Raw genomic sequence first — 57391 nt, forward strand, 5'->3', positions numbered from 1 at the left:
AAGACGGGCGGTCTGGGGGACGACATCTCGGACCTGCCGGTGGCGGGGGCGGCGCCGGAGTACATGAGCGAGAAGGCGATCGCGATCGGGCACTACTTCGTGGCGAGCGGGGTGTTCACGGTGTTTGGGGTGACGTTCCCGGTCATCGAGGGCACGAAGTGGGCGGAGTACATCTTCGGCGGGATCGAGGAGGATCTCGGCGGGAAGTGGGCGTTCGAGGCGGACCCGCACAAGATGGCGGCGCTGATGATCGACCACATCAACAAGAAGCGCGAGGCCCTGGGGATCCACAAGAAGAAGGAGCGGGTGCTCTTCGACATGGAAGCCCGCCGTCAGCTCGAAGTCTAACCGAGGGAGGTCAACGAGATGTCGAGGATTATCGCTGCTGCCGCGATCCGCGGGGCCCACGCCATCGTGGACCGCGTGGAGAAGAAGGTCAACGACGCCATCGCCAAGTTCGGCGAGGACAAAGAGGTCAAGCTCCCCAACACCGGGTACTACCTGCCCGTGATCTACGGCATCCTGGGCCACAAGGTGGAGAAGCTCGCCGACATGAAGCCGGTTCTGGCCAAGTGCCGGGAGCTCCTGCCGCCCCAGGTCGAGGACAAGCTCTGGGTGCCCTACCTGGGCCACGCCCTCGACGCCGGCATGGCGACCCTGTTCGCCTACGACATGGAGGAGGCGCTGAAGTACCTCGAGGACCCGATCCCCTACGTCACGGGTGAGGAGCCCACCGAGGACAACATCTGGCTCGGCGCGGCCGACGACGTGATCATGCGGAAACGGGGCGTCGAGTTCGTGGACGGCTCGGCCCCCGGGTTCGCGGCCGTCGTGGGCGCGGCGCCCGACAACGAGACCGCGGTCAAGATCGCCAAGGAGCTCCAGGAGAAGGGCATTTACGTGTTCATGGCCTCGGAGCACAACGGCAAGACCTTTGCCGAGCAGCTCGTGGAGGCCGGCGTGCAAGTGGGCTGGCCCACCCGGCTTGTGCCCTTCGGCCGGGACACCTCGGCCGCCATCCACGCCGTCGGGTTTGCCACCCGGGCCGCCATGGCCTTCGGGGGCGTGAAGCCGGGCGACTACCGGGGCATCCTCCGGTACAACAAGAACCGGATCTTCGCGTTCGTGCTGGCGCTGGGCGAGGTCACGGACGAGTGGTATGCGGCCGCGGCCGGGGCCATCAACTACGGCTTCCCGACCATCGCGGACTCCGACATCCCCGAGATCTTGGTCACCGGGATCTGCACCTACGAGCACGTGGTCTCCAACGTGCCCCACGACCAGATCGTGTCGAAGGCCATCGAGGTGCGGGGCCTCAAGATCCAGATCTCCAAGATCGACATCCCGGTCTCCTACTCTCCGGCCTTCGAGGGCGAGCGGATCGGCCGCGACGCCATGCAGGTGGAGCTCGGCGGGCCCAAGGCCGACGGGTTCGAGTTCTGCCGGATGCTCGACCTCGACCAGGTGGAGGACGGCAAGTTCGAGGTCATCGGACCCGACCTGGACCAGATGGAGGTGGGCAAGACCTACCCGATCGGCATCTGGGTCGAGGTGGCCGGCCGGAACATGCAGCCCGACTTCGAGCCGATCCTGGAGCGGCAGATCCATCACCTCCTGAACGGCGCCGAGGGCGTGCTCCACATCGGGCAGCGTGACATCCTGTGGATGCGGATCTCCAAGAAGGCCTACGAGGCGGGGTTCCGCCTGAAGCACTTCGGCACGATCCTCCACGCCAAGTTCCACAACGAGTTCGGGAAGATCCTGGACAAGGTCCAGGTCAAGATCTACACCGAGCCCGAGAAGGTCAAAGAGCTCATCGAGGAGGCCCGCAAGACCTACCGCGAGCGGGAGTCGCGCCTCGGCGCCATGACCGACGAGAGCGTGGACACGTTCTACTCCTGCCTCCTGTGCCAGTCGTTCGCCCCGGACCACGTGTGCGTGATCAGCCCCGAGCGGCCGGGTCTGTGCGGCGCCTACAACTGGCTCGACGGCAAGGCCGCCTACGAGATCAACCCCACCGGCCCGAACCAGCCGGTGAAGAAGGGGGAGACCATCGACGAACGGCTCGGCCAGTGGAGCGGCGTAAACGAGTACGTGTACCAGAACTCCCACGAGGCGGTGAGCTCGTTTAGCGCCTACTCCCTCATGGTCGACCCCATGACCTCCTGCGGGTGCTTCGAGGCCATCGTGGTGCTCCTGCCCATGGCCAACGCGGTGATGGTGGTGGACCGGGACTACCCGGGCATGACCCCCTGCGGCATGCCGTTCTCGACCCTGGCCGGGTCGGTGGGCGGCGGGGCCCAGACCCCGGGCTTCGTGGGGATCTCGAAGTTCTACATTGGCTCGAAGAAGTTCATCTCGGCCGAGGGCGGCATCAAGCGGCTCGCTTGGATGCCCAAGCACCTCAAGGAGGCCCTCAAAGAGGTGATCCAGAAGCGGGGCGAGGAGGAGGGCGTGCCCGACCTCTACGACAAGATCGCCACCGAGGAGGACGCCACCACCGAGGAAGAGGTGATGGAGTTCATGCAGAAGGTGGGCCATCCCGCCCTCGAGATGGAGCCCATGATGTAAGGCGGCGGCCGGGGGGAGGGCCGGTGCCCTCCCCCCGGCCGGTTCGTGATTCAACGATTTGCGCGGGCTGCGCATTGACGAAAGGAGTTAGGGATCATGGGACTCACGGGAATTCAGATCTACAAGCTGCTCCCCCAGACCAACTGTAAGGAGTGCGGGGAGCCCACCTGTCTTGCCTTCGCCATGAAGCTGGCGGCCGGGAAGGCCGAACTCGAGAAGTGCCCCTACGTGAGCGAGGAGTCGAAGGCCAAACTCTCCGAGGCCAGCGCCCCGCCGATCCGGGAGGTCACCCTGGGCCAGGGCGATGCGGCCTGGAAGGTGGGCGGCGAGACCGTGAAGTACCGCCACGAGAAGACCTTCGTGAACCCCACGGCCATCGTGGTGGCGCTCACGAACGACCAGCCGGCCGACCACGTGGACGCCCAGCTCAAACTCCTGAACGAGCAGAGCTTCGAGCGGGTGGGCAAGATCCTGGCCCCCAACTGGGCGTTCCTCTGGGACCAGAAGAAGGACCAGGGCTCGTTCCTGGAACTTGTAAACAAGGTCGGCGGCGCCACCGAGAAGGGGATCATCGTGTCCTCCGAGGACGTGGCCACCCTGAAGGCCGCGGCCGAGGCGTTGAAGGGCAAGAAGTTCGCGATCCACCCGGTCACCAAGGACAACGCCGACGAGCTCATCGCCTTCGCCAAGGAGGTGGGCGCCGTGCCGGTGGCCAAGGGCGACACCCTCGACGACCTCGCGGCCGTGGGCGAGAAGATCGTGGCGGCGGGCCTCAAGGAGGCGCTTCTGGACACCGGGTGGAAGGGCATCCGGGAGACCGTGACCGCGAACATCGGGATCCGGCGGGCCGCCCTGGACAAGAAGTTCCGGCCCTTCGGGTTCCCCACGATCGCGTTCCCCTGCGCCATGACCGACCACGTGGAGCTCCAGGCCACCTACGCCGCGCTCCTCATCGACAAGTACGCCGGCGCCGTGGTGCTGAGCACCCTGGACCCGGCCGTGACCTACCCGCTGCTGGTGAACCGGCTCAACATCTACACCGACCCGCAGCGGCCCATGACCATGGACCAGGGCATCTACGAGATCAACAACCCCGGCCCGGACAGCCCCGTCATCATCACCACGAACTTCGCCCTGACCTACTTCGTGGTGAGCGCCGAGGTCGAGGCGAGCCGCGTGCCCACCTGGCTCCTGATCATGGACACCGAGGGCATGAGCGTGCTGACCGCCTGGTCGGCCGGGAAGTTCGTGGCCGACGCCATCGCCCCGTTCATCAAGAAGAGCGGGATCACCGAGAAGGTGAACCATCGCAAGATCATCATCCCGGGCTACGTGGCCCAGATCTCCGGCGAGCTCCAGGAGGAGCTGGGCGAGGGCTGGGAGGTGGTGATCGGCACCCGCGAGGCGGCCGACATTCCGAAGTTCCTCAAGGACTACGTGGCCCAGAACAAGTAAGGCCGGCCGGGGGCGCCGCCGGCGCCGCCGGGCCTTTCACCGTTGGAGGGAAGTGATGAAGATCTTCACGATTGCCGAGAGCATCAACATCATGAGCAAGACGATCGGGCCCGCGATCCGCGAGAAGAACAAGGGCCCGATCCAGAAGATGGCCGAGGAGGAGCTGGCGGCCGGCGCCGACATGCTGGACCTGAACCTGGGCCCGGCCCGGAAGGCCGGCGACGAGATGATGCGCTGGCTCGTCGAGACCGTGCAGGAGGTCAAGAAGGACGTCCGGCTCGCGCTGGACACCACGAACACCGCCGCCGTGGAGGCGGGTCTGCAGGTGTGCAACGAGCGGGCGCTCATCAACTCCATCTCGGCCCAGCCCCAGAGCATGCAGGAGCGGCTGCCGCTCGTGAAGAAGTACGATGCGGACTTCGTGGCGCTGACCATGAGCGAGGAGGGGATTCCGCGGGACGCCAGCGAGCGGGCCGTGGCGCTCACCACCATCATGGCCATGGGCGATGAGCTCGGCATCGACCACGCCCGGTACTGGGTGGACCCGATCGTTCTGCCGGTCTCGGTGGACATCAACCAGGTGAAGGCCTACATGGAGTTCCTGCCCATGGTGAAGGACATCATCCCCGGGGCAACGAACACCTGCGGGCTTTCCAACGTGTCCAACGGCGCCCCCAACGAGCTCCGGCCCATCCTGAACCGGGTGTACCTGATGATGCTCTATCACCTGGGCCAGGAGTCGGCCATCGTGGATTCCTACGACTCCGAGATGATGGCGATCTGCCGCGGCGAGCGGATGGACCAGGTGGAGTACATCGGCAAGCTCATGAAGGGCGAGGACGTCCAGCCCACGAACGACACCGAGAAGGTGCTCTATAAGACCTTCAAGGTGCTGAACGGCGACGTGCTCTACTCCCACAGCTGGCTCGAGGACTAACGGGTCCCGTTCCGACCGCTCGGAACCCTGCGCCCCGGGCCCCACGGCCCGGGGCGTTTCTTTCGGGGGGTGGGTCATGGAAACGCGAGAACCGAACCGGGAGGGATGGGGGTACTCCGCCGTGGCGGCGGCCGCCGTGCTGTGGGCCTCGTCGGGGGTGGCAGGAAAGGCCCTGTTCCGGGACGGGGTGGAGCCCCTGGCCCTCGTGCAGATGCGGGCCACCCTGGGGGCCGTGGTGGGGTTCCTGGCCCTGGGCCTCCGGGGCGCGCCCCTGCGGCTCCCGCGGGCCGAGTGGCCTTGGGTCGCCCTGCTCGGGGGCGGGGCCCTGGCCTTCGTGCAGGTGACCTATTTCTACGCCATCAGCCGGATCGAGGTGGCCGCCGCGATCCTGCTCCAGTACCTGGCGCCGGCGCTGATCGCCGCCGTGGCCGTCGGGACCGGGGCCGAGCGGGCCACCCGGGCGAAGCTGGCGGCCCTCGTGCTCGCGCTGGGGGGAGCCTACCTCGTGGTGGGGGGCGGGGGAATCCATCTCTCCCGCATGGACGGGCTCGGGGTTGCCGCCGGGCTCGCCTCGGCCGTGTGTTTCGCGGCTTATAGCCTCCTGGGGCAGCGGGTCATGGCCCGGGTGCCCCCTTGGACCGCCCTCGTTTACGCTCTGGCGTTCGCCGCCGTGACGTTGCACCTTCTGTACCCGCCGTTCCACTACCTCCGGGCCGGGTACTCCCCCGGGCAGTGGGGGCTCATCGCCTACGTGGCCCTGATGGGCACGCTGGTTCCCTTCGGGCTCTACTTCGTGGGGATCGAGCGGGTCCGGGCCACCCGGGCGAGCATCGTGGCGCTCCTGGAGCCGGTGTCGGCGGCGGCGATCGCCTTTGCCGTGCTGGGCGAGGCCCTGGGCGCCGGCCGGCTCGCGGGCGGGGCGCTCGTGCTGGCGGCGGTGGCGGTGCTCAATCTGGAGCGGGAGGCCGGCCGGGCCCCCGCGGGATGAGGAGACGGACCGATGCAGCCGAACGATCACGACGCGCGCCTCCTGGCCGGGGGCGCGTTCCTCCTGGAACACCGGGACGCGGCCGAGACCTTCACGCCGGAGGACTTCACGGCCGAGCAGCGCATGATGGCCCGCACTGCCCGCTCGTTCATGGAGAACGAGGTGATTCCCCTGTCGGGGCGGATCGAGGGGAAGGATCTCGATCTCCTGCGGGCGCTTCTGAGGAAGGCCGGGGAGCTGGGGCTTCTCATGGCCGACGTGCCGGAGGCCTACGGGGGGCTCGGGCTCGACAAGGCCACCTCGGCCCTGATCGCCGAGAACCTCTCGGGGCAGGCGTCGTTCCAGATCACGGCCCTGGTGCAGACCGGGATCGGGAGCCTCCCCCTCGTCTACTACGGCACCGAGGCCCAAAAGCGCCGGTATCTCCCCGGCCTCGGGGACGGGAGCCTCCTGGGCTGCTACGCGCTCACCGAGCCCACGGCCGGGTCCGACGCCCTGGCCATCCGGACCCGGGCCGTGCCCTCGCCCGACGGGCGGTCCTACCGGCTCACGGGCACGAAACAGTTCATCACCAACGCCCGGATCGCCGACGTGCTGACGGTGTTCGCCAAGGTGGACGGCCGGCATTTCACGGCGTTCCTGGTGGACCGGGGCGCCCCGGGGCTCACCTTCGGCCCCGACGAGCGAAAGATGGGGCTCCACGGCGCCACGACCTGCGGCGTGCACCTGGATGACGTGGTGGTGCCGGCCGACAACGTGCTCGGCGAGGTGGGCCGGGGCCACAAGATCGCCTTCAACATCTTGAACATCGGCCGGTTCAAGCTGGGGGCCGTGGCCGTGGGGGCGGCCAAGCGGGCGCTGGAGCAGGCCCTGGCCTACGCGCTGGAGCGCAGGCAGTTCGGCCGCCCGATCGCCGAGTTCGGGGCCATCCGGGAGAAGCTCGGCGAGATGTACGCCCGCATCTGGTCGGCCGAGGCGGCCGTGTACCGCACCGTGGGCCTCATTGACGCCCTGGTGGCCCGAGGCGGCGACGATCACGGCGAGGGCGAGCTCCGGTCTATCGAGGAGTACGCGATCGAGTGCGCCCTGGTGAAGGTGCTGGGGACCGAGACCCTTGATTTCGTGGCCGACGAGGCCGTGCAGTGCCTGGGGGGATACGGGTACTGCGCCGAGTACCCGGTGGAGGCCTACTACCGGGACAGCCGGATCAACCGGATCTACGAGGGCACCAACGAGATCAACCGGATCCTGGCGCCGACCCTGCTCAAGCGGCGCGCCGGGGCCGGGGAGCTCCCCCTGGAGCGGCGGATCGCCGAGGTGCGCGCCGCCCTCGGCCGGGGCGAAGGGCCGGTCCCGGGCATGGCCGAGGGCCCCCTGGCCGGGGAGCGGCGCCTCGTGGAGGGGCTCAAGGCCCTCGCCCTCCTGGTGCTCGGGGCGGGCTGGGACGCCGGGGACCAGGCGGTGGACCTGCGGATCGCCGACCTCGCCCTTCTCGCGCTCCAGGCGGAATCGGCGGTGCTGCGGGCCGAGAAGGCGGTGCGGGCGAACGGCGAGGCGCGGGCCGCGATCCCCCTGGCGGCGGCCCGGCTTACGGTGGAGCAGGCCGTCCGCTGGGCCGCATCGCTGGCCGAGGAGACCCTGGTCCACCTGGGCGACCGGGAGGCCCTGGCGGGGCTCCCGGGGATCCTCCGGCGTGATCCGGCCGACACCCTGGCGCTCCGGGAGGAGATCGCGGGGTGGCTGGTGGAGCGGGAGCGGGTGGACCTGTAGCGCCGGGCCGATCCGGGAATTCGTTACTCCTCCAGGAGCTCGATCCCCTCGCGTTCCGCCCAGGCCCGGAGGGCCTCCTTCTGGGCCTCCTCCTCGAACCGATGCCAGTCGTCAAGGAGCCCCCGTTCCTCCAAGAACGCCTTGAACCGACGGTACGCCCCCTTGCGGCGGAAGAACGCGGCGACGCGACCCGCCTCCTCGGGGATCCGGCGATCCACGAACTCCCTCACCAGTCGGCTCCCCAGGGCGAGCTCGTGGCGGCCGGGCACGGGAACGTAGTCTTCGCCCAAGCGACCCGGGTCCTCGATGCCCTCGGGGCCGTCTTCGTCGAGCCAGCCGAGATCCTCGCTCCAGAACCAGATGGCGCCGGTGGGCCGGTGCACGAACGCGAGGTGTTCGACAAATCCGGAGCTTTCCACGAAAACGTAGGCCTCGTGCAGGTCGTCCAGCTTGACGGGCATGGCGTTTCCTCGGTTTCACGGTAGAACGCTCGGTGGGGCCGATCCCGGCGGGATTTTGGCGTACTGCGGCGGTGTGGGCAAGGCCGTGATCCCGAAACCACCGTCCCCCCGAACCGGGTGCGACGGGCCCGTGTCAGGTGCCAGAGGACAGAAGACAGAGGACAGGGGGTTCTCTGACCTCTGAATTCTGGCCCCCGATACGGCGGCCGCTGCAACAGAGTGGCAGAGGCGATAACGCCGGAATCCCAAATGCTTTTGGCCGCCTCGCGAACGTCAGGTGGACGCGGGGGGTCCCGCGGAGGCATGATTCCGCGGAGCCCAACCCACTGACGAGGCGATCTTTGCTGATCCGGCGGTTCCGGGCAAGGGTGCCCGACGGGGCCGCCGCCGGTCCCCGGGAGGGTCCCATGAAGCCACGCGTCCTCTCCGCCGGCATCGTGCCGGTGCGGCATTTCCCCGAGGGGCCCCGCTACTTGCTGCTCCGGGCCTACCGGTACTGGGACTTCCCCAAGGGCGAGGTCGAGCCGGGGGAGGACCCCCTGGCCGCGGGGCTCCGGGAGGCCCGGGAGGAGACCGGGCTCGCGACGTTCGTCTTCCGGTGGGGGAAGGAGTTTCGGGAGACGCCCCCCTACGGCCGGGGCAAGGTGGCCCGGTACTACCTGGCCGAGGCGCCCCAGGGGGAGGTGCGGCTTCCGGTGAGCCCGGAGCTGGGTCGGCCGGAGCACCACGAGTTCCGGTGGCTCCCCTACGGGGAGGCCCGGGCGCTCCTGGCCGATCGGGTCCGGCCGATCCTGGACTGGGCCCACGGGCTCGTCACCGGCTCCGGAGGGGCTCCTTCCGGCGGCCGTCCCACAGATGAAGAAGGGCCAGGATCGGGTGGCGAAGGAGCATCCGGGGGCCGGAGTAGCGCATGACCGCCCGGACCCGGTCGCGCATCGAGGGCTTGTAGCAGTGGACCGGGCAGTTGGCGCAGGTGGTCTTGCCCTCCTGGAACGGGCAGCGGTCGAGCCGCTCCAGGGCGTAGGCGAGAAGCTCCCGGCACTCGGCGCAGGGACGCTCCGGCCCCGGGTGGTGGCCGCGGCAGTAGAGCCGGATCATGGCCGCGATGGTTTTCCGCTCCCGCTCCATGCGGGGATTGCGTTCCTTGGGCATGATGGTTCCCCGTCGATCCTCCAGATCGGCAACGGGACCCCTCGCAGGCCTGGTCCCGGCCTCTTCCGTGGGGAGTTGCGCTCGACAGCCACTAACACGGGGGCGACGTGAACGCTCACGTCCATCGCGAGGGCATGGGAGTGGCTTGCGGCCGTGCGTGAGCACAGCATCCGACCACCGAGGGACCCACGTCCCGCCGCCGTCACCATCCCCTTGCTTGGTCCCGTTGCCCCGAGCCGCAGCCGCCCGTGCGGCTTTCGCGAAGGCTCCCGCCGCCCTCCAGCCGTTGCTCGCACCCTCCCCGGCCGCGACGTACCCAGGGGAGGACTTCCGCAACCTCCAAGCCGCCCCGTTGCCCTGCCGAGGGTACCAAAAAAGGGGCCGGCGCGGCAGCGCCGACCCCTCGGTGGGCCGTTCAAGGACAACCGGTCCGGTCTATTTGGTGTGGTCGTCGTGGCAACTCAGGCAGTTCATGCTGCCCTTCTGGTTGTTGTCGGCCTTAGGGCCGTGGCAGCTCAGGCAGTGCTCCGTTCCGGGCCTGATCTTGGCTCCCGCCATCACGTACTTCCCTTCCACGTGCTGGTTGAGCATTTCCACCATGCGGTACACGGTGTCGCCGGCGACCTTCGCGCAGCGGTTCTTCCTTTCCTTGTCCTTGTAGGACGCCCCGGCCGCCATCATCCAGCCGGACACCGAAGCATGGCAGAGAGGAGAATTGGGCACAGTCTGAATCTGGTCCTTGTAGTCCGCGATGGCATCGAACCGCTTGGACGGAAAGCTGGTTTGCGAATACCAGTGAATCAGTTCCGCCACCAGTTTCGAGTGGGTTTTCTTGTCGTCAAACGCCACGAGGTTGATGATCGCGGCACAGGCCCCGAGGGAGCCGCACAGCGTCCCCTGGCCTCCGTACCCTCCGGCCGCATGATGGAACATGTCCTCCGGCAACAGGGTGTAGGGAAACCCGACCTTCTCTTTGAGCAAGCTGAGGACCCCCAGCCAGGCGCCGGTGCCTCACCCACCCTTCTCGAAGTAGAGCCGAAAAGCCCTCTCTCCTGCCTCCTGCGGGTCGAGTTTGGGCCAGGGCCAGGGAAGGGGCCCGGGATCCGTGGGCTTCGCCTGGGCGAGGGTGGCCATGCTGCCGGCGGCCACCACCCCGCCGGCCGCCATCGCCCCGGCCCGGGCGAGGAAGTTGCGACGGGAGAGGACTGTGCTGCCTTTCCGCTTGGGTTTCATGCTTCACCTCCTTGGCTTTGTGATGAAAGCCACACGCCCAGCCCGCTCTTCCCCCACTCTGTCGCCGCCAGACACCGACGACCCAAGTGGGGAAAAAGCGGGGCCCTGTCCATCTTTTCACCTAGTGTCTTGCTAGGCTTTAGCCCTGGGGACAAAAAAATCCGAACCCTTCGCCCAGGTCAGAAACCAAGAGGCCTGTCCCCCGGGGCACACACCCGGGGTTCTTGTTCCAAGATTCACTCGTGAGTAGGGGAGAGACGGGGGGCGGAAAACCCAGGCCGCTGCCGGCCCGGGCGCTACCGCCACCCCTTGAGCCGGGCCTCGCGCCAGCGGCGCTCGCGCTCGGCGATCTCCTCGGGGGTGGCCAGGGTGTTCTCGACGCGGAGGCCCCGGCGCTCGGCCTCGGCCAGGAGGGCCGCGGCGGCCGGGACCTCGGAGGGGGCCTTGCGGCCCAGGGGCAGGTAGAGGACTTCGCGGCCGTCGCGAAGGAGCAGGGTCACGGTGAAGGGATCGCGCTGGCCCCCCGAGCCCAGGGACCCCACGACCACGCGCCGGATCGCCCCCCAGGGCACGAACAGCCGGCCCAGGGCCCAGCCGATCGCCACGCCCTCGTCGTTGAACCGGGAGGTGAGCCGCCAGGGGAGCGTCGTGACCACGAGGGCCGCGGCGGCCAGGGCGATCGTGGCCAGAGCCCAGAACCCCCAGCCCGGCTCCAGGCGCGACGCCTCGACCCCGGTGCGAAGCGCGAGGGCCCCAAGCCCCAGCCCGCACCCCACGGTGGCCCAGGCCCGCCACCCGGTGAGGTGGCGGAACACCGAAGGCGTCGAGAGCGAGGCCCCGGGCCGGGTCATGCCTTTCGACCGTTCGGCCGAGGCCGGCGCAGCCGGCCGCCGGCCCGCCCCCCGTTCGCCCAAGTGCCCGACGACCCGGGACCATCGGGCGTGCACCCCGGTGCGCTGTCAAGTAGCTTCGGTCCACGGTCGCCGGTCGGCGGTCTCCGGTCCCGTGGTCCCGGCTGCGGCGGCCAAGGGAGCGGGCGGAGCCGGGAAGTTATCGTTCGTGCAAACAGGCCGCCCCACGGCCTACGGGACCTTCCAAGTAACTTCGGTCCACGGTCGGCGGTCTCGCGGTCGTCGGTCCCGCGGTCCAGACGCCCGCGGCGCACCGTGTGGCCGAGGCGGAAGTTATTGTTTTTGCAAACAGGCCGCGCCCCGCGGCCTGCGGAGCTTCCAACTGACACGGGCCCGTCTCCCCCGTCTTGGGGGGCAAGGGGCCTCCCGGAGAGCCGGGTGCGGCCCCCGCAAGAAGCCGCGCAGTACCTCCGTCGTTCGCACCACGAACCCGCCGCGTCTGGGCGGGCAGGCGATGGAGCAACCGCCCCTCGCTTGGGCTGCGCGGCGGTTCGGGTGCCGGCACTCGCGCCCGGCCGGAGGGGGGCCCCTTGCCCCGCCCGCCGGCGAGAGCACCCGCATCTACCCTGTGGGAGTATGTCGCGAACAGGCCTCGCCCCGCAGCCTACGGATCTTCCAGTCTTCCAGCTTCCCAGCCTTCCAGCCTCCCAGCCGTTCACCGCTTCTCCCCGTGGCGCACCACGTCGTAGGTGACCTCGAGCCGGATCCGCTCGCCGTCCCGGACGACCTCCACCGGGCCGGTGTCGCCGGGCTTGTGCTGGCCCACCTGGAAGGTGAGATCGAAGAGCTCCTCCACGGGCTCCCCGTCCACCGCCACGATCACGTCGCCCTCCCGGATGCCGGCCTTGGCCGCGGGGCTCCCGGGCATGACGCCGTTGACGAGGGCGCCTCCCCCTTCGGCCTTCTCGATCTGGACCCCCAGCATGACCCGGTCGTCCTCCAGGTCGTCGTAGCCCACGGCCCAGTACACGTCGGCCGGCCGCAGGGGGAGATCGGGCAGCTCCACGTCCATGAGCAGTTTTTCCTTCTTGTCCTCGGGGATCTCGATCGTGAGCGGGTCCACGATCACATAGGCCGCCGGCACCCGGCGGAACACCCGGCGGGGAACGCCGAACCCGTAGCGCACGTGGTTCCCCCCGGCAAACACCACCAGCCGCATGTCCCGGTGTTCCGGATCGGCCAGGAATCTGGCCGCGGTCTCGGCCATGGTTTCGTCCCAGATGGCCTGGACCCGGTAGAAGGCGTCGCCGTGGCTCGTGCCCTTGGAGTGTCCGCCGAAGATGCCCTGGATGAACGCCCGGTGGTAGGGGTCGTCCAGGTCCAGATCCTTCGGCAGCCGGTCCCGAAGCTCCGGATCGAGGTCCTCGAGCTCGTCCACCCGCACGGCGGCCCGGGTGAGGTCGCGGCCGGCGTTGAGGGCCAGCACCGGGATCCTGTTCTCCCGGGCGTAGAGCAGGATTTCCCGGTAGTAGGGCCAGGACTGGGGTCCCCAGGACTTGGCCCAGACCTCCCGCACAAACTCCCGCTCGCCCATCTCCCCGGCGAGGAACCGGTCCACCCCCTCCTGGTAGGGCCGTCGGAGCATCTCGAGCCCCAGGGCCACTCGGCCGGGGAACCGCTCGGTGAGGCCCTTCAGGATCCGCAGCTCCACCTCGTGGTCGAACACGTTGTCGTGGGTTTCGCCCACGTACACGACCCGGTAGCCGCCGAGGAACTCGAGGAGTTCCTCCTCGGTGAGGAGCCGCCCGGTGGGCAGGTGCACGATGTCGCCCTTTTCGAGGGTCGACAGATCCCGGTAGGGCGACTCCACCCGGTCCACGGTCAAGAGCGTCTGGGCGCAGCCGCCCAGGAGGACGGCCGCCGCCAGGATCACGAGGAGTTGGGTTCGCATGGCGCCTCCCTTCTCGAGTCCGCGCGCCCTCACCCGGCGCGCTCCCCCCGCCGGGCCCACAGGAGCCATAGCCCGAACAGGAAGAGCGGGATCCCCAGGGCCTGGCTCGTGCTCAACGGGCCCAGGGCGCCCCGGGGGTCGTTGCGGAAGAACTCCACGACGAACCGGAACGCCGGATACAACACGAGGTAGAGCCCGAACACCCGGCCGGTGCCGCCCCACCGCTTCCGGAAGCCCAGGTAGAGCACGAGGAAGATCGCCAGGTTCCCCAGGGCGCTGTAGAGCTGGGTGGGGTGCAGGGGCAGGTTCAGGGGCGCCAGGCCCCGGGGGTCGGTGAAGGTGACGGCCCAGGGCAGTTCGCACTCGGCGCCGTAGCAACACCCGGCGAAAAAGCACCCGATCCGGCCCAGGGCCTGGCCCAGGGCGAGCCCCGGGGCCACGGCGTCGCCGGTGGGCCACACCGGAAGCCCGGCGTGGCGCACGTAGCCGAGGCTCGCCAGGGCCGCCACCACGAACCCCCCGTAGAACACGAGCCCGCCCTTCCAGATCTCGAACACCTGCCAGGGGTGGTCGACGAAGTACTCCCACTCCACGAGCACGTAGAAGAGCCGCGCCCCCACGAGCGCCGCGATCAGGACCACCAGGCCCAGGTCCTGGACCTTTCGCGGCTCGAGCCCCAGGCGTTCGGCCTCCCGGCCGGCCACCCAGATGGCGGCGAAAAACCCCAGGGCCACGAACAGCCCGTAGGTGTACACGGTGAGCTTGCCGAACTGAAACAGGATCGGGTGCATGGGGGGCTACCCGGCTGGAAGGTTAGGAGGCTGGGAAGCGGGACGGCTCACCCCGGCCGGGGACGGAGACGACGCCGGAGCGACGATGGGGCCCGGCCGCGGCGCGGCCCAGCCGCCCAGCCGCCTAACCGGAACCTGTCGGACCCGAGTCATCCCGGCCTTTCCTCCCCGACCTTCCGGCCCAAAAACTCCTCTAAAAGGAGCAGGGCCACACCCACGGTGATGGCCGAGTCGGCCACGTTGAAGGCCGGCCAGTGGTAGCTTCGCCAGAACACGTCGAGAAAATCCACCACCTCGCCCCACCGGAGTCGGTCGATCAGGTTCCCCACGGCCCCCCCGGCCACGAGCCCCAGGGCCGCCAGGGTCCAACCCCGATCCGCAGAGAGCCGCTTCACGGCCACCCCGATCGCCCCCAGGGCCACCAGGGTCACCACGACGAAAAAAGGCGTGCGAAACGCCTCCGCGTGGCCCGCCAGGAGGCCGAAGGCCGCTCCGGGGTTTCGGATGTAGGTCAGGTGGAAGAACCCCTCGATCACCGGCCGGCTCTCGTAGAGCCGAAAGGTCTCCATGACCCAGGCCTTGGTGGCCTGGTCGAGCCCGAGGACGAGGACGGCCGGCAGACCGAACCGCAGGAGCTTCTCCCTCACCCGGCCGCCTCGGCCAGGTGGGTCACGCACCGGGCGCAGGCCTCGGGGTGCTCGGGGTCCTGCCCCACGGTGGGCGAGTAGTTCCAGCATCGCTGGCACTTTTCGCCCTCGGCGCGCTCCACGCTCACCCCCACGCCCGGCAGGTCGGGGTCGGTGAACGCCCCCCCGGCCCCGGGCACGAGGTCCACCTGGCTCACGATGAAGAGGAACGGCAGCTCCGAGGCGTAGGACCCCAGGAACGCCTCCCAGCGGTTGTCCACGTGGAGCACCACCTTGGCGTCCAGGGAGTGGCCGATGACCTTCTTGGCCCGGGCGTCCTCGGCGGCCTTGGCCACCAGGGCCCGGAGCCTGCGGATCCGGTCCCACCGGTCGGCCAGCTCGTCGTCCACGGCCGCGGCGTCCACCTCGGGGAACAGCTCGGCGTGCACGCTCCCCTCGGCGCCGGGCAGGTGCTGCCACGCCTCGTCGGCGGTGAACGCGAGCACCGGCGCCATGAGCCGGCAGAGCTTGTGGAGCACCTCGTGGAGCACGGTCTGGGCCGCCCGCCGGCCCAGGCTCCGGGCCGGGAACGTGTACAGCCGGTCCTTGAGGATGTCGAGGTAGAAGGCCGAGAGGTCCACCGCGCAGAAGTTGTGGATGCGGTGGAAGATCACGTGGAACTCGTACTCGTCGTAGGCCCGGCGGCACCGCTCCACCAGCCGGTTCAGCCGGTCGAGGCAGTAGCGGTCGATCTCCCAGAGCTCCGAGCGGTCGACCCGGTCGGCCTCGGGGTCGAAGTCCGAGAGGTTCCCCAGGAGGAACCGGCAGGTGTTTCGGATGCGGCGGTAGGCCTCCACCAGCCGGTTCAGGATCTCCTCCGAGATCCGGATGTCGTCCCGGTAGTCCTCGGCCGCCACCCAGAGCCGCAGGATCTCGGCGCCGTAGCGTTGGATCACCTCCTCCGGGCTCACCACGTTCCCCTGGCTCTTGGACATCTTCCGGCCTTCGCCGTCCACCACGAACCCATGGGTCAGCACGGCCCGGTACGGCGCCTGGCCCCGGGTGCCCACGCTCGCCAGGAGGCTCGAGTGGAACCAGCCCCGGTGCTGGTCGGAGCCCTCCAGGTAGAGGTCGGCCGGGCTGTCGAGCTCGGGGCGCTTTTCGCACACGGCGGCAAAGGAGACCCCCGAGTCGAACCACACGTCGAGGATGTCCTCCTCCCGCTCGAGGTTCGTGCCCCCGCAGGCGGGGCACGCGGCGTCGTCGGGCAGGAAGTCGGTGATCGGCCGCTCGAACCAGGCGTCGGCGCCCTCTTTCTCGAACACCTCGGCCGCCCGGTAGCTCACCCGGGGGTCCAGGTAGGTGCCGCCGCAGTCGGCGCACCGGGCGGCCGTGATGGGCACGCCCCAGGCCCTCTGGCGCGAGATGCACCAGTCGGGGCGGTCGCGCACCATGTTGTAGATCCGGTCCCGGCCCCACCGGGGGATCCACCGAACCCGGTCGATCTCCGCGAGCGCCTTGTGGCGGAGCCCGGTCTTGTCCATCGAGATGAACCACTGCCGCGTGGCCCGGAAGATCACGGGCTGCTTGCACCGCCAGCAGTGGGGGTAGGAGTGCTCGATCTTCTCCTCCCGCAGCAGCGCCCCGGCCTCGGCCAGGGCCGCGTTCACGGCGGCGTTGGCCTCGAACACGTGCTGGCCCGCAAACGGCCCCGCGTCGGGCAGGAACCGGCCCTGGTCGTCCACCGGGGCGTAGGGCTCCAGTCCGTACCGGAGCCCCACCTCGTAGTCCTCCTGGCCGTGGCCTGGGGCGGTGTGGACGATGCCGGTGCCGGCCTCCAGGGTGACGTGGTCGCCGAGCACCACCACGCTCTTCCGGTCGTACAGGGGGTGGCGGAATGCCTTGCCCTCCAGGGCCCTGGGGTCAACCGGCCCGAGCTCCTTCCAGCCGTCCACCCCGGCCGCCTCGAGCACCACCGGCGCCAGCCGCCGGGCCAGGATCCAGACCTCCCCGGAGCCGGCCGGGGCCTCGTAGGCCGCGTACTCGAACTCGGGGTGGAACGCCAGGGCCAGGTTCGCCGGGATCGTCCACGGCGTGGTGGTCCAGATCACGGCCGAGACCCGCTTGCCGGCCAGGGCCGGAGCGATCTCGGCCGGGTCGCCGGCGTACGGGAACTTCACATAGATGCTGGGGCTCGTCTTGTCGGCGTACTCCACCTCGGCCTCGGCCAGGGCCGTGCGGCACGAGGCGCACCAGTACACGGGCTTGCGGCCCACGTACACGGCCCCGGTCTCGACGAACCGGCCGAACTCCCGGGCGATCTGGGCCTCGTAGTCGTAGCTCATGGTGAGGTAGGGGGCGTCCCAGAGCCCGAACACCCCGAGCCGCTGGAACTCCCGGCGCTGGATCTCCACGAACCGCTCGGCGTAGGCCCGGCACCGGCGGCGCACCTCGGCCTTGGAGAGGTTCTCCTTCTCGGGCCCCAGCTCCTTGTCCACCTGGTGCTCAATGGGAAGCCCGTGGCAGTCCCAGCCCGGCACGTAGGGGCTGTGGTACCCCGCCATGGACCGGCTCTTCACCACGATGTCCTTGAGGATCTTGTTCACCGCGTGGCCCATGTGGATGTGGCCGTTGGCGTAGGGGGGGCCGTCGTGGAGCACGAAAAGGGGGCGGCCCTTCGAACGCTCGAGAATCCGGCCGTAGAGCCCCGTCTCCTCCCACCGCCGGAGCATCTCCGGCTCCCGCTGGGCCAGGTTCGCCCGCATGGGAAAGGCGGTTTTGGGAAGGTTCAGGGTGTCCTTGTAGTCCATCGGCTCTCCCTCCAAAGGCCGCCGCCGACCGCCCGGGGCGGTCCGCGGCGCAAATCCGCACGGGTTTTCCGGCAAAAAGAGCGCCTTACCTTAGCAAACCGACCCCCGGAGTCAAGAGGCGCCGGCCCGGAGCCGGGCGATGGCCCCGGCGTAGTCCTCGGCCCCGAACACGTACGAGCCGGCCACGAAGGCGTCGGCCCCGGCCCGGGCGCACCGGCCGATCGTCTCGTGGGTGATGCCGCCGTCCACCTCGATGTGGAACGAGAGGTTCCGCTCGGCCGCCATCCGCTTCAGGGCCTGGATCTTGGGCACGGCCAGATCGAGGAAGCTCTGGCCCCCGAACCCCGGGTTCACGCTCATCACCAGCACCAGGTCCACCAGGTCGAGCACGTGCTCCACGGCGCACACCGGGGTCGAGGGGTTCAGGCTCACCCCGGCCCTCTTCCCCAGGTCGCGGATCTGCTGGAGGTTCCGGTGGAGGTGGGGGCAGGCCTCGGCGTGCACCGTGAGGAGATCGGCCCCGGCCTCGGCAAACGCCCCCACGTAGCGCTCGGGCTCCACGATCATGAGGTGGACGTCGAGGGGCTTTTCCGTGACCCGGCGCGCCGCCTTGACCACGGGGGGGCCGATGGTGAGGTTCGGCACGAACCGGCCGTCCATCACGTCCACGTGGATCCAGTCGGCCCCGGCCCGGTCCACGGCCCGGACCTCCTCGGCCAGCCGGCCGAAGTCGGCGGAAAGGATGCTCGGCGCGATGATGGGCATGGGAGGACTCCGTTGGGAAAGGCTAGAAAGCTTGAAAGCTAGGAGGCTAGGAAGCTGGGAAGCCTTCTTGGGCCTCTCGGGACCCTGCAAGCAGCAAGATACCGCTCGGCTCGGGGCCCGTTGTGGGAGCGGCGTCCGTGCCAGTCATGGGTGGACAGACCACGGAGGACAGGGATCCTCTGACACCTGGCCCCTTGAATCTGGTCCCTCGTAGGGAGACCGCTTCCCCAGGGCGGGACGCATGGCAACCCCAAACTCACCAAAGATTTTAGCATCCTAGCGTCCCAGCCTCCCAGCGTCCCAGCCGAAGTTACGAGGAAGCTGGGAAGCATCAAGGCAAGAACCCCATGGTTCTCGTCCGTTTTCCTTGGGCGGCTGCGGCATTGTCGGCTTTCCGGCCTCCCCGCCTTCCAGCTTCCAGCCGCCCAGCCCCTCTCACAGCCCCAGCTCGGCCGGGGTGGCGGTCTGGACCGGTCTGCCGTCCACCCAGAGCTCCACCCGGTCGGCGAGCCCGGCGGGCACGGCGGCCCGCACCGCCGCGCCCCGGGGCACCCATTCGTCCCGCACCGTCCAGGCCCGGCCCGCCGCACGCCACACCACCTGGACCCGGGCCTTTCCGAACCCGGGGGGGATGCGGTGGAACAGGTACACCGCCCGGGCCGCCCCCAGCGCCGGCGCCGTGCCCGCCACCGTGAGCGACACGAGCCGCCCCTCCTCGGCCGGGAACCCCGGCAACGGGTCTTGGGCCACCACCCGGCCCGCCTGGGCCGGATCCAGGATCTCCACCTCCTCGATCCGCCCCACCCGAAGCCCCAGCCGGTCGATCCGGTCCAGGGCCTCGGCCAGCGGCAGCCCCGCCACCCGGGGCATGCGCCACAGGATCGGCCGGGGCCCCCGGCTCACGGCCAGGGGCACCTCGGCCCCCCGGGGCAGGGTCTGGCCCGGGGCCACCCCCTGGCCCACCACCCGGCCCTCCGGGCCCCGGTGGACCCGGGCCTCGACCCTGGCCTTGAGGCCCAGCTCCTCCAGGCGGATCCGGGCGTCCTCCAGGGAGAGCCCCCGAAGGTCCGGGGCCGGGTGCCGCTCGGGGCCCCGGGACAGGATCACGCCGACCCCCCGGCCGGCCTTCACCCGGGCCCCGGGCCGGGGATGCTGGAGCAGCACGTGGTTCTCGGGCACGGTGTCCGAGTAGTCGAAATCCCGCACCTCCAGGTCGAGCCCCGTGCCCTGGAGCCGGTCGAGGGCCTCCCCCAGGGCGAGGCCCCGGAGGTCGGGAACCTCCACCTCGGGGGTCCGCTCCACGAGCCAGGCCACGGCCAGATACGCCCCGAGCCCGGCCGAAACCAGAACGAGGAACGCATAGACGGCGACGACGAGCCCCCGCCTCACGCGGCCCCCCCGGTGCGGCGAAGCCGGGCCGCGAAGAACCCGTCCACCGCCTCGGCCCCCTCGCCGGCGAGGCCCTCGGGAAAGGTGCGAAAGAACCCCTCGGGCGCGACGAACCGCGCCCAGGGGGCGCCTTGGGCGGGCGGCGGGTCCAGCCGGTAGTCCGGCCGGGCCGCGAGGAAGGCCTCGACCACGGCCTCGTTCTCGGCCCGCAGCGTGGTGCAGGTGGCGTACACCACCACCCCGCCGGGCCGCACCCGATCGGCCGCGGCCGCCAGGATCTCGGCCTGGAGCCCGGGAAGCCCCTCGATGTCGGCCGGGGTCCGCCGCCATTTGGCCTCGGGGGTCCGGGAGAGCACCCCGAGCCCGGAGCACGGCGCGTCCACCAGGGCGGCGTCGAACCCGCCCCCGACCGGCGGCCGGCGGGCGTCGGCCGCGGCGCCGAGCAGGTTCCCCGCCCCCATCCGGCGGGCCAAGCCGGCCAGGCCCCGCACCCGGTGGGGGTAGAGGTCCAACCCCACCACCCTTCCCCCGGGCCCCACCCGCTCGGCGATCTGGAGGGCCTTGAGGCCCGGGGCCGCGCAGGCGTCGAGCACCTTCCACCCGGGTTCGGGGGCGAGCATCTCCACCACGAGCTGGGAGGCCTGGTCCTGCACCACGGCCGAGCCGTCCCGCACGGCTCCGAGGTCCTGGGGAGCGCCCTGGAACCGCACCCGGATCCCCTGGGGGGCGAACGCGGCGGGCTCCGCCTCCACCCCCTCGCCCCGAAGCCGTTCGAGGAGCCCTTCCCGGTCCCCCCGGGCCCGCAGGAAGGTCTCCGGGATCCGCGAGGCCGCCCGGGCGAGCCCCTCGGCCCCGGCCTCGCCCCACTCGGCCAGCCACCGCTCAACGATCCACTCGGGGCAGCCGAAACGTAGGGCGAGGCGGCCGGCGGGCGCGTCGGGCGCGGGCGGCGGCTCCCCGGCCCGGCGGGCCACGGCCCGAAGCACGGCGTTCACGAACCCCGAGGCGTGGCCGAGCCGGCGGCGGCGCACCTCCTCCACGGCCTCGTGCACCGCCGCCCGGGCCGGCACCCGGTCCAGGAACAGGATCTGGAAGGCCCCGACCCGCAGCACCGCAAGCACCGTGGGATGGAGCTTCGCCAGGGGCCGGGAGCTCGCCCGGGCCAGGTGGGCGTCCACCACGTTTCGCCACCGCAGCACGCCGTAGGCGAGGTGCGCCACCAGGGCCCGGTCGCGGCCGGGCATGCCGCCCGCGCGGCGCAGCCGGGCGTCGAGGGCCTCGTCGGCGTAGGCCCCCCGGCGGTCCACGTCCTCCAGGACCGCGACGGCGACGGATCTGGGATTGGGGGATCGGGTCACGGGCGAACTCCGGGGGCGGCACTATAGCCCCGGGGGTGGGGGAAGTCAAAAACCGGAAATTCGTGGCGTTCTCGGCGTTTGTGGGCGCCCGGCCCGGGTGATAGACTCGCCCGGCGGGCCTGCCAGGCGCCGGGGAACCACGGAGAGCACGGAGGGGTACGGGGGCAAGGGGCGGCCCGCTCCGGTCAGGCTTCGGGGGGAACCCGACGGGTCGCAGCGGGAGCCGTTCGTGGCCTCCCGGCTTCCCAGCTTTCCAGCCGAGACAAAGGGTGATCCATGCGCATCGAGATGGGGTACAAGTTCATCCTGGGGTTCATCCTGGTGATCGCGGCGGTGGTCCTGGTGCCGTACCTGGTACGGTTCCTGGACCTGCCGGCCTGGGCCCAGAGCCTCATCCCGCCGCTCGCGGCCATCGCCGTGGGGCTCGCCATGGGCAGCGCCTTCACCAAGGGCCTCACCCGACACGTGGGGGAGCTCCGGGCCGCCACCCTGCGGATCGCCGAGGGGGATCTCCGGCACGCGGTGAGCCTGGGAAAGCGGCGGTTTCCCGACGAACTGGACGACCTGGCCGGGGCCGTGAACGCCATGCTCACGAACCTGCGCCAGATGGTGGGTCACATCCTGCGGACGTCGACGGAAGTGGCCTCGGCCGCCCAGAACCTGTCGGCCACGGCCGAGGAGGTGAACGCTTCCACCGAGGAGATCGCCGTGACCACCGAGGAGGTGGCTCGGGGGGTCGCCGAGCAGAAGGCCGAGGTGGAGAAGGTGGTCCACCGGATCCACGAGCTCGAGGCCGGGCTCCAACGGATCGAGGGCACCTGCCGGCTCGCGGCCGAGGCGGCGGCCACGGCCGAGGCCCAGGCCCAGGAGGGGAACCGCACGGCCCGGGAGGGGTTCTCGCGCCTGGAATCGGTGCTGACCGACCTCGAGCGCTCGGCCGAGGCCGCGGTCGCCTTCTCCGAGCAGATCCGGCAGGTCCAGCGGTTCGCCGACGTGATCACGAACCTGAGCCGCCAGACCACGCTCCTGGCCCTGAACGCCGCCATCGAGGCCTCGAAGGCCGGGGAGGAGGGCAAAGGGTTCGCCGTGGTGGCGAGCGAGATCCGAAAGCTCGCCGACTCGGCCGAGAAGAGCGCCGACCAGATCACGGCGCTCCTCAGGCGGCTCGACGAGGCCGGCCAGGGGGTTCGGGGCGTGCTCGAGTCGTCCCGGGCCAAGGTGCGCGAGGGCCGGGAGGGGCTGGAGTCCGCCGGCCGGGCCCTTGAGGAGATCAGCGGGTTCGTGGCCGACAACGCCCGGCGCATGGGCGACGTGCTCGCCGTGATCCAGGAGCAGGTGGAGGGCGGCCGGGAGATCGCCAAGTTCGCCGACCGGGTGGCCGCCGTGGCCGAGGCCAACGCCGCGGCGACCCACGAGGTGTCCACGACCCTGGAGCACCAGACCTCGGCCATGGAGGACATGGCCCACGCGGCCATGCGCCTGAGCGAGATGGCCGAGGACCTCAACGCCCGGGTGGCCCGGTTCCAACTGCCCGAGGGGGAAGAGGCGTGAGCACGCCCTCGGTGCTCGTGGTGGAGGTGGACGGCGAGCGGTTCGGCCTGCCCGCCGACCGGGTGAACACCGTGGTGGGCTACGAGGAGCCCGTGCCGATCCCCGGCCGCCCCAAGCCGTTCCTCGGCGCCCTGAACCACCACGGCGAGCTGCTGCCCGTGGTGCACCTGGCGTCGGTCCTGGGGCTCAAGCCCCGGGTGGACCCCCTGCGGTCCGTCGTGGCGGTGGTGGACTGGGAGGACGGCATCCTGGGGCTTCTCGTGGAGCGGGCCCAGGGCCTCGTGACCCCGCTCGCCCGGGCCCGGGTGGCCCAGGTGCTCGGCCGGTGGGACGGGCCGTTCCTCGACCGGACCCTGGAGGTGGAGGGCGCCCGGATCCACGTGCTGGATCTCGACGCCCTCCTGCGGGATCTCGCGGAGCGGGTGCGGTGAGCCGGGTGCTGGTGGTGGACGACGCCGTGTTCATGCGCCGGACCCTGCGCGACATCCTGGAGGCCGCGGGCCACCAGGTGGTGGCCGAGGCCGGCGACGGGGTGGAGGCCCTGGAACGGTACGAGGAGCACCGGCCCGACGTGGTGACCCTCGATCTCGTGATGCCCCGGATGGGGGGCCTCGAGGCCCTGCGGGAGCTGCGGCGGCGCCACCCCGAGGCCCGGGTGATCGTGTGCTCGTCGGTGAGCGACGAGGCCTCGATCCTCGAGGCCATCCGGCTGGGGGCCCGGGACTACGTGATCAAGCCGGTCGCCCCGGAGAAGCTGCGGGAGGCCGTGGACAAGGCGGGAGCGGGCCGATGAGCGGCCAGATGGAACGCTACCGGGAGCTGTTTCTCGAGGAGAGCCTGCGGCACCTGGACGCGGCCGAGGAGATCCTGGGCCGGGAGCGGATCGGGCCCGGGGACCTGGAGGCCGTGTTCCGGGAGATCCACAGCCTGAAGGGCATGGCCGGGTCCATGGGGTTCGAGGCCATGGCCGCCCTGGCCCACCGGCTGGAGGACGTGTTGGACGCCTGGCGCGCGAGGCCCGAGCCGCCCACGGCCGAGGAGCGGGAGCTCGCGCTGCGGGCCTGCGACCGGCTCGCGGAGATGCGGGACGACATCGCGGCCGGCGGCACCGGGGACGTGGACTGGGCGGACGTCGGCCGGGACCTCGGCCGCCCCCCGCCGGCCGGGGGCGAAGGGGCCTTGCGGGTCCGGGTGCGGCTCGCCCCCGACTGCGGCTCCCCGGCCGCCCGGGCCTACCTGGTGCTCCTGCGATTCCGGGAGGCCGACCCCGAGGTCGCCTGCGACCCGCCGGAATCCCGGATCCTCCAGGGGGAGCCCGTGGAGGCCCTCGAGCTCACGGTCCACGGCCTCGACCGGGCCGACGTGGAGGCGATTTACGAGACCCTGAGCGAGGTGGCCGGGCTCGAGTTCCCCGACGAGGCGGACGCGGCGCCGCCCGAGGCCCCGGAGCCCGCCGCCCCGGCGGAGGAGGCGCCGGCCGAGCCCGAACCCGCCGAGCCCGGCCGGGTCCGGCTGCCCGACAAGGTCCAGGTGCCGGTGGCCATCCTCGACGCCTTCGTGGACCTCCTGGGGGAGCTCACCATCGCCCGGAGCCACATCGAGACCACGGCCCGCCGGCTCGGCTCGGAGGTGCTGCTGGAGGAGGTGGACCGGCTGGGCCGGATCGTCCGGGGGTTCCACGGCAAGGTGATGGAGCTCCGGATGCTCCCGTTCGGGCTGGTGGTGGGAAGCCTGCGCCGCCTCGTGCGGGAGCAGGCCTCCCGGCTCGGGAAATCCGTGCACCTGGAGGTGCGGGGCGAGGAGATCGGCCTCGACAAATCCATCCTGGGCCAGCTCTCCGACCCCCTGGTGCACCTGGTGCGAAACGCCCTCGACCACGGCATCGAGCCCCCCGAGGTCCGGGAGCGCCTGGGGAAGCCCGCCCGGGCCCTCCTTCGGATCGAGGCCGAGCGGGTGCGAAACCGGGTCGAGGTGCGGGTGCGCGACGACGGCCGGGGCATCGACGTGGAGGCGGTGCGGCGCCGGGCGGTGGAGCTCGGGCTCGTGTCCGAGGCGGACAGCCGGGCCCTGAGCCCCGGGGAGATCTTCGCCTTCCTGTTCCGCCCCGGGTTCTCCACCCGGGACGAGGTGTCGGAGCTCTCGGGCCGGGGCGTGGGGCTCGACGTGGTGAAGGCCCAGGTGGACGCCATGGGCGGCACGGTGGACCTCTCGTCGTCGCCGGGGGAGGGCACCGAGGTGCGCATGAGCCTGCCCCTCTCGGTGGCCATCGTGCCGGTGCTCCTGGTGGAGGTGGGGGGCCGGGTGCTCGCCCTTCCCACCGCGGCGATCCACCGCACCGTGGAGGCCTCGCCCCGGGACGTGCGCCGCACCCCGGACGGGCACGTGCTCCTCACCGAGAAGGGCCAGGTGCCCATCGAGGCCCTGGGGAAGATCGTGGGGTTTCCGTGCCGCACCCAGTTCGAGCGGATGCCCCTGGTGCTGGCCACCACGGCCGCGGGCACGGTGGGGCTGGCCGTGGACGCGTTCCTGGGGGAGGAGGACCTGTTCATCAAGCCCCTCAAGGGGCCCCTGCGGGCCCTGCGGGGCGTGAGCGGGTACTCGGTGCTGGGGGACGGCCGGCTGGTGTTCCTGTTGGACCCCCCGAGCCTGGGGGGGGAGTGAGGGGTACGGGGGCCCCGGGCGCCCGCCCGACTCACGACTCACGACTCACGACTCACGGTTCACGATCGACGGCCGTCGAGCCTCCCCGCCTCCGGGGTCCCCGCCTCCTCCAGTCCCGGGAACACCCGGATCTCCTTTACGAACCCGTGGCGCCGGAGCGAGCGGATCAGGCGGTTCAGGGTACGGTCGCTCCCCGGCTGAATCCGGGCCGTGAGGACCTCGTTGCCCCGGGGCAGCTGGATCCGCTGGATGTCGAGGCCCAGGTCCCGGAACGCGGCCAGCACCCCGTAGAGCACCCCGGGGCCGTCCTCGAGCCGGATCTCGAGCTCCACCGTTCCGGGGTCCCTGAGATCCCCCCGGCCGCCCCGGTCCCAGTCGAGGGGCACCCCCGCGCCGCCCGCCACCCGGGGGCACACCACCCGGTGGACCCGTAGCCGCCCCTCCTCGGGAACCCCCACGATCTCGTCGCCCTCCACCGGGGCGCACTCGGGGCAGAACCGGATGTGGGGGTCGTCGAACACATACCGCCGCACCCGGCGCACCGGCTGGGGCCGACGACGCCGAAACAGGGAGAGCCGGCCGCCGGCCGGGCCCGGGCCCAGCACGGCATCGATCTCCTCCTCCCCCAGGCAGACCCGGCGGTAGAGCTCCTCCACCGGGATGTCGCCCAGCTCCCGCGCCCGGAGCATGGCCCGCTCGTCCACCTGCTCCTCGGCCAGGCCCCGGGCCCGCGCCGCCTCGACCACCCACTGCCTCCCGGTGGCTGCGGCCCGGTCGGCCTCCTTCCGGCGCATGTACCGGCGCAGGGCGGCGAGCGCCTTTCGCGTGTGGGCCCAGCCCAGGTACCGGTCGTCCGCCACCGGCTCGTCGGCCGTGACGATCTCGATCCGGTCCCCCGGCTTCAGGGGCGTGCCCAGCCCCGCCTCCTCGTCGTTCACCCGGGCCCCCACGGCCCGGAGCCCGAGCTGCTCGTGGACCGCGAAGGCGTAGTCCAGGGCCGTGGCCCCCTCCTCCAGGCTGAACACGTCGCCCCGAGGGCTCGTGACCTGGATCGCGTCGGGCTTGTGGAACCGCAGGAAGTCCTGGATGTCCATGTCCTCGTTCTGGAGGAACTCCCGCAGTTCCTCCAGGTACTCCAGGTTGAACTCCGGGCTCGTGATGTCCATGGCCAGCAGCCCCAGCCGGTTGAACCGGTCGGCTGCCGACGGCGCCACGTAGAAACGGAGGATCCGCCCCTGGTACGACACCCGGGTTTCCAGGGCCCGGAACCCGTTCTTCCGGGGGACGCTCAGGGTGTCGGAGAACCCGCCGGGAAGGGCCCGGAAGTTCAGGTGGATCCGCCCCAGGGCCCGGTAGGCGTCCTCGGACGAGGCCGTGACGATCCGCACGGTGAACAGGTGCTCGGTGGTCGGCGGCACGTCGGGCCGGAACCGGTTCCACCGGAACTCGATCCGGGCCTGGAGGTCCCCGGGGAACGCCTCGGCCAGCTTCTGCCGCAGGTCCTCCAGGGGTCGGGCCCACCCCTTCTTGAGTTCCTCCTGGGCGGCCCGGAACCGCTCGAACGCCTCGGGGTACAGGATGGGCCCGATCTTCTCGGTGAGCCGCTCGGCCAGGTCGAGCATGCACAGGCGCCGGCAGATGTTGGCGTACATCTCGGCGCTCTCCCTGGCGATGCGCACCTGCTTGTCGCGCCGGAACACCGAGAGGCTCTCCAGGTTGTCGAGCCGGTCGGCGAGCTTCACCAGGAGCACCCGGATGTCCTGGAGCACGTAGCTGAAGAGCCGCTGGTAGGTGAGGACCCGGCTGTCCTTGATCTTGGTGAGCGCCGCCACCAGGGGGGCGGCCTCGGGAAACTCGGCCTCGAGCGCCTCGTAGGGGTAGTCGGTGTCCTCCAGGGTATCGTGGAGGAGCGCCGCCTCCACGGAGGCCCAGTCCACGATCCGGCCGTACCGGCTCACCTCCATGGCCGTGCGCACCGGGTGCCAGATGTACTCCTCCCCCGTCTTTCGGCGCTGGCCGGCGTGGAGCGCCTCGGCCTTGGCCAGGGCCCGGTCGAGGCGCTCGGCCAGTTCCCCCACCTCGGCCTCGTCGAGGGCGTGGTGGAGGATGTACTGGGTGAGGATCTGTTCCTTCTCTCGGGTGAACCGGTCCGACACGCGATACCTTCCCTGTGGGTGCCGCTGGGAGACGAGGAGGCTAGGAAGCTAGGAGGCTATAAGGCTCGGACGCCAAGATCCTTCGCAATTCCAGCGTCATCGGCTGCTCTAACCTGTGGAAGCGGCCTCCGTGCCAGAGACCAGAATTCAGAGGTCAGAGAACCCCCTGTCCTCTGTTGACTGACTCCTGCCACGAGCGCCGATCCTCCCCCCTAGCCCTGAAGCGGACGGTACCTTCCCGCGCAACAGGGCCCGGAGGAGATTCCGTGTCCCTTCCGCTGGCGGCTTGGCAGCGAAGATCCTTCAGGATTTCGGCGTCGCCGCCTGCCCCATCCTGTGGCACCGGCTTCCAAGCCGCGATACCGAACCCCGCGGGGTGAAGACCGCCGGGGGGCGGGTTCCAAGTGGCTACCGGGAACTTCCTGGGTACCACAGAAGGGGAAAGACCGGAAGGGGGCGTCATACCAAGTTGCGTTCAAAGCTACCGTTTCCTGATTCGGCCCGGGCTAGTGGGCCGTCTCTCAAAAAAGTATCCAAATTGCGGGGGTGGGGCTGGGGGTTCCGACGAAGCGCGACGGCCGAGCAGATTGGGCCGCCCGGCGCCAGGGGAGCGGCCGCGGCGCGTGCCCTCACGCGCCGCAGCGGACCGCGCCGAGGCGGTCCCTGCGAAGCCGTACAGCGAAGGAGGGGCCCCCAGCCCCACCCCGTGGGAAAACCATGGGATTTCAGGAACGCCTCACTAGGTGTCTGTTTGAACGCAACTTGGTATCAGAACTTTCCGGTGCGCAGGATCGCGATGGCGAGCCCGAACCCCAGCACCCCGGCCACCAAAAACCCCAGGATCCCGAACACCGGGAAGTCCCACAAAAGCGGCCCCCGGCCGGCCAGCACGATGAGGCTCGAGCCGATGATCAGGGCCGACACGATCATGGCGAACGACAGCCGGTTCGTGGAGCGGTCCATCTCGTGGAGCACCGGCTCGTAGCCCTGGTGCACGAAGTCCACCGCCAGCTTCCCCTCGAGGAGCTTTTGCAGGATCCGGGTGATCTGGCCCGGCACGGCCCGCACCAGGTCCCGGAGGTCCCGGGCCGTGCGGTACGCGACCCGCGCCTGGTACCGGGGATCGAGGCGTCGCAGCAGGAGCTTGCGGGCGTAGGGCACGGCCTCGTCGAGCACCACGAACTCGGGATCGAGCGTTCGGGCCAGGCCCTCCACCGTGAGGATCGACCGGGCCAGGAGGATGAGATCCGGGGGCACCCGCACCCGGTGGCGCAGCGCGATCTCCGAGGCCTCCCGGAGCACGTGGCCGATCCGCAGGTCCTTCAGGGGCCGGCCGAAGTAGGGCTCGATCAGCTCCTTCAAATCCCGCTGGAAGGCCCGCAGGTCCACCGAGTCCTCGGCGCTGCCGAGCCGCACGAAGCCCTCCGCCATCCGGGCGTAGTCCCGGGTCACCAGGGTCAGAAAGAGCTCCCCCAGGTGCTCCTGGGCCTCCTCCGAGAGGTACCCCACGGCGCCAAAGTCGAGGAACGCCACCCGCCCCTCGGGGGTCACCAGCACGTTGCCGGCGTGGAGGTCCCCGTGGAACAGGCCGTCGTCGAACACCTGCTTCAAGAACGCCCGGGCGAGCACCCGGGCCCGGGGCCCGGGATCGATGCCGTGGGCCCGGAGGGTTTCGGGCTCGTCGGCCGGCCAGCCCTCGATGGCCTCCATCACGAGGAGCCGCTTGGAGGTGAGCTCCCAGCACACCGCCGGGATCACGACGTCCTGGAACTCCTCGAAGTTCTGGCGGAACCGCTCGATGTTGGACGCCTCGAGGAAGAAGTCGAGCTCCCGGTTCAGGGTGCGGGCGAACTCGTCCACGATCTCCCGGGGCCGAAACTCCCGGGCCTCGGGGATGTAGCGCTCCACCAGCCCGGCCAGGAGGTACAGGGTGGCCAGGTCCTGGGACACGGTGCGGTCGATGCCCGGCCGCTGGACCTTCAGGACCACGGCCGTGCCGTCCACGAGCCAGGCCCGGTGCACCTGGGCGATGCTCGCGGCGGCCAGGGGCTCGGGCTCGATGCGGGGCAGCGCGGCCTCCGGGTCCTCCCCCAGCTCCTCGGCCACGATGCGCCGGACTTCCTCGAAGGGAAACGGGGGCACCCGGTCCTGGAGCTTTCGGAACTCCTCGGCGTAGGCCGGGGGCACCAGGTCGGGTCGGGTGGAGAGCATCTGCCCCAGCTTGACGAAGGTGGGGCCCAGGTCCTCCAGGGCCAGCCGCCACTCCACGGGGGCCGGCACGTCCCCCTCCACCCCGCTCCGGCCCCGGATCCGCCGGGAGAACGGCACGAGCCGTCCCAGGCCCGCCCGCTCCAGGAGCTGGTTGAACCCGTGCTTGGAGAGCACGAGGGCGATTTCCCGGATCCGGCCCAGGGACCGGTAGGTGCGGGTCAGGGCGAGCACGTTCACGGCCGGGGCGCCTCCGCCAGCGCGAAGTCGATCTGCCGCCGGGGCACGCTCACCCGGTCCACCCGCACCCGGACCCGGTCACCGATCCGGAAGGTGCGGCCCGTGCGCTCCCCGATGAGCGACTGGGTCTCCTCGGAGAAGTGGTAGAAGTCGTCCCGGAGGCTCGACACGTGCACGAGGCCGTCCACGAAATAGGTCTCCAGCTCCACGAAAAACCCGAAGCTCGCCACCCCCACGATGAACCCCCAGTGCTCGGTGCCCACCTTGTCGGCCATGAACTCGCACTTTTTCCACTGCACGGCCTCGCGCTCGGCCGCCTCGGCCGCCCGTTCCCGGGCCGACAGGTGGGGGCAGGCCTCCTCCAGGTACTGCCGCTCCTTCTCGCGCCACGTCTTCGACGCGGCCCGCCGCTGGAGGGCCTTCTTGAGCTCCCGGTGCACGATGAGGTCGGGGTAGCGCCGGATCGGCGAGGTGAAGTGGAGGTAGCGCTCCGAGGCCAGGCCAAAGTGGCCGATGTTATCGGGGGAGTACACGGCCTTGGCCATGGTCCGGAGCATCATGTTGTGGATCATGCGCTCCTCGGGCTTGCCCTCGGCCTGGGCGATGAGCGCCTGGAAGTCCTTGGGGTGGGGCCGGGCCCGGCCCTTCAGGGTGTAGCCGAAGTTGTGCACGAACCGCCGGAACTCGGCGAGTTTTTCGGGGTCGGGGGCGTCGTGGACCCGGTAGGGGCACGGGATGCGCTTCTGGGTGAGGAAATCGGCCACGGCCTCGTTGGCCGCGATCATGAACTCCTCCACCAGGAAATGGGCCTCGTTGCGTTGGCCCCGCACGATGTCCTCGGGCCGGCCGCGCACGTCGAGCACGATCTCGGCCTCGGGCAGGTCGAAGTCCACGCTGCCCCGCTCCCGCCGCCGGGCCCGGATCAGCCGGGCCAGCTCCCCCATCTTGAGGAGCATGGGCGTCACGTCGGCGAGCTCCTCGGCCTCCGGGCAGTCCGGGTCGCCCAGGATCCGGGCCACCCGGGTGTAGGTGAGCCGGTGCCGGCTTCGGATCACGGCCGGATAGAACCGCGAGGCCTCCCGCCGGCCGCCCCGGGTGAAGGTCATCTCGGCCACCATCGCCAGCCGATCCACCCCGGGATTCAGGGAACAGATGCCGTTGGAGAGCCGCTCCGGGAGCATGGGAAACACCCGGTCGGGGAAATAGGTCGAGGTGCCCCGGGCGTAGGCCTCCTCGTCCAGGAGTCCCCCGGGTTTCACGTAGTGGCTCACGTCGGCGATCGCGACCCGCAGCCGGAACCGCCCCCGGTCGAGCTCCTCGAGCTCCAGGGCGTCGTCGAAGTCCTTGGCGGTCTCGCCGTCGATCGTCACGAAGGGGCGAGCCCTGAGGTCCTCCCGGTCCTTGCGGTCCGACGGCCGCACCTCGGTCGGCACCTTCTCGGCGGCGGCCAAGACCTCGGGAGGGAACTCCACCGGGATGCCGTGCTTCAGGGCGATGGCCTTGGCCTCGGCCGACGACTCGCCCCGGTTCCCCAGCACCCGCACCACCCGGCCCTCGGGCCCGGCCTCGTCGGTGGGGAACGCCGTGATCTCCACCTCCACGATCTGGCCGTCGGCCGCGCCCCCGAGATCGTCGGGGGCCACGTAGACCTCGTGGAGGAGCCGCTCCTCCAGGGGAACCACCACCGCGGCCTTGCGCCGCACCCGCACCACCCCGATGACCCGCGGGTTCGCCCGCTCCAGGATCCGGATGATCCGGCCCTCGGGCCCCTTGGGGGGCCGGCGCTCGATGCGGGCCACCACCCGGTCGCCGTGCATGGCGGCCCGAAGCCAACGGGGCTTGATGAACACGTCGGGCTGGTCGGGCTCCTCGGGCACCACGAACCCGAACCCGTCCGGGTGCACCGTGAGCCGGCCGACGACCAGGCCCACCCGCGAGGGGTGGGCGTAGCGGCCGCCCTTGATCTCCACGACCTGGCCGGCCTCGACGAGCTCCCCGAGCCGGGCCAGGAACTCGGCCTCCTGGGCCCGGGGCACCCGCAGCCCCTTCATGAGCTCCCGGGCGGTCAGGGGGTGGGGGGCCTTTTCCCGGAGATAGCCGACGATGGTTTCGGGTTTGGGGGCCATGGGGTTGGGATCCTTTCGCTGTCGCAAGAAACGCCGTCAGCCGGCGCGGGTCCGTAGGAGCTTTGCGGTGGCCCGGGCGGCCGGGGTGCCGTCCTCCAGGAGGGCCTCGGCCTCGCCCGTGAGCAGCCGTCCCCGGCCGTTCGAAACCCGGCCCGTGACCCGGAGCGGCCGGCCAACGGGCACGGGTTTGAGATACCGCACGGTGAGCTCCGCGGTCACGGCCGGCGTGCCCAGGAGGGTGGTGAGCTTGCCCAGGGCCTCGTCCAGGAGCGTGGCCACCAGGCCGCCGTGCACGATGCCCTCGTACCCGATGTGGACCGGCCGGGGCGTCCACACGGTCTCGATCGTGCCTGCGGCCTCGTCGAACCGGAACTCCAGGCGGAGCCCCTCGGGGTTCTCCTTGCCGCAGACGAAACAGTTGTCCTGCCAGCGCAGTTCCATGGCCGGTCGTTCCTCCGGAATGCGCCCGTTGCACATGGGCCCGGCAGTATAGCGGCGGGCGCCGGGGTGGGCAACGATCCCCCCGACGCCCGGGGGGCGGCAAAGGCGCCTACCCCGCGGGGTTTCTTGATTTTCCACAGGGCTTTGGGGTAGCGTACCCGGCTTCGTGTGACCGTCCGCGTTTCGAACCAGACCGGGAGACCTCGGCCATGCTCAACCAGATCCGAAAGAACGTCCGGAACCCCTACGTCCAGGCGGTTCTGGGACTCATCATCCTCGTGTTCATCTTCTTTTTCGGGTGGGGCGTGCGGTCCCAGAAGCCGGCCTACGTGGCCAAGGTGAACGGCACCGAGATCGATCTGGCCACCTACCAGCGGGCCTACGGCAACCTGGCGGAGCTCTACCGCCAGGCCTACGGCGAGCGCTGGAACGCCCGCATGGCCAAGGAGCTGGGGCTGGCCCGCCGGGCCCTGGACCAGCTCATCGACCAGGTCCTCCTGCTGCAGGAGGCCGACCGGCGGGACATCGAGGTCACCGACGAGGAGCTCGCGGCCGCGATCCAGGCGGTGGGGGCGTTCCAGGAGGGCGGCCGGTTCAGCAAGCAGCGCTACCTCCAGCTCCTCGACGCCAACCGGATCACCCCGCTGGAGTACGAGCAGTCCACCCGGCGGGAGCTCCTCCTGCGCAAGGTGGAGCAGGCCATCCGGGCCCAGGCCCAGGTCACCGACGCCGAGATCGAGGCCGAGTACCGCGACCGCAACACCAAGGCCCGGATCTCGTTCGTGGCGTTCCGGCCCGAGGCCTTCGAGCCCCAGGTCGAGGTGACCGACGAGGCCCTGGCCGAGTACTACGAGGCCCAGAAGGAGCAGTACCGCACCCCCGAGCGCCGCTCGGCCCGGTACGTGCTCTTCGCCCCCGAGGCGTTCGAGAAGGACGTGGAGGTCACCGACGAGGAGATCCGCCAGGAGTACAACTGGCGGGCCGGCGAGTTCGCCGAGAAGGAGGCGGTGCGGGCCCGGCACATCCTGGTGCGGCTGCCCCAGAACGCCTCCGAGGACGAGGAGAAGGCGGCCCGCGAGCGGATCGAGAAGCTCCGGAAGCAGATCGAGGAGGGCGCCGATTTCGCCGAGCTCGCGAAGAAGGTCTCCGAGGACCCGGGCTCCAAGGACAAGGGCGGGGATCTCGGGTACTTCGAGCGGGGCAAGATGGTGCCCGAGTTCGAGAAGGTCGCGTTTTCCCTGGAGCCCGGCCAGGTAAGCGAGCCCGTGCGCACCCCCTTCGGGTACCACCTGATCCGGGTCGAGGACCACCGGGAGGCCCGGCAGAAGCCCCTGGAGGAGGTCCGGGACCAGATCGAGCGCGACATCCGGCGGCGCAAGGCCCTGGAGCTCGCGTTCACCGCGGCCGACAACACCCTGATGGACCTGGAGGACGGCAAGGTCACCTGGGAGGACCTGGCCAAAGACCACGAGGTGAAAACCACCCCGCTCCTGGCGAAGACCGAGCCCGTGCCCGGGGTGGCCAAGCCCGAGGAGTTCCGGGAGGTGCTCTTCTCCCTGGAAACCGGGCAGCCCGGCGAGGTGCTCGAAACCCCCCAGGGCACCTACCTCATCGCCTTGGCCGAGCTCAAACCGGCCGAGGTGCCGCCCCTGGAGGCCGTGCGGGACCAGGTCGAGGCCGCCTACCGCAAGCAGGAGGCGGTGCGCCTGGCCCGGAAGAAGGCCGAGGAGTTCCTGGCCGCGGCCCGGGAGGAGGGGTGGGAGGAGGCCGTCAAGGCCTCGGGCCTCGAGGCCGAGACCACCGACCCCTTCGTGAAGAAGGGCGGGGCCGTGCCCACGATCGGCTGGTCGCCCGAGCTCAAGGAGGCGGTGTTCGGGCTGGAGCCGGGGCAGGTGGCCGAGGAGCCCTTCGAGGTGAACGGCAAGATCTACGCCGTGCGCCTCGAGGAGAAGATCGAGCCCGACATGGCGGGGCTCGAGGCCGAGCGGGAGAAGATCCGCTCCGAGCTCCTCGCGAAAAAGCAGGAGCAGGTGTTCGAGGAGTACCTCCAGCAGCTCCGCAAAGAGGCCGAGATCGAGATCAACGAGGATCTGGTCCGGCTCGACGGGTAGGGAGGATCCCCACCACGGAGGGCACGGAGGAGTTGGGGATTCGCCGGCCCGGCGCTCAGCGCCGGGCCGTTTTCGTTTCCGCGGCCCAGGAGAGAACGGCGTCGAACCCCGGGCCGGACAAGCGGCCGGGGGGAAGCAGGGCCTCGATGCGGGCCGAAAGGGCCTCGTGGCCCGGGGTGCCCGGGGGACACCACCGGGGGGCGGCCGGGCCCGGGAGCGTGCCCACGAGGACGCACGGGGCGCCGGCGGCGCGCAGCCGGCCCCCGAGCTTTCCCCCGGCGCCCCAGGCGTGGAGGTTCCCCACCAGCGCGAGCAGCCGGGGGGCGCCCGCCGCCAGAGCCTCCGCGACGCGACGGGCCATGTGGCCGTCGCGGTCGCCCCGCTCGCCCCGGGGCAGGTCGAGGGCCACCAGCCGGACCGCCCCCTTCCGCCGGAGGGCCTGGAGGTCCCCGAGCAGGCACTGGTACGACGGGCCCCCGATCACCGGCGGGAGGGCCGGCGTCTCGCCCCGGTCGAGCGCGGGCTGGAGGTCGGCGGGGAGCTCCAGCCCCACGGCGAGCCCCGGAAACCGCCGGGCCGCCGCGGCCGCCACCCGGCCGAACCACCGGTGGCCGGGCCCGAACCCGTGGCGTTCCCCCACCACCACGACCCGGTGGGCCTCCAGGGCAGCTAGCAGTGGACCGGCCGGGCCCGCCGGAGCGGACCCGGCCGATCCGGCGAGCACCCCCACGACGAAGGCGGCCGCCACGGCCGCCCGGATGCCTCCGTGCATGGAAAGGTCCGTTGTGAAAGGCTAGAAGGCTCGGAAGCTAGGAAGCTGGGAGGCGGGGAGGCTTGAGGGCCGCAGGTCGCGGGTCGCGGGTCGCAGGTCGCAGGTTGTTACCGTCCAACGACAAACGACGACCGACCGGCGACGAACGAAAATCCACCGATTCCCCGCCCTTCGCGCCCCATGGGGCCGACGCCCCTCAGCCCTTCCGGTCCAGCAGGGTTCCCAGCATCTCGTCGGCCGTGCGGAGCACCTGGAGGTCGGCCTCGAACCCCCGCTGCCCCTCGATCATCGTCGTGATCTCCCGCACCGGGTCGGTGTTGGACCCCTCGGCCGGCTCCGTATCGGGCGGCTCCGGGGGAACCGGCGGCCCGGGGGTCTCCTCCCGCGCGGCCTCGGCCCGCACCCCGCCCGGGGTCTCCTGCAAGGTCACCTCGAGGCGCTTGTACCCGCGGGTCGTGGCGTTGGCGAGGTTCTTCGCGGCGGCGTCCACCTGGGTTTGCCGGGCGAGGGCGCCGGCCAGGGCGGAGGAGAGGGCTCGGATCATGGCAGCCTCCAAGTAACTTCGGTCCACGGTCGGCGGTCCACGGTGTTCCAGGCAACTTCCGCTCGGCGGCTGGGCGGCCTGGCGGCTAGGCGGCTGAAAATCTTCGGGGTTCCAGCGTCGCTGCCGGGTCCAACCGACGGGAGCGGCTGCCGTGTCAGGGGCCGGAATTCAGAGGTCAGATGTCAGAAACCCCCTGTCCTCTGTCGTCTGTGCATGGAGTCCTGACACGGAGGCCCCTTGCCCCGCCCGCCAGCGCGAGCACCGGCGCTTCCCCCGGGCCAGTGATTCGCGAGCTGGCCGCGCCCCGCCGGCTATCGATGGCTCCTCCTCCCTTCTCGGCCGGCCGGGCCCACGGCTTGAATCCACGGCGCCAGGGGCTATCTTTCCTGGGCAACCCGACCGCTTGGCGGCTCGGCCGGGGACAAGCCCGAGGAGACCCAGCCCATGGACCGCAGACACCTCATCGCCGTGGCCCGGGGCGACGAGCCCGCGGACCTCGTGTTCCGAAACGCCCGGGTCCTCGACGTGTTCCGGGGCAGCCTCGAGACGGCCGACGTGGCCGTGGCCGAGGGCCGGATCGCCGGGGTGGGCTCCGGGTACCGGGGCCGGGAGGAGGTGGACGCAACCGGCCGGGTGCTCGGCCCCGGGCTCATCGACGCCCACGTGCACCTGGAGAGCTCCCTTCTCCACCCCCGGGAGTTCGCCCGGGCCCTGGCCCGCCGGGGCGTCACCACGGCGGTCACGAACCCCCACGAGATCGCCAACGTCTCCGGCTTGCCGGGCCTGCGCTGGCTCCTGGCCGAAGGCCGGGGCGGGCCCTGCGATCTCCTCGTCACCCTGCCCTCCTGCGTGCCGGCCACCGATCTTGCCACCTCGGGGGCCCGGATCGAGCCCGAAGACCTGGCCGCCCTCCGGGATCTCCCCGGCGTGGTGGGGCTCGGGGAGCTCATGGACGTGGCCGGCGCGGTGCGGGGGGATTCCCGGATCCTCTCCGAGCTCGCCGTGGGGTTCGACAAGATCGACGGCCACGCCCCGGGGCTCACGGGCCGGGCCCTCAACGCCTACCTCGCCCTGGGCCCTTCCACCGACCACGAGGCCACCGACGCCGAGGAGGCCCGGGAGAAGCTGGCCCGGGGGATGCACATCCTGATCCGGGAGGGGAGCGCCGCCCGGAACCTGGAGGCCCTGCTGCCCCTGGTGACCCCGGCCACCGAGCGCCGGTTCTGCCTGTGCACCGACGACCTCTCCCCGGCCGACCTCCGGGACCGGGGCGGGGTGGACTTCGCCCTGCGCCGGGCCATGGAGCTCGGGCTCGACCCCTTCGCGGCCTGGCGGCTCGCCACCCTGAACCCGGCCGAGGCCTACGGCCTCTCTGACCGGGGCGCCGTGGCCCCGGGCCGACGGGCCGACCTGGTGCTTTGGGAGGACCTCTCGGCACCGCGGCCCGTGGCGGTGTACCGGGCGGGCCGGAGGGTGGACACCGCCCCCCCCGGCGAGCCCGTGCCGGGGCCGCCGCAGGCGCTCCGCGACACCGTCCGGATCGCCTGGGACCGGGTGGGGTTCGGTCTGCCGACGGCCGGCCGGGCCCGGGTGATCCGGGTCGTGCCGGGCCAGATCGTGACCCGGGCCGAGGAGGTGGACCTCGGCGCCAAAGGCCCCGATCCGTCCCGGGACCTCGCCAGGCTGGCCGTGATCGAGCGCCACCAGGGGAGCGGCCGGGTGGGCCTGGGGTTCGTGGCGGGCTTCGGGCTTCGGCGGGGGGCGCTCGCGAGCACCGTGGCCCACGACCACCACAACCTGATCGTCCTCGGCAGGGACGACGCCTCCATGCTCACGGCGGCCCGGGCCGTGGCCAGGGCCGGGGGCGGCATGGCCGCGGCCGCGGGCGAGCGGGTGCTGGCGCTCCTTCCCCTTCCGGTGGCCGGGCTCCTTTCGCTGGCGCCCCTGGAGGAGGTGGCCCGGGCCCAGCACGAGCTCGACCGGGCGGCCCGGGAGCTGGGGGTCACCCTGCCCGAGCCCTTCTGGACCCTGAGCTTCCTCGGGCTCGAGGTGATCCCGGAGCTCAAGCTCACCGACCGGGGCCTCGTGGACGTGGCCAACGGCCGGATCGTGCCGTTGACACGGCTGGAAGGCTAGAAGGCTAGGAAGCTGGGAGGCTGAAAAGCGCAAAAACCCTTCCCGGATCCGAGCGCCTAGCCCGAAGGCCGTCCGATACCCAAAACCATTTTGAATCCACCCGTGGGATCGAAGACCGCGTGAGGTGTCAGAGGACAGGGGTTCCCTGGCATCTGTCTTCTGAATTCTGACCCCTGACACGGAGCCCGCCATGGCCGAACGAATCCGGGTGCTCTACGACGAGGCCGAGATCCGGCGCAGGGTGGCCGAGCTGGCCCGGGCGGTGGACCGGGACCACCGGGGGGTGGACGAGCTCGTGCTCGTGGGGGTACTCAAGGGGAGCTTCATCTTCCTGGCGGACCTGGCCCGGGCCCTCACCGTGCCCCGGCGGGTGGACTTTCTGGCCGTGTCCACCTACCCCGGGGAGACCCGGGAGCCCGGGGCGGTCCGGCTCCTCATGGACCTTCGCATCGACATCGCGGGCCGGCACGTGCTCCTGGTGGAGGACATCGTGGACACCGGCTCGACCCTGGCGTACCTCCAGGCGCTCCTCGCCGCCCGCAGGCCGGCGGAGCTCCGGACCTGCGTGCTCCTTCGCAAGGGCGCCCGGCTCCGCCACGACGTGCCCCTCCACTACGTGGGGTTCGACATCCCGGACGTCTGGGTGGTGGGGTACGGGCTCGATTTCGCCGAACGGAACCGGTGCCTGCCCTACATCGGGGTCGTGGAGCCGCCCGAAGCGAGCGCGAGCCCGGCCTGAACCACGAGCCCCGGGTCAAGCTCGCCCAGGCACCGGGGGTCCGGGCACCCGATCGGTCCCCCGGCCGTGCACGGGGCGCAGGAAGCGGCGGTGCGCACCACCCGCACCCGGGGCCCCAGGGGCCGCCAGAGCCCCGGGTCGGTGGGCCCGAAGGCCGCCACGGTGGGCACCCCGAGGGCCGCGGCCAGGTGGGTCGGGCCGGCGTCGTTCCCCAGGTAGAGGGCCGCGCCCGCGAGGACCCCGAGGAGGTCCCCGACGGTCTCGCACGCCACGGCCCCGCCCAGGGCGTCCCATCCCGGCGCGCCCCGCTCGGCCTCGGCCGGCCCCAGGACCACCCGCACCGGTAGGCCGAGGCGGCGTCCCAGGGCCCCGCAGGCCTCGGCCCAGAACGCCGTGGGGAAGTTCTTTTTGGGGTCGCCGCTTCCGGCGTGCACCGCGATCCACCGGGGCTCCCGGGCCGGCAGCACCGTGCGGCGCCAGGCCGGGAGCACGGGCCCCGGCGGCCGGGGCACCCCGGCCCGGTCGAGCTGGAGCGTCTGGAACCGGGGCACCCAGGGGCCGCCCGGCGGCGGGAACGAAGCCACCCCCAGGCCCCCGGGGCCGGCGTGGCGAAGCCACCGGGGCGGCTCCCGGCCGCCGAACCCCGCGACCCGGCCGAACCGGCCCAGGGCCGCCCGCACCGGCTCCGACGGCCCCTCCCCAAAGAGCTCGTGGCCCCGGCGGAGGAGCTCGCCCGGCGCCGGGCCGAACCCGGGGAGAAGGGCGAGCCGGTCCGAAGGCCCCCAGTAGGCCAGCGGCCCCCCGACCCAGAGCGCGAGCCGGAGGATCGCCGGCACCGAGAGCACGAAATCCCCAAGCCCGCCCCGGTGATACACGAGGAGCCCGCCCGGCGGGCCCTCCGCCCCCCCGGCCCAGGGCCCGGCTCCCCGTTCCCGGCTTCCGGTCACCCTTGCTCCCTCCTCAGGCGAGATCCGGGTTCGGCCGTCCGCGCCGCACCCTTTCGCGCGGCGCCACGTAGCCGTTCCCGCACCGGCTCGTTTCCTCCGCGTACCCCTCCCCTTCCGAGTAACTTCGGCTGGGCGGCCAGGCTGCTTGGCAGCTAGGCGGCTAAGAACCTTCGGGATTCCGGCGTCGTCGCGCCGGCCAGCCCGTGGGAGCAACTGCCGTATCAGGGGCCAGAATTCAGAAGTCAGAGGTCAGAAAACCCCCTGTCTTCTGTCGTCTGTCCACTGACTCCTGACACGGTCGCCGCTCCCACCCTAAACCCTGACTCCGGCGTTACTGTCCTGCGTAGCGGGGCCCCGAAGGAGCCCGCCCTCGGAAGCTTCCATTCCGCTTGGGGGCTGGGCTGCGGGGCGGTGGACCTCCTCTCCGGGTTTGCACGAAATCGTCTGCCCCGCCCTGGGGGAGCGGCTGCCCGGGCGCACCCGCGTTTCCCGCGGGCCTTCGGCCCGGCCGGCACCACCACCCGCCCCGAGCAACGGCCCGATCATGCCCGGAAAGCCCCTTCGCCGTCCATGGAGGCGCTTGCGTCCTCCCGGAGCGTTGCGGCCCGCCGGCCGGACGGGCTAGCATGCGGAGCCCGACGGACGGATTTGCGTCCCCCCCGGGGGGAGTTCCTTCGAGACAGGGGGGAACGGCGAAACGGCTGAACAGCCGGGCCGCCCCGGCCGAATCATTCCCGATTCACGACTTCACGACTCACGGCCCGTAAGGTTTCCGCCATGAAACCCCTGCTCCACCGGATGCCCGGCCCCCTGAACGGGGTCCTCTCGCTCGCGTTCCTCGCCGTGAACACCGTGGTCTGGTGCCTCCCGCTCTTCGCGGTGGCGCTCCTGAAGCTCGCCGTCCCGCAGAAACGCTGGCGGGCCGGGTGCGACCGGGTCCTCAACGGCATCGCCGAGACCTGGATCGCGCTCAACAACGCCGGCCTCGACCTCACCAAGGACATCCGCTGGAACGTCACGGGCCTCGAGGGCCTCGAGCGGTGGGGCTGGTACCTGGTGCTCGCCAACCACCAGAGCTGGACCGACATCGTGGTGCTCCAGAAGGTGTTCCACCGGCGGATCCCGTTCCTCAAGTTCTTCATCAAGAAGGAGCTCATCTACGTGCCGCTGCTGGGGCTCGCCTGGTGGGCCCTGGATTTTCCCTTCATGAAGCGCACGCCCAAGGCCGTGCTCGAAAAGAAGCCCCACCTCCGGGACCGGGACCTCCGGGAGACCCTCAAGGCCTGCGAGAAGTTCAAGACCATCCCCATCTCGGTCGTGAACTTCGCCGAGGGCACCCGGGCCACCCCGGCCAAGCGCCGGGCCCGGGGCTCCCCCTACAGGCACCTCCTGCGGCCCAAGGCGGCCGGAACGGCCTTGGTGCTCGCGGCCCTGGGCGACCGGCTGAGCCGGATCCTCGACGTCACCATCGTGTACCCCGAGGGGCCGCCCCGGTTCTGGGCCTTCCTGTGCGGGAGGATCCGGGAGATCCGGGTGCATGTGGAATCCCTGCCCGTGACGCCCGAACTCCTGGGCGACTACTTCCACGACGCCCGGTTCCGGGAGCGGTTCCAGGCCTGGCTGAACGGGATCTGGGAGGAAAAGGACCGGCGGATCGAGGCGATGCTCGAGGAGTACGGCGTCCGGCCCGCGCGCCTCGCGGCCCGGGCGTAGGGGCCCCTGGCTATTCCAGCAGGCGCGAGTCCGGCTCCCGGCGGCGCCAGGCCTCCCACGACGTGTCGGCGGAGGGAAACGCGGGGAGCCGCCGGCCCGCAAGCGGGCCCTGGATGCCCCGGAGGCCGCCCCGTTCCGGGTACCAGAGGGTTCCGGTCTCCCGGTCCACCAGCACGAAGGTCCAGCGGTAGGTCCAGCCCGAGGGGGTGAGGGTGAGGGTTCGGCCGTCGATCCGGCGGCTGTACACAGCCGCTAGGTCCACGAGGGGTCAGTAGGCCACGGCGACCGGATCTTCCCCGACCCAGGCGTTCGCCACCTCGTGGCCCCGCAGGAGCGGCACCGAGTACGCCCGGGCCTCGCGTCCGCGGCCCACCCCGATCACCCGGAGCCCCGGCGGGGGCGGCGGGACGGGCTCCCGGAGCCCGTCGTCGGTGAGGGGGACGAAGGCGTCGCGGCCGATGCCGTATTGGAAGCCCTCGGGCCGGAACCCGCGGCGTTCGGCCTCGGTCACCTCCCAGCGCTCGCCCCGCTGGTCCACCAGGAACACCCGGCCCCCCTGCCGCTCCACCTGGGCTCCCGGTGCGCCCGTGGCGGCGAGGACCGCCGCCATTCCCAACACGATGCCCCAACGCATGGTTCTCCTCCCGCGTGAGAGACGCTACCCGGCGTTGGGTCGCCGCCGCGGGGGGAACCTTTCGCCGGCCGGGGAAAGGGAGGAAAACCGATGGGTCGGAAGCACGCGCGGTCGGTGGCACGGCGATGAGGCTCTGGTCGGTGCATCCCCGGTACCTCGACGCCCGGGGGCTCGTGGCCCTGTGGCGGGAGGGGCTCCTGGCGAAGGCCGTGCTCGAGGGGAAGACCCGGGGCTACACCCGCCACCCCCAGCTCCTTCGGTTCCGGGCCCAGCCCGACCCCGTGGCCGCCCTCCAGGCCTACCTCCTGGCCGTCCTCGCCGAGGCCCGGGCCCGGGGGTACCGGTTCGACCCGGGCAAGGTGGACCCCGCGGCCCGGGCCGACCCCATCCCCGTGACCACCGGCCAGCTCCGGTACGAGTGGGACCACCTGCTCCGAAAGCTCGCGGTCCGGGACCCCGAGCGGCACCGGTTGCTGCACCCCCTCTCCGACATCGAACCCCACCCCGCCTTCCGCCCCGTGCCGGGCCCGGTGGAGCCCTGGGAGGTCAGGAAGTAGGCACGCGCCGCCGCTGCCGGGCCGGGCGTGGGGTCGGGCGGAACCCGCCCACGGGGCGGGGCAAACGACAACCAACTGGATGGCGCTCCCCCCCGGCGGCGACGCTCACAGGAGCCGCACGGGCCGCTCCAGCCCACGGGCCAGCCGTTCAAACCGGCGGTCGAAGGTGAAGAATTCGTCCGCGTCGGAACTCGACGAAAGATGCAAAGCGTCGGCGAGATCCATTCCGCCGTCGTACAGGTCGAGCGCCTCCGCCACCCGTTCGGCATCCTCCACGACCACATTGGGTAGGCCGAGCACGTGGAGCAACGCGTTCCTCACGTTCTCCCGTGGCAGCCCGTAAACGGCCCTCAACACCCACTCCGTCTCCAGCACCACGGTCTTCGGAACAAAGACATCCCGGGCGTGTTTCAGTAGTTCGAACGCCCGGGCCGCCTGGGCCGGGTCGTCGTTCGTCACGTACCGAACGAGCACATGGGTTTCGACCGCAATCACCGTTCCTCACTCCCGCCGCGAGGCCAAACCTTCTGCAACTCGGCTGCGATTCCTTCCTCCATCTCTTCGACGGTCTTCGGGGGCCCGTGGTAGCCCGCGCAACCCAACCCGTCTTCCAGGCGCGTGGTGCGAAACGGCTTGCGGGGCATCAAGAGGATCCCGGGCCCCTTTTCCTCGATGACGAACTCCGTGCCCGGCTCCCAACGGCGCGCCTGCCGGATGTGTTTCGGGATGACGATCTGCCCCTTGCTGGACAGTCGGGTTGTGTCCATGGCGGTCCTCCGCTCCGGTAAGATTCGATCTTTCGAACCTAGCGCCCTCGGGCGGCCCGTCAATCTCCGTGCCGCCCCGTCATGGGTTTCGGCCTGGGCGGCGCCTTTGCCGGCAACCCGTGCCCGGTGGTCCGGGAGCCTGGCTGCCGGGATGCCCGCGCACGCTGCGGCTACCCTGCGGCCTGCCCGCGGGGGGCTGCCCTTCAGCCCAAACCCGACCTCGCTAGCCCGCCTCGTCCAACCGACGGACACCGGCCGGACGTTCGACGGTCCGATCTGCGCCTTCCGGTTTACAAGAAGGCAATACAGCGGCATAGTGTAAACCAACCGGAGGAGCGACATGGCAATCGGAGAGCGGATCAAAGCGGCTCGGCGGAGGGCGGGCATCAGCCAGCGGGAGCTGGCCGAGAGGGCCGGCGTGAGCGCGATGGCGATCTCGAAGTACGAACGCGGCCTGGCCGTGCCCCGTTCGGGTGTGTTGATCCAACTGGCACGGGCGCTAGACGTAAAGGTCGAATTTTTGCTGAGGCCCCAAACCATCCGCCTTGCCCCGCCGGAATACCGTCGCCGACTGGCTCTCGGGAAAAAGCACCGGCAGGCGGTCTTGGAACAGGTGCGCGAGTGGCTCGAACGATACGTCGCGGTGGAGCGGCTCTTCGCTCCGGACGAGACGCCCCTGTTCGCCATCCCGGACGACTGGAGCCGCCTGGTGGAGCGCCCCGAGGATGCAGAGCTGGCTGCCGAAGGGCTCCGAGAGGCATGGGCGTTGGGGCAGGGCCCGTTGGACAACCTGCCCGAACTCCTCGAAGACAAGGGCGTAAAGGTCGGGCTGGTAGACGCGCCCGAGGACTTCGACGCCCTCACGGTCTGGGCGAACGACGAGATTCCGGTGATCGTGGTGAAGCGAGGGGTTCCCGGAGACCGACAACGCTTCAGCCTGGCCCACGAGCTGGGTCATCTGCTACTCGAGCCGGCGGACACCCGCAGCGCGGAACGAACGGTGAACCGCTTCGCCGGGGCCTTCCTGGTGCCGCGGTGTGCGGTCTACCGAGAGTTGGGACAAAAGCGGGACCGGTTGGATTTTCACGAACTCCACTTGCTCAAACATAAATACGGCCTGAGCATGCAGGCCTGGATCTACAGGGCCAAAGATCTCGGGGTCGTCTCGGAGTCTGTGGCCCGACGCCTCTTCGCGGAATTCCGAAAACGGGGGTGGCACCACACGGAGCCTGGAGACGCGTTTCCCTCGGAAGAACCCCAACGCCTGAAGCGTCTGGTGGTACGCGCTCTGACGGAGGATCTGATCTCCGAAGCGCGAGCCGAGGAGCTGTTGGGCATGCCCCTCCCCGAGTTCTGGCGTCGCGAAGCCGAGCAGCACGATGGGTTCCCCCTCAGCCTCGGTATGGGTGCTTGACGCCAACGTGCTGATCGATCTGCACCGGGGAGGCGTGCTCGATGCGGTCTTCCGGCTCGGGGTTTCCCTAGCCGCGCCGGATGTTGTCGTCGCCGAACTGCGGGTGCCGGACGGAGCCGCTCTCCTGGGCATGGGCCTCGCGAGCCTCGAACTCTCGCCGGAGCAGGTGCGGGAAGTGGCCGAACTGATCCCCAGGTATCCTGGCGCGTCCACCAATGACATCTTCGCCCTGGTGCTAGCGAAGGCGTTGGCCGCTCCCCTCCTCACAGGAGATAGGCACCTCCGGCGAGCCGCGGAGGACCAAGGTGTCGCCGTCCATGGCACCCTGTGGCTTCTGGACGAGATGGTGCGGGCCGGCGTGATTCGCAAGTCCCAAGCCGCAAACGCTCTGACCAGGATGCTCGCCCACGGGCGTCGACTGCCCAAAGGCGAATGTGAACGGCGGCTCCGCGCGTGGGCCAGGTGAGCCGGGGGGAAGCCCCCTCCAGCGCACACGTCGGAGGCACCCCCACGCGCGGCGCCTCCGGGGCCTGGAAAACGAGCACCGCTCACGCAGCGCCCCGGGCCGCGCCGCGGCTCACGGAGTTTCCAAGTAACTTCGGCTAGGCGGCTGGGCTGCTCGGCAGCTAGGCGGCTAAGGCCATTCGGGATTCCGGCAACATCACGCCAGCCAATCGGTGGGAGCGGCTGCCGTATCAGGGGCCAGAATTCAGAAGTCAGAGGCCAGAGAACCCCTTGTCTTCTGTCGTCTGTCCGCGGACTCCTGACACGGTCGCCGCTCCCACCCCCAAACCCTGACGCGGACGTTACTGTCCTGCGTACTGGGGCCCCAAAGGAGCCCTGAGGAGCTTTCGACTCCCTGGGCGCCGTGCCGCGGCGATGGCTTGACGCCGGAGAGCGGAGGGTTCATTCGCGTGGATGAACGGGATCGGATCCGAGGCCTAGAGACACAGTTGCGGCAAGCCCTCGTGGAGTGCGAGCAGCTTCGGAAGGAGAACGAGCGGCTCCGATCCCGGGCGGCACCGGTTGCTGCGCTCCCTCTCCCACATCGAGCCCCACCCCGCCTTCCGCCCCGTGCCGGGCCCGGTGGAGCCCTGGGAGGTCAGGACGCGAAGTGAGGAGGCCTCGCCGTGAAGGAACCGCCCGCCCCCTCCCCCGCCGAGATCGTCGCGGCGGCCCGGGCGTGCGGGGCCGATCTGGCCGGGATCGCGGCCCTGGCCGACCTGCGGGCCTCGCCCTCCCATGAGGCCTGGCCCCGGCTGGGGCCTTACGACGGGGTGGGCACGGTGGAACCCGGCGACGGGGACCGGAGCAGGGTGCGCTGGCCCGAGGGGGCCCGGTCGGTGGTGGTCCTGGCGGTGGCCCACCCCGAGGCCGAGCCCCACCTGGACGCCTGGCACCGGGACCGGAGAGGGGGCACCGAGGGAAACCAGAAGCTCATCGAGGCGGCCCTGGGCCTCGCCCGGTGGCTCGGGAAGCGGGGCGTGGCGGCCACGCCGCTTCCCTACCACGTCGAGCGGGGCGGGCTCTTCCTCAAGGACGCCGCCGTGCTCGCCGGGCTCGGGTGCCTGGGCCGGAACAACCTGCTCGTGACCCCGGCCTTCGGCCCGCAGGTCCGGCTTCGGGCCGTGGCCGTGGAGCCGGCCCTTGCCCCCACCGGTCCCTCGCGGTTCGACCCCTGCGCTGGCTGCCCCGCCCCCTGCCGGTCCGCCTGCCCGCAGGGGGCGTTCCGGACGCGGATGTACAACCCCCGCGAGGTGGGGGTGGCCGAGCTGCCGGGCCGCGACGGCTCGTACGACCGAATGGCCTGCAACCTTCGCATGCGCGCCGACGAGGCCGCGGCCGGCGGCGGCCCGGTGTACTACTGCCGCCGGTGCGAGTTCGCCTGCCCCGTGGGCCGGGAACCCTGATCCCCGGAACCCCGGGACGGTGGCGGCCCCGAAGCCCCCGCCGCATGCGCCCGGGGCGCCACGGCCTCTTCCCGGGGCTCGATTTTCCGGGGGCCCGCGGTGAGATCGATTCCGTGGGGATAAAGCACCTGGAGGACCTTGCCCACCTGGGCCGTGGGCTTACCCCGTTCGAGTTCCGAGAGAAAGCGGACGCCGACGTTGCACACCGCCGCGGCGTCCTCGAGACGGAGACCCTGGCGCCTTCGCGCGGCGCGAACGACCGCGCCGAGTTCTTCCGTGGTCCGGATCCGGGGCGGTTCGATCATGGCGGCCATCCCTGTAACGCCGGCTAAGAGGTTCGGCGGCGTGAACCGGTCGGAGCCTTCTCCCCCAAGCGCCTCTTGGTCGCCGGACGCAGGCCAAACCGCCGCGTGGGCACCGCGTATCTCGTCGGGAACTATGCCGATCGGGAAAACAAGGGACCGGCGGGCGACAAAAGGAGCTTCGTTTTCCCGCTCGGGATATTCCAGCGCCGCCGTCCCCCCGGAGCTCCTTCGTCTGGGCGGCGCCGGCCACCGAGTCCGGGAGGAAATCGGAAAGCGGACGGAATGCGATCGGAACGTGTGGACGGCATCGCCCGGAACCGGTGGACGGCATGCCGTCGGAATCGGTGGCCGGCTTGACCCGGTGCACGCAGGCACTCCGGCAACCCCACCGCCATAACTTTATAACCTGTCGGCGTCCCATCCACCCAACAGGGGCAAACAAAACGGCCCGGGAGGCGTCGCGCCCGCCCGGGCCGTTCGCGCCTCGGCAGAGCCACCACAATATCTCGCGTGCACCGCGTGCCGACCACTAGATTTTCGGTCTTGTCTTCCGCCGCGCTTCCGTTACTCTACGGGCTGCTAAAGCGCGGGGAGAACGGCGCCGATCGGAAAACAGGGAAAACCCTCAAACCGGGAGAAACGCCATGCCTGCCCAGGCGAATCATGCGGCGCACGAAGAGCTGCTCAGGGCTCTGGCGGGCAAGGAAGAGTCCGTCGGACATCTGGCGTCGAGGATTCGCGGCGTCGAGGCGAAAATCGACATTGCGATCCTGGTCGTGAAGCTCTGGTTGCACACCCGGAGCGTGACCAAGCTCCTGGACCGCGCCGAGCGTCAGGGCTGCATCGGGTGCAGCCATCGCTGCGGCTTCGTGGTTCAGAAAAGGCTCACGGCCATGGCGCGGAACCTGCGCCGGGCCGTCGAGAACCCGAGATTCGCCTTGCTCCCGGCCCCGTTGCGGCGTCTTTGGCTCGACGCGTGCCACCGCATCGAGGACAAGCTCGAAACCTACTGGATCGCGTCCGACGACGAGATCCTCGATTTGGCGGGAGCCGTGGCCGACAAGATGAAGCGCCGCCATGCCGCGGGTGGCGTGTGAACGGCCGGAGGCCTTCGAGCGGCGGCTGCGGAAGGTCCTCAAGAAATACCCGAAAGCCGAAAAGGAAATCGACAAGGAGATCCTGGCGGTCATCCGGAAACCGGACATCGGCGACCGGATACCTGGATTCGGGGACCTCAGGCTCCACAAACTGCGGATCGGCCTCAAAGCGTACGGCATCGGCAAGAGCGGCGGACTCCGCCTCATCTACCTGCACGTTCCGGGCGTCGGGATCACCCTCGTCACGATCTACGCCAAACCCGATTACCGTGGGGAGCACGAAGTGAGGGCCGACATCCGGGCGGCCCTGCGCGAGATTCTGGCCGACCCGTGAGAGGGCGGAACAGGCAGCAAGGGACGCAGATTGGCGTCCGCTTCAGGGCCGCGCCCTTGCGTCGCGGCATATGCGGGAGGACGGGACGTTGACAGGTTATAAAGGTTTGGGGGTTCCGCCCGGCTCCGGATTGGGGACGGGAGCGCCACAGAGTCGTGAGCCGTGCGGGAGGACGGGACGTTGACAGGTTATAAAGGTTTGGGGGTTCCGCCCGGCTCCGGATTGGGGACGGGAGCGCCACAGAGTCGTGAGCCGGGTGCCGGTCCAGGAGGCAAATCCACGCCACCGTGCCGATAGCGATGGTCGAACCCGGTGGGATGTCTTCCGGGTCACTCGGCCCATTCCTCCCGCTCCACCCGGTCCCCGCCCGCCTGAAACACAACCGGCACTTTTTCTTTCCGGCCTGGCCGGAAACCGGCAAGATTTCTTTCCAGTTGCCCACGAGGACGGCTTTGTGGCTCTCCGTTTACCTCTTCCGCGTCGCGGAGGGTTCGGAATGGTTCGGGGCCGGAGCGGGTGCGTCGCCGGAGTTGAGCGGATGCCCGGAGCAGGCCGTCGGCACACCGTGGTCTTCGGCCGCGACGGGCCGTAGCACCGCCACCGGCACCCCGCTCCGGGTGATGGTGATCGATTCCCCCCCGCTCCACGGCCCGGAGAAGCCCCGGGAACCTGGCTTTCGCCTCCGACACCCCGACCTGTTCCGCCATTTCGCCTCCTCCGGGAACGAGCGGTAACGGCTCCACCGCATCCCCGAAGGCCCACGAGAGCAAAGATCATCCCATAGCCGCATCCGTCGCTGCGGTTGGGTGCCCCCCTGCCTTCGCCCCTGCTGGGGGAGCGACACGCCGGACAGGATCTGTCCGGTGTGTGGCGTATCCTTGCCCATTCCCGCCCGGCCGGCGTTGCCCCTGCGGGCCGGGGCGGGGTAGGATGCGGCCGCCACCTGGGAGGAGGGGGTTCGGGTGAACGCGAAGGTTTTCAGCGCATGAATCGAACGGCCTCGCAGGGCGGGCTTCGGTCCCGCCGGCGGGGCCGTTGTTCGTTGGGGACACGAAGTCCGGAGGATACCCATGGCCATGGAGGCGGAGAAGACCCGGTTCCTGGAGGTGCTGCGAGAACTCGGCGGCCGCGCGGGGAACCAGGCGATGCTCGAGCGGCTCGGCTGGCCCCCGGCCCGCTACGTGGCGGTGCGCGACATGCTCATCACCGACGGCCTGGTGGAGAGGGGCCGCGGCAGGGGCGGGTCGGTGCGGCTGGTGGAGGGGTCCGAAGCTGGGCCGTCGAAGGGGCCCCAAACCCAGGAGCAGAAGGCCGCGCGGTCGTCAGGTGGCGGCCGCAAGCCGGCGAAGCAAAAGCAAGGCGGCAACGGGGCGAACCTGGGCTTCGAGAACAAGCTCTGGGAAATGGCCGACAAGCTCCGGGGCCACATGGACGCCTCGGAGTACAAACACGTGGTGCTTGGGCTCATCTTCCTCAAGTACATCTCCGACTCCTTCCAACAGAAGTACGAGGAACTCAAGGCCAAACAGGAGACCGAGTTCGCCGACCCGGAGGACCGCGACGAGTACCGTGCGGACAGGGTGTTCTGGGTGCCCCCCGACGCCCGGTGGGAGAAGATTCAGGCCGCCGCGCCCCAGCCCACCATCGGCCGGGTGATCGACGAGGCCATGGCCGCCATCGAGCGCGAGAACCCGACCCTGAAGGGGGTGCTCCCCAAGGACTACTCGCGACCCACGCTCGACAAGGTGCGCCTGGGCGAACTCGTCAAGCTCGTGGGCGACATCGACCTCAAGGCCAAAGAGTCCGGGGTGAAGGATCCCCTGGGCCGGGTGTACGAGTACTTCCTCGGCCGGTTCGCGGCGGCCGAGGGCAAGGGCGGCGGGGAGTTCTACACGCCCCAGTGCGTGGTGCAGCTCCTCGTCGAGATGATCGAGCCTTACAGCGGCCGTGTGTACGACCCCTGCTGCGGCTCGGGGGGCATGTTTGTGCAATCCGAAAAGTTCGTCGAGGCTCACGGGGGCAAACTGGGCGACATCGCCATCTATGGCCAGGAGTCGAACCCCACCACCTGGCGGCTCGCCAAGATGAACCTGGCCATCCGCCGCATCGACGCCAACCTCGGCCCCCACCACGCCGACACGTTCCACAACGACCTGCACAAGGACCTACGAGCCGATTACCTGCTGGCCAATCCGCCCTTCAACATGAGCGACTGGGGCGGCGAGCGCCTCAGCGACGATCCCCGCTGGAAGTACGGCGTGCCGCCCGCGGGCAACGCCAACTACGCCTGGATCCAGCACTTCATCTACCACCTGGCCCCGAACGGCATCGCCGGCTTCGTCATGGCCAACGGCTCGCTCTCCACCTCCACCAACGCGGAACTCGCCATCCGCAAGGGCATCGTCGAGGACGACCTGGTGGACTGCATCGTGGCCCTTCCCGGCCAGCTCTTCTACACCACGCAAATCCCGGTCTGCCTGTGGTTCGTCACCCGCAACAAGAAGGCCGACCCCAAACGCGGCTACCGCGACCGCCCGGGCGAGACGCTCTTCATCGACGCCCGCCGGATGGGGCAACTGGTGGACCGGGTCCACCGGGAACTGACCCAGGAAGAGATTCGCGAGATCGCCGATGTGTACCACGCGTGGAAGAAGGGCGAGGGCTACGAGGACAAGCCCGGTTGGTGGAAGTCGGCCTCCCTCGACGACATTCGCCAGCACGACTACGTGCTCACGCCGGGGCGATACGTTGGAGTGGAGGAGCAGGAAGACGACGGCGTGCCGTTCGAGCAGAAGATGGCCGACCTGACCACGAAGCTCTTCGAGCAGTTCGAGGAAGCCCGGCGGCTAGAGGCAGAAATCAAGAAGAACTTGGAGGTGCTGGGTTATGGGGGGTGAAGTGTCCTTCGGCGATGCGGCAGTGCTTGTTAGAGACGTTGTCCAGCCTGAGGAGGCGCCCGATCTTCCCTACATCGGACTCGAACACATGGAGCAGGGGTCCCTGAGACTCGCCGGATGGGGAACGGCCTCGGACGTCGCCAGTGCGAAATTCCTGTTTCAAAAGGGAGATATTCTCTTCGGGAAGCTGCGCCCCTATTTCCGCAAGGTGGTACGCGCACCCTTCGACGGCATCTGTTCGACAGACATCTGGGTTGTTCGCGCAAAGCCTGGGTTTGACCAAGGCTACTTGTTTTACTGGATGGCCGCACAGGATTTCGTGGACTTTGCGAGTGGCGGCGCCGAGGGCACACGAATGCCTCGGGCGAAGTGGGTCTATGTAGAACAGTTCACGAGACTAAGGCTAGAACTCCAGGAACAACGCGCCATCGCCCACATCTTGGGCACGCTGGACGACAAGATTGAGCTGAACCGGCGGATGAACGAGACGCTGGAGGCCATGGCCCAGGCGCTGTTCAAGAGCTGGTTCGTGGACTTCGACCCGGTGGTGGTGAACGCCCTGCGCGCGGGCAACCCCATCCCCGAGAAATTCGCCGCCCGCGCCGCCCACTACCGCGAGAACCCCAACGCCCTCGGCCTGCCCGACGAAATCCTCCGCCTCTTCCCCGCCCGCTTCGTGGATTCCGAACTGGGGCCGATTCCCGAGGGGTGGGAGGTGAACCGTTTGCCGGAACTCATCGAAGTGAATCCGCGTCGCTCGCTCCGAAAAGGCGAAGTGGCACCGTATCTTGCCATGGCGCACATGCCGACGCGTGGTCACATCCCGGATAGGGTGATAGAGCGCCCGTTCGGATCGGGCACGCGATTTATGAATGGCGACACGTTGGTAGCACGTATCACGCCGTGCTTGGAGAATGGCAAAACAGCGTACGTTGACTTCCTCCAAGAAGGGCAGGTCGGATGGGGCTCAACCGAATACATCGTCTTGCGACCAAAGGCTCCTCTCCCAGAGGAGTTCGCATACTGCCTTGCTCGAAGCGAGGCTTTCCGAGAGTTTGCGATCCAGAGTATGACAGGGTCCAGTGGGCGGCAGCGTGTTCCCGCTGAATCGCTCTTTCACTACCCGCTGATCTCCCCCACAGAGCAAGTCGCCAACTGTTTTGGAACGTTTGTCCGGCCCTTATTCGTCCGGGTGAATGCCGCTGCCCGGGAATCTGGCACCCTCTCCTCCCTCCGCGACACCCTTCTCCCCAAACTCATCTCTGGAGAGCTGCGCGTGAAGGATGCTGAGCGGTTTCTTCGTGAGGTGGAAGCGGCATGATCGACCAGTTGCATTCCCTTGCCTTTTCCATCCAGGCGAATCCCGGTGTTTATGCCTTATTGCTTGGCTCGGGCGTCTCGCGCTCCGCGAGAATCCCGACTGGCTGGGAAATCACGCTAGATCTGGTGCGCAAGTTGGCCGAGGTGGCCGGCGAGCCCTGCGGCCCAGACCCCGCCCTGTGGTACCGCGAACGGTACGGCGAGGAGCCCGACTATTCCGAACTGCTGGACGAACTCGCCAAGACACCGGCCGAGCGTCAGCAACTACTGCGCGGTTATTTGGAACCTTCGGAAGAGGAACGCGCTGAGGGCATCAAGGCGCCTACTGCTGCGCACCGGGCCATAGCCAGTCTCGCGGCGAAGGGTTATATCCGTGTCATCATTACCACTAATTTTGACCGCCTGATGGAGACGGCGTTGGCCGACGCGGGGGTCGTCCCGACCGTGCTCAGTTCGCCAGATCAAGTGCATGGCGCCATGCCCCTCATCCACACCAGATGCTCTGTACTCAAGGTGCATGGCGACTACTTAGACACCCGCATCCGGAACACGCCCGCCGAGCTGGGATCCTACCCTCAAGAATTCAACGCGCTGTTGAACAGGATACTCGACGAATTTGGCCTGATCGTCTGCGGGTGGTCAGCTGAATGGGATACCGCTTTGCGAGCCGCCCTCGAACGCGCGGTTTCCCGCCGTTTTTCCCACTTCTGGGCCGTACGGGGCGAGCCGAGCGATTCGGCGAAGCGCTTGATCGAACACCGGCAAGCACAGATCATCCGCATTGCGGATGCAGACAACTTCTTCACCGACCTGGCGCGCCTTGTCGAGGCGCTGGATCAGTTCTCGCGACCGCACCCTTTGTCGACCGAAGCCGCGGTCGCCAGCCTCAAAGGATATCTCGCTGAACCCAAACATCGCATCCGCCTTGCCGATCTGGTCGGCGGGGAAGTGGAAAGGGTGCTTGACACGACTTCGAGTCCTTCGTTCGCTCTGCGAGGCGGGCCGACGCCGGATACGGATACCTTTACTGCGCGGGTTCGCGCCTACGAGGCCGCCTGCGAGACACTGATTGCCATGGGCGTGGTGGGTGGTTACTGGGTAGAGGATTGGCACCACGCCACGTGGCGGTCCGCGTTGACCCGGTTGGCAATACGGCGTGGAGAAGCGGGCTACACCGTCTGGATTGAGTTGCAGCGCTATCCGGCAACTTTGCTTCTTTACAGCCTCGGCGTTGGCGCGATTGAAGCGGGTGAGCGGGGATTGCTTTTTCTGGGAAATCTGTTCGACACCCCTGTCCATCGGGAGCATAGAGAAGACAAAGCTGCCGTCGAGCTGCTGCCGGCGTTCTGTCTCTTCGATGATGGCAGAAAGCCCGCGAAGTTCCTCGAAGGCATGGAACGGCGTTATGCCCCTCTCAATGATTGGATTCACGCGTTGCTGCAACCTCGGTTCCGAGGTCTCATCCCGTCTGAATCGAGATTCACCTATTCCTTCGACAAATTAGAAGTCCTGATGGCGCTCAGCTACGCCTATCACGCGGAACGAGCCAAGGAGTGGTATTGGGCGCCACCGGGATGCTATGGCTATAGGCACGACAACCGTGACCGTATTTTGAAGGAGCTTCGTGCTTCTCTCGACAGTCAAGGCGACAAATCGGCTTATGTCAGAAGCGGCGCCTTTGGACACTCTGTCGAGGAATGCCGCGCTGGCTTGGACGCATTTGCCGACTGGGCGCAGGAGTTCCATCGGAGATGGTGGTAGGCGCCATATTCCGGTCCACTGCCGCCCTGCGCGGTAGGCCGTTGCCCAACGGCATGATTGGTGAACTGCGCCTGCCAGACGTGGAAAAAATTCTGGAGACCGCCGCATGAACCAGCGCGGGAATATCCGCGGAGGCCGGCGGGGGGAGGCAACGCGCCCGGATGCCGCGGACGCTCCTCTGATCCCGAAGCACGGCGGCTACCGAAAGCTCAAGAGCTTTCAGGTGGCGCAGCTCATCTACGACGTCACCGTCCGGTTCTGCGACCTCTACATCGAGCGCCGGAGTCGCACGCGCGACCAGATGGTACAGGCGGCACGGTCGGGAACCCAGAACATCGCCGAGGGATCCGTGGCCTCGGGCACGTCGAAAAAGATGGAGCTGAAACTGACGCAGGTAGCCAGGGCGAGCCTCGAAGAACTGCGGCTCGACTACGAGGACTTTCTGCGCCAGCGGGGGCTGCCCAAGCTGGAGCCGGACCATCCGGCACTGGTGCGGTTCAAGTCCCTGAAGCCCAGCACGTTGGACGAGGTCCGGGCCTGGGTGGCGGATGAGCGGCGGAGGGCTCGAGGTGGCACCAAGCTCCCCGACGGCCACGGACGTGCAAGGACTGCCACGGACGGGGCGAGAACCCAAGAGGGTCCCCGCGGAGCGTCGGTGCCCGTCCGTGAGGGTCCGTGCGGGTCCCTGCCTTCGGCCTGTCTGGTGGCCAATGCCGCGCTGTCGCTGCTGAACCTGGCCTGCCATCTCCTGGACCGGCAAGTCGAGCGGCTGGCCCGGGATTTCGAGCGGGAGGGCGGTTTTACGGAGCGCCTCTACCGGCACAGGAAGCGGGCGCAACGGCGGAGCAAGCCATGACCCAACTCACCGAAAACCACGTCGAACAACTGGCCTTGGACGAGCTCCAGGCCCTGGGCTGGCAGACGGCTTTCGGACCGGACATCGCGCCCGACGGCGCACGGCCGGAACGGGAGAGCTACGCCGACGTGGTGCTCACAAGCCGCCTTCGCGAGGCGTTGGCGCGCATCAATCCGCGCATGCCGTCCGTGGCCCTCGACGAGGCCCTGCGCAGGGTGCTCACGCCGGAGAGCCCGGCGCTCATCGAGAACAACCGGCGCTTCCACCGGATGCTCACCGACGGCGTGGACGTCTCCTGGATGGGCGCGGAAGGGGAGCGCCACGGCAAGGTGTGGCTGCTGGACGTGGAGCACCCGGACCGGAACGACTGGCTCGCGGTCAACCAGTTCACGGTGGTGGAGAGCGGGCACACCCGGCGGCCCGACCTGGTGTTGTTCGTCAACGGGCTTCCGCTCGTCGTGCTCGAGTTCAAGAACGTCGCCGACGAGCAGGCCACGCTGCGCAGGGCGTTCAACCAGCTCCAGACCTACAAGCGGGAGATACCCGGCCTGTTCGTATACAACGCGCTCTGCGCGATCTCCGACGGCATGCAGGCCCGGTTCGGCACCCTGACCTCGGGCTGGGACCGGTTCATGCCCTGGCGCACGATCGACGGGACCGACCTCTATCGGGAGCCGGGGAACGACAAGCAGTCCGAGGGCGTGCCGAAACCGGGTCTTCAGGTGCTCCTCCGCGGCCTGTTCGACCGCGCCCGGTTCCAGGACTACGTGCTCAACTTCATCACGTTCGAGGACAACGGCGGGGGCACGGACGGCATCGCCAAAAAGGCCGCCGGGTACCACCAGTACCACGCCGTGAACCAGGCGCTCGCCTCCACGCTCATGGCCTGCGGCATCGACGCCGATGCCGGCGCCCTCTACGCCCGGTTCGAGGAGGCGGAGCGCGGCGACCCGTTCCCCGGGTGGGTGAGCGGCGATGACGAGGCCGGCGGATGGATCCGCAAGTTCGGCGACCGCCGGGCCGGGGTGATCTGGCACACCCAGGGTTCGGGGAAAAGCCTCTCGATGGTGTTCTACGCGAGCAAGGTGATCCGGCACCCGGCCATGGAGAACCCCACCATCGTGGTGCTGACCGACCGCAACGACCTCGACAACCAGCTCTTCGCCACCTTCGCCGCCAACCGCCAGATCCTGCGCCAGACCCCGGTGCAGGCGGAGAGCCGGGTGCACCTGCGGAACCTCCTGCAGGTGGCGTCGGGGGGCGTGATCTTCACCACCATCCAGAAGTTCTTCCCCGAGAACCGGGGCGAAGCGCATCCGCTGCTGTCGGCGCGCCGGAACATCGTGGTGATCGCCGACGAGGCCCACCGCAGCCAGTACGACTTCATCGACGGGTTCGCCCGGCACATGCGCGATGCGCTACCCAACGCCTCGTTCATCGGGTTTACCGGCACGCCCATCGAGAAGGACGACCGCAACACCCGGGCGGTGTTCGGCGACTACATCTCGATCTACGACGTGCAGCGCGCCGTGGAGGATGGGGCCACGGTTCCCATCTACTACGAGAGCCGGCTGGCCAAGCTGGAGCTGGACGAGGCCGAAAAGCCCCGGCTCGACGAGGCGTTCGAGGAGATCACCGAAGCCGAGGAGGACGAGGCCCGCAGGCAGCGGCTCCGGACCAAGTGGGCGTCTTTGGAGGCTCTGGTGGGCGCCGAGAAGCGCCTGCGGCTCGTGGCCGAGGACCTCGTGGCCCACTTCGAGCGGCGGCAGGAGGCGCTCTTCGGCAAGGGCATGATCGTGTGCATGAGCCGCCGCATCTGCGTGGCCCTGTACGACGAGATCACGCGGCTACGGCCCGACTGGCACAGCGACGACGACACGAAGGGCAAGATCAAGGTGGTGATGACCGGGTCGGCCGCGGACCCCGCGGCGTGGCAGCCCCACATCCGGAACAAGACGGGCCGGGAACTCCTGGCCCGGCGGTTCAAGGACCCGGACGACGAACTGCAGCTCGTGATCGTGCGCGACATGTGGCTCACGGGCTTCGACGTGCCGTGCCTCCACACGATGTACGTGGACAAGCCCAT

At 69.9% G+C, this 57391-nt stretch carries 48 protein-coding genes and 1 pseudogene (1 of these 49 cut by a window edge); 26 read left to right on the forward strand and 23 right to left on the reverse strand.

The features are described 5' to 3' along the window. The 6 genes and pseudogenes from ACY0I8_RS01795 to ACY0I8_RS01820 all read left to right on the forward strand — a co-directional run. A pseudogene (locus ACY0I8_RS01795) lies at positions 1–348 on the forward strand (anaerobic carbon-monoxide dehydrogenase catalytic subunit); the annotation flags it as partial. A gap of 18 nt (positions 349–366) precedes the next feature. After that, complete coding sequence (gene acsB / locus ACY0I8_RS01800; RefSeq protein WP_461393317.1) at positions 367–2571, forward strand: acetyl-CoA decarbonylase/synthase complex subunit alpha/beta; 2205 nt, start codon at positions 367–369, stop codon at positions 2569–2571. 96 nt (positions 2572–2667) lie between these two features. Next, positions 2668–4026, forward strand: coding sequence for an acetyl-CoA decarbonylase/synthase complex subunit gamma (gene acsC, locus ACY0I8_RS01805; protein ID WP_461393318.1), 1359 nt, complete (start codon positions 2668–2670; stop codon positions 4024–4026). Positions 4027–4081: 55 nt separating this feature from the next. After that, positions 4082–4963, forward strand: coding sequence for a pterin-binding domain-containing protein (locus ACY0I8_RS01810; RefSeq protein ID WP_459941343.1), 882 nt, complete (start codon positions 4082–4084; stop codon positions 4961–4963). 76 nt (positions 4964–5039) lie between these two features. Further along, entirely contained in the window at positions 5040–5951 is a 912-nt protein-coding gene (locus ACY0I8_RS01815) for an EamA family transporter (protein ID WP_461393319.1), read from the forward strand. A 12-nt stretch (positions 5952–5963) separates the two neighbouring features. Beyond that, positions 5964–7721 carry an acyl-CoA dehydrogenase family protein gene (locus ACY0I8_RS01820; protein WP_461393320.1) on the forward strand — a complete coding sequence of 586 codons (1758 nt, stop codon included), beginning with the start codon at positions 5964–5966 and terminating at the stop codon, positions 7719–7721. Between the two features lie 23 nt (positions 7722–7744). Here the strand turns inward: ACY0I8_RS01820 and ACY0I8_RS01825 are convergent, their stop codons facing one another. After that, positions 7745–8182 carry a hypothetical protein gene (locus tag ACY0I8_RS01825; protein WP_461393321.1) on the reverse strand — a complete coding sequence of 146 codons (438 nt, stop codon included), beginning with the start codon at positions 8180–8182 and terminating at the stop codon, positions 7745–7747. A gap of 407 nt (positions 8183–8589) precedes the next feature. On the opposite strand from ACY0I8_RS01825, the gene ACY0I8_RS01830 reads away from it, so the two are divergent. Continuing rightward, positions 8590–9096 carry a bis(5'-nucleosyl)-tetraphosphatase gene (locus ACY0I8_RS01830; protein ID WP_461393322.1) on the forward strand — a complete coding sequence of 169 codons (507 nt, stop codon included), beginning with the start codon at positions 8590–8592 and terminating at the stop codon, positions 9094–9096. Here the strand turns inward: ACY0I8_RS01830 and ACY0I8_RS01835 are convergent. From ACY0I8_RS01835 to rsmB, 11 genes are all read right to left on the reverse strand, one after another. Beyond that, a complete protein-coding gene (locus tag ACY0I8_RS01835) occupies positions 8996–9334 on the reverse strand; it encodes a nitrous oxide-stimulated promoter family protein (protein WP_461393323.1) in 339 nt (112 codons plus the stop codon). The genes ACY0I8_RS01830 and ACY0I8_RS01835 overlap by 101 nt on opposite strands. A gap of 435 nt (positions 9335–9769) precedes the next feature. Then, a complete protein-coding gene (locus ACY0I8_RS01840) occupies positions 9770–10315 on the reverse strand; it encodes a C-GCAxxG-C-C family (seleno)protein (protein ID WP_461393324.1) in 546 nt (181 codons plus the stop codon). A gap of 30 nt (positions 10316–10345) precedes the next feature. Next, positions 10346–10567 (reverse strand): twin-arginine translocation signal domain-containing protein, encoded by a 222-nt coding sequence (locus ACY0I8_RS01845; protein WP_461393325.1) that lies wholly within the window; start codon positions 10565–10567, stop codon positions 10346–10348. Positions 10568–10863: 296 nt separating this feature from the next. Further along, a complete protein-coding gene (locus ACY0I8_RS01850; RefSeq protein ID WP_461393326.1) occupies positions 10864–11418 on the reverse strand; it encodes a hypothetical protein in 555 nt (184 codons plus the stop codon). 715 nt (positions 11419–12133) lie between these two features. Beyond that, positions 12134–13369 carry a ChaN family lipoprotein gene (locus ACY0I8_RS01855; protein WP_461393327.1) on the reverse strand — a complete coding sequence of 412 codons (1236 nt, stop codon included), beginning with the start codon at positions 13367–13369 and terminating at the stop codon, positions 12134–12136. Between the two features lie 29 nt (positions 13370–13398). Continuing rightward, complete coding sequence (gene lgt / locus ACY0I8_RS01860; RefSeq protein WP_461393328.1) at positions 13399–14160, reverse strand: prolipoprotein diacylglyceryl transferase; 762 nt, start codon at positions 14158–14160, stop codon at positions 13399–13401. 149 nt (positions 14161–14309) lie between these two features. After that, complete coding sequence (gene lspA / locus ACY0I8_RS01865) at positions 14310–14807, reverse strand: signal peptidase II (protein ID WP_461393329.1); 498 nt, start codon at positions 14805–14807, stop codon at positions 14310–14312. Further along, a complete protein-coding gene (gene ileS, locus ACY0I8_RS01870) occupies positions 14804–17596 on the reverse strand; it encodes an isoleucine--tRNA ligase (RefSeq protein ID WP_461393330.1) in 2793 nt (930 codons plus the stop codon). The genes lspA and ileS overlap by 4 nt, the downstream gene beginning before the upstream one ends. A gap of 111 nt (positions 17597–17707) precedes the next feature. Then, positions 17708–18361: a ribulose-phosphate 3-epimerase gene (rpe, locus tag ACY0I8_RS01875; RefSeq protein ID WP_461393331.1), complete on the reverse strand. Its 654-nt coding sequence runs from the start codon at positions 18359–18361 to the stop codon at positions 17708–17710. A gap of 435 nt (positions 18362–18796) precedes the next feature. After that, positions 18797–19750 (reverse strand): PASTA domain-containing protein, encoded by a 954-nt coding sequence (locus tag ACY0I8_RS01880; RefSeq protein WP_461393332.1) that lies wholly within the window; start codon positions 19748–19750, stop codon positions 18797–18799. Then, the gene (rsmB, locus tag ACY0I8_RS01885; protein WP_461393333.1) at positions 19747–21108 is read right to left on the reverse strand and encodes a 16S rRNA (cytosine(967)-C(5))-methyltransferase RsmB; all 1362 of its coding nucleotides are present in this window, start codon (positions 21106–21108) and stop codon (positions 19747–19749) included. The genes ACY0I8_RS01880 and rsmB overlap by 4 nt, the downstream gene beginning before the upstream one ends. A gap of 276 nt (positions 21109–21384) precedes the next feature. Here rsmB and ACY0I8_RS01890 point away from each other — a divergent pair, with 276 nt between their 5' ends. From ACY0I8_RS01890 to ACY0I8_RS01905, 4 genes are read left to right on the forward strand one after another with little or no spacing between them, the layout of a single operon-like run. Beyond that, a complete protein-coding gene (locus ACY0I8_RS01890) occupies positions 21385–22659 on the forward strand; it encodes a methyl-accepting chemotaxis protein (RefSeq protein WP_461393334.1) in 1275 nt (424 codons plus the stop codon). Further along, on the forward strand, positions 22656–23090 hold the full coding sequence (locus ACY0I8_RS01895) for a chemotaxis protein CheW (protein WP_461393335.1): 435 nt from the start codon (positions 22656–22658) through the stop codon (positions 23088–23090). The genes ACY0I8_RS01890 and ACY0I8_RS01895 overlap by 4 nt, the downstream gene beginning before the upstream one ends. After that, a complete protein-coding gene (locus ACY0I8_RS01900; protein ID WP_459941370.1) occupies positions 23087–23452 on the forward strand; it encodes a response regulator in 366 nt (121 codons plus the stop codon). The genes ACY0I8_RS01895 and ACY0I8_RS01900 overlap by 4 nt, the downstream gene beginning before the upstream one ends. Continuing rightward, positions 23449–25320 (forward strand): chemotaxis protein CheA, encoded by a 1872-nt coding sequence (locus ACY0I8_RS01905; protein ID WP_461393336.1) that lies wholly within the window; start codon positions 23449–23451, stop codon positions 25318–25320. Before ACY0I8_RS01900 ends, ACY0I8_RS01905 begins: the two co-directional genes overlap by 4 nt. Before the next feature lie 59 nt (positions 25321–25379). Here the strand turns inward: ACY0I8_RS01905 and ACY0I8_RS01910 are convergent, their stop codons facing one another. From ACY0I8_RS01910 to ACY0I8_RS01925, 4 genes are all read right to left on the reverse strand, one after another. Beyond that, positions 25380–27476 (reverse strand): HD domain-containing protein, encoded by a 2097-nt coding sequence (locus tag ACY0I8_RS01910; RefSeq protein ID WP_461393337.1) that lies wholly within the window; start codon positions 27474–27476, stop codon positions 25380–25382. A 768-nt stretch (positions 27477–28244) separates the two neighbouring features. Next, positions 28245–29924, reverse strand: coding sequence for an ABC1 kinase family protein (locus ACY0I8_RS01915; RefSeq protein WP_461393338.1), 1680 nt, complete (start codon positions 29922–29924; stop codon positions 28245–28247). After that, positions 29921–32050, reverse strand: coding sequence for a ribonuclease R (rnr, locus tag ACY0I8_RS01920; protein WP_461393339.1), 2130 nt, complete (start codon positions 32048–32050; stop codon positions 29921–29923). The genes ACY0I8_RS01915 and rnr overlap by 4 nt, the downstream gene beginning before the upstream one ends. A 36-nt stretch (positions 32051–32086) precedes the next feature. Further along, positions 32087–32491, reverse strand: a complete 405-nt coding sequence (locus tag ACY0I8_RS01925; RefSeq protein WP_461393340.1) for a PaaI family thioesterase — start codon at positions 32489–32491, stop codon at positions 32087–32089. 209 nt (positions 32492–32700) lie between these two features. Between ACY0I8_RS01925 and ACY0I8_RS01930 the strand changes: the two genes are divergently transcribed. After that, positions 32701–34602, forward strand: a complete 1902-nt coding sequence (locus ACY0I8_RS01930) for a SurA N-terminal domain-containing protein (protein ID WP_461393341.1) — start codon at positions 32701–32703, stop codon at positions 34600–34602. 55 nt (positions 34603–34657) lie between these two features. Here the strand turns inward: ACY0I8_RS01930 and ACY0I8_RS01935 are convergent, their stop codons facing one another. Together ACY0I8_RS01935 and ACY0I8_RS01940 are read right to left on the reverse strand one after the other, a co-directional pair. Beyond that, positions 34658–35374 carry a hypothetical protein gene (locus tag ACY0I8_RS01935; protein WP_461393342.1) on the reverse strand — a complete coding sequence of 239 codons (717 nt, stop codon included), beginning with the start codon at positions 35372–35374 and terminating at the stop codon, positions 34658–34660. A 196-nt stretch (positions 35375–35570) separates the two neighbouring features. Then, positions 35571–35918, reverse strand: a complete 348-nt coding sequence (locus ACY0I8_RS01940) for a flagellar basal body rod C-terminal domain-containing protein (protein ID WP_461393343.1) — start codon at positions 35916–35918, stop codon at positions 35571–35573. Between the two features lie 444 nt (positions 35919–36362). Here ACY0I8_RS01940 and ade point away from each other — a divergent pair, with 444 nt between their 5' ends. Then, complete coding sequence (gene ade / locus ACY0I8_RS01945; protein ID WP_461393344.1) at positions 36363–38054, forward strand: adenine deaminase; 1692 nt, start codon at positions 36363–36365, stop codon at positions 38052–38054. 190 nt (positions 38055–38244) lie between these two features. Next, on the forward strand, positions 38245–38793 hold the full coding sequence (hpt, locus tag ACY0I8_RS01950) for a hypoxanthine phosphoribosyltransferase (RefSeq protein WP_461393345.1): 549 nt from the start codon (positions 38245–38247) through the stop codon (positions 38791–38793). Here hpt and ACY0I8_RS01955 read toward each other — a convergent pair. Then, positions 38745–39740, reverse strand: coding sequence for a glycosyltransferase family 9 protein (locus ACY0I8_RS01955; RefSeq protein ID WP_461393346.1), 996 nt, complete (start codon positions 39738–39740; stop codon positions 38745–38747). The genes hpt and ACY0I8_RS01955 overlap by 49 nt on opposite strands. Positions 39741–40517: 777 nt before the next feature. Here ACY0I8_RS01955 and ACY0I8_RS01960 point away from each other — a divergent pair. Further along, on the forward strand, positions 40518–41453 hold the full coding sequence (locus ACY0I8_RS01960; RefSeq protein ID WP_461393347.1) for an acyltransferase: 936 nt from the start codon (positions 40518–40520) through the stop codon (positions 41451–41453). A 10-nt stretch (positions 41454–41463) separates the two neighbouring features. Here the strand turns inward: ACY0I8_RS01960 and ACY0I8_RS01965 are convergent, their stop codons facing one another. Together ACY0I8_RS01965 and ACY0I8_RS01970 are read right to left on the reverse strand one after the other, a co-directional pair. Further along, entirely contained in the window at positions 41464–41715 is a 252-nt protein-coding gene (locus ACY0I8_RS01965) for a DUF3179 domain-containing (seleno)protein (protein WP_461393348.1), read from the reverse strand. A 6-nt stretch (positions 41716–41721) separates the two neighbouring features. Continuing rightward, a complete protein-coding gene (locus ACY0I8_RS01970; protein ID WP_459941383.1) occupies positions 41722–42087 on the reverse strand; it encodes a hypothetical protein in 366 nt (121 codons plus the stop codon). Positions 42088–42212: 125 nt separating this feature from the next. On the opposite strand from ACY0I8_RS01970, the gene ACY0I8_RS01975 reads away from it, so the two are divergent. Continuing rightward, entirely contained in the window at positions 42213–42644 is a 432-nt protein-coding gene (locus ACY0I8_RS01975) for a pyrimidine dimer DNA glycosylase/endonuclease V (RefSeq protein ID WP_461393349.1), read from the forward strand. 105 nt (positions 42645–42749) lie between these two features. Here the strand turns inward: ACY0I8_RS01975 and ACY0I8_RS01980 are convergent, their stop codons facing one another. Both ACY0I8_RS01980 and ACY0I8_RS01985 read right to left on the reverse strand, forming a co-directional pair. Continuing rightward, positions 42750–43139 (reverse strand): type II toxin-antitoxin system VapC family toxin, encoded by a 390-nt coding sequence (locus ACY0I8_RS01980; protein ID WP_461393350.1) that lies wholly within the window; start codon positions 43137–43139, stop codon positions 42750–42752. After that, positions 43136–43411: an AbrB/MazE/SpoVT family DNA-binding domain-containing protein gene (locus ACY0I8_RS01985; RefSeq protein ID WP_461393351.1), complete on the reverse strand. Its 276-nt coding sequence runs from the start codon at positions 43409–43411 to the stop codon at positions 43136–43138. The genes ACY0I8_RS01980 and ACY0I8_RS01985 overlap by 4 nt, the downstream gene beginning before the upstream one ends. A 340-nt stretch (positions 43412–43751) precedes the next feature. On the opposite strand from ACY0I8_RS01985, the gene ACY0I8_RS01990 reads away from it, so the two are divergent. From ACY0I8_RS01990 to ACY0I8_RS02035, 10 genes are all read left to right on the forward strand, one after another. Continuing rightward, the gene (locus tag ACY0I8_RS01990; protein ID WP_461393352.1) at positions 43752–44825 is read left to right on the forward strand and encodes a helix-turn-helix domain-containing protein; all 1074 of its coding nucleotides are present in this window, start codon (positions 43752–43754) and stop codon (positions 44823–44825) included. Further along, a complete protein-coding gene (locus tag ACY0I8_RS01995) occupies positions 44791–45291 on the forward strand; it encodes a DUF3368 domain-containing protein (protein WP_461393353.1) in 501 nt (166 codons plus the stop codon). Before ACY0I8_RS01990 ends, ACY0I8_RS01995 begins: the two co-directional genes overlap by 35 nt. 664 nt (positions 45292–45955) lie before the next feature. Further along, positions 45956–46735, forward strand: coding sequence for a 4Fe-4S binding protein (locus tag ACY0I8_RS02000; RefSeq protein WP_461393354.1), 780 nt, complete (start codon positions 45956–45958; stop codon positions 46733–46735). Between the two features lie 949 nt (positions 46736–47684). Beyond that, on the forward strand, positions 47685–48137 hold the full coding sequence (locus ACY0I8_RS02005) for a hypothetical protein (RefSeq protein ID WP_461393355.1): 453 nt from the start codon (positions 47685–47687) through the stop codon (positions 48135–48137). Then, the gene (locus tag ACY0I8_RS02010) at positions 48118–48471 is read left to right on the forward strand and encodes a hypothetical protein (RefSeq protein ID WP_461393356.1); all 354 of its coding nucleotides are present in this window, start codon (positions 48118–48120) and stop codon (positions 48469–48471) included. The genes ACY0I8_RS02005 and ACY0I8_RS02010 overlap by 20 nt, the downstream gene beginning before the upstream one ends. A gap of 1070 nt (positions 48472–49541) precedes the next feature. Further along, a complete protein-coding gene (locus tag ACY0I8_RS02015; protein ID WP_461393357.1) occupies positions 49542–51368 on the forward strand; it encodes a class I SAM-dependent DNA methyltransferase in 1827 nt (608 codons plus the stop codon). Further along, entirely contained in the window at positions 51358–52689 is a 1332-nt protein-coding gene (locus tag ACY0I8_RS02020; protein WP_461393358.1) for a restriction endonuclease subunit S, read from the forward strand. Before ACY0I8_RS02015 ends, ACY0I8_RS02020 begins: the two co-directional genes overlap by 11 nt. Further along, positions 52686–54449: an SIR2 family protein gene (locus ACY0I8_RS02025; RefSeq protein WP_461393359.1), complete on the forward strand. Its 1764-nt coding sequence runs from the start codon at positions 52686–52688 to the stop codon at positions 54447–54449. Before ACY0I8_RS02020 ends, ACY0I8_RS02025 begins: the two co-directional genes overlap by 4 nt. A gap of 106 nt (positions 54450–54555) precedes the next feature. Then, positions 54556–55305: a four helix bundle suffix domain-containing protein gene (locus ACY0I8_RS02030; protein ID WP_461393360.1), complete on the forward strand. Its 750-nt coding sequence runs from the start codon at positions 54556–54558 to the stop codon at positions 55303–55305. Further along, on the forward strand, positions 55302–57391 hold the 5' portion of the coding sequence (locus ACY0I8_RS02035; protein ID WP_461393361.1) for a type I restriction endonuclease subunit R. It continues 1129 nt past the right edge of the window; the window shows 2090 of its 3219 coding nt (coding positions 1–2090); the start codon lies at positions 55302–55304; its stop codon lies beyond the right edge, outside the window. The genes ACY0I8_RS02030 and ACY0I8_RS02035 overlap by 4 nt, the downstream gene beginning before the upstream one ends.

Source organism: Deferrisoma sp. (assembly GCF_054681715.1).

Bases quoted from the DNA above. Each gene is read 5' to 3' on its own strand.
- ACY0I8_RS01960 (WP_461393347.1), top strand. From the start codon at position 40,518: ATGAAACCCCTGCTCCACCGGATGCCCGGCCCCCTGAACGGGGTCCTC.
- ACY0I8_RS01975 (WP_461393349.1), top strand. From the start codon at position 42,213: ATGAGGCTCTGGTCGGTGCATCCCCGGTACCTCGACGCCCGGGGGCTC.
- acsB (WP_461393317.1), top strand. From the start codon at position 367: ATGTCGAGGATTATCGCTGCTGCCGCGATCCGCGGGGCCCACGCCATC.
- hpt (WP_461393345.1), top strand. From the start codon at position 38,245: ATGGCCGAACGAATCCGGGTGCTCTACGACGAGGCCGAGATCCGGCGC.
- rpe (WP_461393331.1), bottom strand. From the start codon at position 18,361: ATGCCCATCATCGCGCCGAGCATCCTTTCCGCCGACTTCGGCCGGCTG.
- ACY0I8_RS02010 (WP_461393356.1), top strand. From the start codon at position 48,118: ATGCCGCGGGTGGCGTGTGAACGGCCGGAGGCCTTCGAGCGGCGGCTG.
- ACY0I8_RS02020 (WP_461393358.1), top strand. From the start codon at position 51,358: ATGGGGGGTGAAGTGTCCTTCGGCGATGCGGCAGTGCTTGTTAGAGAC.
- ACY0I8_RS01825 (WP_461393321.1), bottom strand. From the start codon at position 8,182: ATGCCCGTCAAGCTGGACGACCTGCACGAGGCCTACGTTTTCGTGGAA.
- ACY0I8_RS01990 (WP_461393352.1), top strand. From the start codon at position 43,752: ATGGCAATCGGAGAGCGGATCAAAGCGGCTCGGCGGAGGGCGGGCATC.
- ACY0I8_RS01985 (WP_461393351.1), bottom strand. From the start codon at position 43,411: ATGGACACAACCCGACTGTCCAGCAAGGGGCAGATCGTCATCCCGAAA.
- ACY0I8_RS02030 (WP_461393360.1), top strand. From the start codon at position 54,556: ATGAACCAGCGCGGGAATATCCGCGGAGGCCGGCGGGGGGAGGCAACG.
- ACY0I8_RS01995 (WP_461393353.1), top strand. From the start codon at position 44,791: ATGGGTTCCCCCTCAGCCTCGGTATGGGTGCTTGACGCCAACGTGCTG.
- ACY0I8_RS01850 (WP_461393326.1), bottom strand. From the start codon at position 11,418: ATGACCCGGCCCGGGGCCTCGCTCTCGACGCCTTCGGTGTTCCGCCAC.
- ACY0I8_RS01925 (WP_461393340.1), bottom strand. From the start codon at position 32,491: ATGGAACTGCGCTGGCAGGACAACTGTTTCGTCTGCGGCAAGGAGAAC.
- ACY0I8_RS02005 (WP_461393355.1), top strand. From the start codon at position 47,685: ATGCCTGCCCAGGCGAATCATGCGGCGCACGAAGAGCTGCTCAGGGCT.
- ACY0I8_RS01815 (WP_461393319.1), top strand. From the start codon at position 5,040: ATGGAAACGCGAGAACCGAACCGGGAGGGATGGGGGTACTCCGCCGTG.
- acsC (WP_461393318.1), top strand. From the start codon at position 2,668: ATGGGACTCACGGGAATTCAGATCTACAAGCTGCTCCCCCAGACCAAC.
- ACY0I8_RS01830 (WP_461393322.1), top strand. From the start codon at position 8,590: ATGAAGCCACGCGTCCTCTCCGCCGGCATCGTGCCGGTGCGGCATTTC.
- lgt (WP_461393328.1), bottom strand. From the start codon at position 14,160: ATGCACCCGATCCTGTTTCAGTTCGGCAAGCTCACCGTGTACACCTAC.
- ACY0I8_RS01940 (WP_461393343.1), bottom strand. From the start codon at position 35,918: ATGATCCGAGCCCTCTCCTCCGCCCTGGCCGGCGCCCTCGCCCGGCAA.
- ileS (WP_461393330.1), bottom strand. From the start codon at position 17,596: ATGGACTACAAGGACACCCTGAACCTTCCCAAAACCGCCTTTCCCATG.
- ACY0I8_RS01890 (WP_461393334.1), top strand. From the start codon at position 21,385: ATGCGCATCGAGATGGGGTACAAGTTCATCCTGGGGTTCATCCTGGTG.
- ACY0I8_RS01970 (WP_459941383.1), bottom strand. From the start codon at position 42,087: ATGCGTTGGGGCATCGTGTTGGGAATGGCGGCGGTCCTCGCCGCCACG.
- ACY0I8_RS02015 (WP_461393357.1), top strand. From the start codon at position 49,542: ATGGCCATGGAGGCGGAGAAGACCCGGTTCCTGGAGGTGCTGCGAGAA.
- ACY0I8_RS01905 (WP_461393336.1), top strand. From the start codon at position 23,449: ATGAGCGGCCAGATGGAACGCTACCGGGAGCTGTTTCTCGAGGAGAGC.
- ACY0I8_RS01820 (WP_461393320.1), top strand. From the start codon at position 5,964: ATGCAGCCGAACGATCACGACGCGCGCCTCCTGGCCGGGGGCGCGTTC.
- ACY0I8_RS01810 (WP_459941343.1), top strand. From the start codon at position 4,082: ATGAAGATCTTCACGATTGCCGAGAGCATCAACATCATGAGCAAGACG.
- ade (WP_461393344.1), top strand. From the start codon at position 36,363: ATGGACCGCAGACACCTCATCGCCGTGGCCCGGGGCGACGAGCCCGCG.
- rnr (WP_461393339.1), bottom strand. From the start codon at position 32,050: ATGGCCCCCAAACCCGAAACCATCGTCGGCTATCTCCGGGAAAAGGCC.
- ACY0I8_RS01835 (WP_461393323.1), bottom strand. From the start codon at position 9,334: ATGCCCAAGGAACGCAATCCCCGCATGGAGCGGGAGCGGAAAACCATC.
- ACY0I8_RS02025 (WP_461393359.1), top strand. From the start codon at position 52,686: ATGATCGACCAGTTGCATTCCCTTGCCTTTTCCATCCAGGCGAATCCC.
- ACY0I8_RS01935 (WP_461393342.1), bottom strand. From the start codon at position 35,374: ATGCACGGAGGCATCCGGGCGGCCGTGGCGGCCGCCTTCGTCGTGGGG.
- ACY0I8_RS01930 (WP_461393341.1), top strand. From the start codon at position 32,701: ATGCTCAACCAGATCCGAAAGAACGTCCGGAACCCCTACGTCCAGGCG.
- ACY0I8_RS01845 (WP_461393325.1), bottom strand. From the start codon at position 10,567: ATGAAACCCAAGCGGAAAGGCAGCACAGTCCTCTCCCGTCGCAACTTC.
- ACY0I8_RS01855 (WP_461393327.1), bottom strand. From the start codon at position 13,369: ATGCGAACCCAACTCCTCGTGATCCTGGCGGCGGCCGTCCTCCTGGGC.